Origin of the sequence: Phyllobacterium endophyticum, assembly GCF_003010935.1 — a bacterium.
GTDB classification, from domain to species: domain Bacteria; phylum Pseudomonadota; class Alphaproteobacteria; order Rhizobiales; family Rhizobiaceae; genus Phyllobacterium; species Phyllobacterium endophyticum.
On the sequence record NZ_PGGN01000007.1, the window covers coordinates 57,004 to 112,717 of the forward strand.

Annotated in this window: 56 protein-coding genes and 1 riboswitch (2 of these 57 running past the window's edge); of the genes, 17 read left to right on the forward strand and 39 right to left on the reverse strand. The window is 58.9% G+C overall.

From position 1 onward, the window contains the following. A protein-coding gene (gene adh, locus CU100_RS24675; RefSeq protein ID WP_106719301.1) for an aldehyde dehydrogenase crosses the window boundary here: on the reverse strand, positions 1 to 1,002 show its 5' portion. The gene continues 516 nt to the left of window position 1, outside the view; only the first 1,002 of its 1,518 coding nucleotides appear in the window; its start codon is at positions 1,000 to 1,002; the stop codon falls past the left edge of the window. Between the two features lie 191 nt (positions 1,003 to 1,193). After that, a complete protein-coding gene (locus CU100_RS24680) occupies positions 1,194 to 2,168 on the reverse strand; it encodes a GAF domain-containing protein (protein ID WP_106719462.1) in 975 nt (324 codons plus the stop codon). A 166-nt stretch (positions 2,169 to 2,334) separates the two neighbouring features. Between CU100_RS24680 and CU100_RS24685 the strand changes: the two genes are divergently transcribed. From CU100_RS24685 to CU100_RS24695, 3 genes are all read left to right on the forward strand, one after another. Next, a complete protein-coding gene (locus CU100_RS24685) occupies positions 2,335 to 2,844 on the forward strand; it encodes an OsmC family protein (protein WP_106719302.1) in 510 nt (169 codons plus the stop codon). Positions 2,845 to 3,072: 228 nt separating this feature from the next. Then, positions 3,073 to 3,459, forward strand: coding sequence for a DUF6632 domain-containing protein (locus CU100_RS24690; RefSeq protein ID WP_106719303.1), 387 nt, complete (start codon positions 3,073 to 3,075; stop codon positions 3,457 to 3,459). A 120-nt stretch (positions 3,460 to 3,579) separates the two neighbouring features. Next, positions 3,580 to 5,088, forward strand: a complete 1,509-nt coding sequence (locus tag CU100_RS24695; protein WP_106719304.1) for a winged helix-turn-helix domain-containing tetratricopeptide repeat protein — start codon at positions 3,580 to 3,582, stop codon at positions 5,086 to 5,088. 24 nt (positions 5,089 to 5,112) lie between these two features. On the opposite strand, the gene CU100_RS24700 is transcribed toward CU100_RS24695, so the two are convergent. Then, on the reverse strand, positions 5,113 to 5,505 hold the full coding sequence (locus tag CU100_RS24700) for a GFA family protein (RefSeq protein ID WP_106719305.1): 393 nt from the start codon (positions 5,503 to 5,505) through the stop codon (positions 5,113 to 5,115). 106 nt (positions 5,506 to 5,611) lie between these two features. Next, positions 5,612 to 5,887, reverse strand: coding sequence for a DUF982 domain-containing protein (locus CU100_RS24705; protein ID WP_106719306.1), 276 nt, complete (start codon positions 5,885 to 5,887; stop codon positions 5,612 to 5,614). A gap of 209 nt (positions 5,888 to 6,096) precedes the next feature. On the opposite strand from CU100_RS24705, the gene CU100_RS24710 reads away from it, so the two are divergent. Continuing rightward, positions 6,097 to 6,756, forward strand: coding sequence for a peroxiredoxin (locus CU100_RS24710; RefSeq protein ID WP_106719307.1), 660 nt, complete (start codon positions 6,097 to 6,099; stop codon positions 6,754 to 6,756). A gap of 135 nt (positions 6,757 to 6,891) precedes the next feature. Further along, positions 6,892 to 7,278: a phospholipid-binding protein gene (locus CU100_RS24715; protein WP_106719308.1), complete on the forward strand. Its 387-nt coding sequence runs from the start codon at positions 6,892 to 6,894 to the stop codon at positions 7,276 to 7,278. Positions 7,279 to 7,304: 26 nt separating this feature from the next. On the opposite strand, the gene CU100_RS24720 is transcribed toward CU100_RS24715, so the two are convergent. From CU100_RS24720 to CU100_RS24740, 5 genes are all read right to left on the reverse strand, one after another. Beyond that, positions 7,305 to 7,880, reverse strand: a complete 576-nt coding sequence (locus CU100_RS24720) for a transglycosylase SLT domain-containing protein (protein ID WP_106719309.1) — start codon at positions 7,878 to 7,880, stop codon at positions 7,305 to 7,307. A gap of 102 nt (positions 7,881 to 7,982) precedes the next feature. Further along, positions 7,983 to 8,489: a TIGR02444 family protein gene (locus CU100_RS24725; RefSeq protein ID WP_106719310.1), complete on the reverse strand. Its 507-nt coding sequence runs from the start codon at positions 8,487 to 8,489 to the stop codon at positions 7,983 to 7,985. Between the two features lie 99 nt (positions 8,490 to 8,588). Further along, on the reverse strand, positions 8,589 to 9,542 hold the full coding sequence (locus CU100_RS24730; RefSeq protein ID WP_106719311.1) for a homocysteine S-methyltransferase family protein: 954 nt from the start codon (positions 9,540 to 9,542) through the stop codon (positions 8,589 to 8,591). Between the two features lie 51 nt (positions 9,543 to 9,593). Then, positions 9,594 to 10,268: an HAD-IA family hydrolase gene (locus CU100_RS24735; RefSeq protein WP_342588333.1), complete on the reverse strand. Its 675-nt coding sequence runs from the start codon at positions 10,266 to 10,268 to the stop codon at positions 9,594 to 9,596. Between the two features lie 81 nt (positions 10,269 to 10,349). Beyond that, on the reverse strand, positions 10,350 to 10,973 hold the full coding sequence (locus tag CU100_RS24740) for a TetR/AcrR family transcriptional regulator (protein WP_210280541.1): 624 nt from the start codon (positions 10,971 to 10,973) through the stop codon (positions 10,350 to 10,352). A gap of 218 nt (positions 10,974 to 11,191) precedes the next feature. On the opposite strand from CU100_RS24740, the gene CU100_RS24745 reads away from it, so the two are divergent. From CU100_RS24745 to CU100_RS24755, 3 genes are read left to right on the forward strand one after another with little or no spacing between them, the layout of a single operon-like run. After that, complete coding sequence (locus CU100_RS24745) at positions 11,192 to 11,668, forward strand: (2Fe-2S)-binding protein (protein ID WP_106719312.1); 477 nt, start codon at positions 11,192 to 11,194, stop codon at positions 11,666 to 11,668. Next, on the forward strand, positions 11,665 to 12,648 hold the full coding sequence (locus tag CU100_RS24750; protein ID WP_106719313.1) for an FAD binding domain-containing protein: 984 nt from the start codon (positions 11,665 to 11,667) through the stop codon (positions 12,646 to 12,648). Before CU100_RS24745 ends, CU100_RS24750 begins: the two co-directional genes overlap by 4 nt. Further along, entirely contained in the window at positions 12,645 to 14,939 is a 2,295-nt protein-coding gene (locus tag CU100_RS24755; protein ID WP_106719314.1) for a xanthine dehydrogenase family protein molybdopterin-binding subunit, read from the forward strand. The genes CU100_RS24750 and CU100_RS24755 overlap by 4 nt, the downstream gene beginning before the upstream one ends. Positions 14,940 to 15,147: 208 nt before the next feature. On the opposite strand, the gene CU100_RS24760 is transcribed toward CU100_RS24755, so the two are convergent. The 4 genes from CU100_RS24760 to CU100_RS27755 all read right to left on the reverse strand — a co-directional run bounded on the left by CU100_RS24760 (position 15,148) and on the right by CU100_RS27755 (position 18,661). Continuing rightward, positions 15,148 to 16,176 carry a Tim44 domain-containing protein gene (locus CU100_RS24760; protein WP_106719315.1) on the reverse strand — a complete coding sequence of 343 codons (1,029 nt, stop codon included), beginning with the start codon at positions 16,174 to 16,176 and terminating at the stop codon, positions 15,148 to 15,150. 262 nt (positions 16,177 to 16,438) lie between these two features. After that, a complete protein-coding gene (locus CU100_RS24765; protein WP_106719316.1) occupies positions 16,439 to 17,212 on the reverse strand; it encodes a molybdopterin-binding protein in 774 nt (257 codons plus the stop codon). After that, complete coding sequence (locus CU100_RS24770) at positions 17,209 to 18,081, reverse strand: cytochrome b/b6 domain-containing protein (RefSeq protein ID WP_106719317.1); 873 nt, start codon at positions 18,079 to 18,081, stop codon at positions 17,209 to 17,211. The genes CU100_RS24765 and CU100_RS24770 overlap by 4 nt, the downstream gene beginning before the upstream one ends. Before the next feature lie 292 nt (positions 18,082 to 18,373). Beyond that, positions 18,374 to 18,661 carry a pentapeptide MXKDX repeat protein gene (locus tag CU100_RS27755; RefSeq protein WP_106719318.1) on the reverse strand — a complete coding sequence of 96 codons (288 nt, stop codon included), beginning with the start codon at positions 18,659 to 18,661 and terminating at the stop codon, positions 18,374 to 18,376. 182 nt (positions 18,662 to 18,843) lie between these two features. Between CU100_RS27755 and CU100_RS24780 the strand changes: the two genes are divergently transcribed. Together CU100_RS24780 and CU100_RS24785 are read left to right on the forward strand one after the other, a co-directional pair. After that, entirely contained in the window at positions 18,844 to 19,398 is a 555-nt protein-coding gene (locus tag CU100_RS24780) for a sigma-70 family RNA polymerase sigma factor (RefSeq protein ID WP_106719319.1), read from the forward strand. Further along, on the forward strand, positions 19,385 to 20,026 hold the full coding sequence (locus CU100_RS24785; protein ID WP_106719320.1) for an NrsF family protein: 642 nt from the start codon (positions 19,385 to 19,387) through the stop codon (positions 20,024 to 20,026). The genes CU100_RS24780 and CU100_RS24785 overlap by 14 nt, the downstream gene beginning before the upstream one ends. A gap of 178 nt (positions 20,027 to 20,204) precedes the next feature. Here the strand turns inward: CU100_RS24785 and iolB are convergent, their stop codons facing one another. From iolB to CU100_RS24810, 5 genes are all read right to left on the reverse strand, one after another. After that, positions 20,205 to 20,999, reverse strand: coding sequence for a 5-deoxy-glucuronate isomerase (gene iolB / locus CU100_RS24790; protein ID WP_106719321.1), 795 nt, complete (start codon positions 20,997 to 20,999; stop codon positions 20,205 to 20,207). 3 nt (positions 21,000 to 21,002) lie between these two features. Continuing rightward, a complete protein-coding gene (locus CU100_RS24795; RefSeq protein ID WP_106719322.1) occupies positions 21,003 to 21,242 on the reverse strand; it encodes a hypothetical protein in 240 nt (79 codons plus the stop codon). Positions 21,243 to 21,256: 14 nt separating this feature from the next. Continuing rightward, a complete protein-coding gene (gene iolE, locus CU100_RS24800) occupies positions 21,257 to 22,174 on the reverse strand; it encodes a myo-inosose-2 dehydratase (protein WP_106719323.1) in 918 nt (305 codons plus the stop codon). A 184-nt stretch (positions 22,175 to 22,358) separates the two neighbouring features. Then, on the reverse strand, positions 22,359 to 24,209 hold the full coding sequence (iolD, locus tag CU100_RS24805; RefSeq protein ID WP_106719324.1) for a 3D-(3,5/4)-trihydroxycyclohexane-1,2-dione acylhydrolase (decyclizing): 1,851 nt from the start codon (positions 24,207 to 24,209) through the stop codon (positions 22,359 to 22,361). Between the two features lie 185 nt (positions 24,210 to 24,394). Continuing rightward, positions 24,395 to 26,323 carry a bifunctional 5-dehydro-2-deoxygluconokinase/5-dehydro-2-deoxyphosphogluconate aldolase gene (locus CU100_RS24810; RefSeq protein ID WP_106719325.1) on the reverse strand — a complete coding sequence of 643 codons (1,929 nt, stop codon included), beginning with the start codon at positions 26,321 to 26,323 and terminating at the stop codon, positions 24,395 to 24,397. Between the two features lie 182 nt (positions 26,324 to 26,505). Between CU100_RS24810 and CU100_RS24815 the strand changes: the two genes are divergently transcribed. Both CU100_RS24815 and CU100_RS24820 read left to right on the forward strand, forming a co-directional pair. After that, on the forward strand, positions 26,506 to 26,808 hold the full coding sequence (locus tag CU100_RS24815) for a hypothetical protein (protein ID WP_106719326.1): 303 nt from the start codon (positions 26,506 to 26,508) through the stop codon (positions 26,806 to 26,808). Beyond that, positions 26,805 to 27,140, forward strand: coding sequence for a type II toxin-antitoxin system PemK/MazF family toxin (locus tag CU100_RS24820; RefSeq protein ID WP_106719327.1), 336 nt, complete (start codon positions 26,805 to 26,807; stop codon positions 27,138 to 27,140). Before CU100_RS24815 ends, CU100_RS24820 begins: the two co-directional genes overlap by 4 nt. On the opposite strand, the gene CU100_RS24825 is transcribed toward CU100_RS24820, so the two are convergent. After that, positions 27,137 to 27,970 carry a MurR/RpiR family transcriptional regulator gene (locus tag CU100_RS24825; RefSeq protein ID WP_106719328.1) on the reverse strand — a complete coding sequence of 278 codons (834 nt, stop codon included), beginning with the start codon at positions 27,968 to 27,970 and terminating at the stop codon, positions 27,137 to 27,139. The genes CU100_RS24820 and CU100_RS24825 overlap by 4 nt on opposite strands. A gap of 155 nt (positions 27,971 to 28,125) precedes the next feature. On the opposite strand from CU100_RS24825, the gene CU100_RS24830 reads away from it, so the two are divergent. Continuing rightward, positions 28,126 to 29,235: a Gfo/Idh/MocA family protein gene (locus CU100_RS24830; protein ID WP_106719329.1), complete on the forward strand. Its 1,110-nt coding sequence runs from the start codon at positions 28,126 to 28,128 to the stop codon at positions 29,233 to 29,235. Between the two features lie 194 nt (positions 29,236 to 29,429). Here the strand turns inward: CU100_RS24830 and iolG are convergent, their stop codons facing one another. The 4 genes from iolG to CU100_RS24850 form a co-directional block, all read right to left on the reverse strand. Then, positions 29,430 to 30,419, reverse strand: coding sequence for an inositol 2-dehydrogenase (gene iolG / locus CU100_RS24835; RefSeq protein WP_106719330.1), 990 nt, complete (start codon positions 30,417 to 30,419; stop codon positions 29,430 to 29,432). 257 nt (positions 30,420 to 30,676) lie between these two features. Continuing rightward, positions 30,677 to 31,705, reverse strand: coding sequence for an ABC transporter permease (locus CU100_RS24840; protein WP_106719331.1), 1,029 nt, complete (start codon positions 31,703 to 31,705; stop codon positions 30,677 to 30,679). Between the two features lie 169 nt (positions 31,706 to 31,874). After that, positions 31,875 to 33,416 carry a sugar ABC transporter ATP-binding protein gene (locus CU100_RS24845; RefSeq protein WP_106719465.1) on the reverse strand — a complete coding sequence of 514 codons (1,542 nt, stop codon included), beginning with the start codon at positions 33,414 to 33,416 and terminating at the stop codon, positions 31,875 to 31,877. A 225-nt stretch (positions 33,417 to 33,641) separates the two neighbouring features. Continuing rightward, positions 33,642 to 34,571, reverse strand: coding sequence for a sugar ABC transporter substrate-binding protein (locus tag CU100_RS24850; RefSeq protein ID WP_106719332.1), 930 nt, complete (start codon positions 34,569 to 34,571; stop codon positions 33,642 to 33,644). 348 nt (positions 34,572 to 34,919) lie between these two features. Between CU100_RS24850 and CU100_RS24855 the strand changes: the two genes are divergently transcribed. After that, the gene (locus CU100_RS24855) at positions 34,920 to 36,329 is read left to right on the forward strand and encodes an adenylate/guanylate cyclase domain-containing protein (protein ID WP_106719333.1); all 1,410 of its coding nucleotides are present in this window, start codon (positions 34,920 to 34,922) and stop codon (positions 36,327 to 36,329) included. A 30-nt stretch (positions 36,330 to 36,359) separates the two neighbouring features. Here the strand turns inward: CU100_RS24855 and CU100_RS24860 are convergent, their stop codons facing one another. The 5 genes from CU100_RS24860 to CU100_RS24880 all read right to left on the reverse strand — a co-directional run bounded on the left by CU100_RS24860 (position 36,360) and on the right by CU100_RS24880 (position 42,116). Further along, positions 36,360 to 36,989, reverse strand: coding sequence for a LysE family translocator (locus CU100_RS24860; protein ID WP_106719334.1), 630 nt, complete (start codon positions 36,987 to 36,989; stop codon positions 36,360 to 36,362). A 61-nt stretch (positions 36,990 to 37,050) separates the two neighbouring features. Beyond that, complete coding sequence (locus CU100_RS24865) at positions 37,051 to 38,544, reverse strand: protein adenylyltransferase SelO (RefSeq protein WP_106719335.1); 1,494 nt, start codon at positions 38,542 to 38,544, stop codon at positions 37,051 to 37,053. 2 nt (positions 38,545 to 38,546) lie between these two features. Next, on the reverse strand, positions 38,547 to 39,803 hold the full coding sequence (locus CU100_RS24870; RefSeq protein ID WP_407070379.1) for an adenylate/guanylate cyclase domain-containing protein: 1,257 nt from the start codon (positions 39,801 to 39,803) through the stop codon (positions 38,547 to 38,549). A gap of 151 nt (positions 39,804 to 39,954) precedes the next feature. After that, positions 39,955 to 40,782: a TIM barrel protein gene (locus tag CU100_RS24875; RefSeq protein ID WP_210280540.1), complete on the reverse strand. Its 828-nt coding sequence runs from the start codon at positions 40,780 to 40,782 to the stop codon at positions 39,955 to 39,957. A gap of 302 nt (positions 40,783 to 41,084) precedes the next feature. Further along, positions 41,085 to 42,116: a LacI family DNA-binding transcriptional regulator gene (locus tag CU100_RS24880; RefSeq protein WP_106719336.1), complete on the reverse strand. Its 1,032-nt coding sequence runs from the start codon at positions 42,114 to 42,116 to the stop codon at positions 41,085 to 41,087. A gap of 134 nt (positions 42,117 to 42,250) precedes the next feature. Between CU100_RS24880 and CU100_RS24885 the strand changes: the two genes are divergently transcribed. Genes CU100_RS24885 through CU100_RS24895 form a run of 3 tightly spaced genes read left to right on the forward strand, consistent with a single transcriptional unit; the run spans position 42,251 to position 44,932 of the window. Further along, a complete protein-coding gene (locus CU100_RS24885; protein ID WP_106719337.1) occupies positions 42,251 to 43,351 on the forward strand; it encodes a fatty acid desaturase family protein in 1,101 nt (366 codons plus the stop codon). 25 nt (positions 43,352 to 43,376) lie between these two features. Next, positions 43,377 to 43,694 carry a MocE family 2Fe-2S type ferredoxin gene (locus CU100_RS24890; RefSeq protein WP_106719468.1) on the forward strand — a complete coding sequence of 106 codons (318 nt, stop codon included), beginning with the start codon at positions 43,377 to 43,379 and terminating at the stop codon, positions 43,692 to 43,694. Positions 43,695 to 43,699: 5 nt separating this feature from the next. Next, positions 43,700 to 44,932, forward strand: coding sequence for an NAD(P)/FAD-dependent oxidoreductase (locus tag CU100_RS24895; RefSeq protein WP_106719338.1), 1,233 nt, complete (start codon positions 43,700 to 43,702; stop codon positions 44,930 to 44,932). Here the strand turns inward: CU100_RS24895 and CU100_RS24900 are convergent. The 11 genes from CU100_RS24900 to CU100_RS24950 all read right to left on the reverse strand — a co-directional run. Beyond that, positions 44,929 to 46,020, reverse strand: a complete 1,092-nt coding sequence (locus CU100_RS24900) for a hybrid-cluster NAD(P)-dependent oxidoreductase (RefSeq protein WP_170113969.1) — start codon at positions 46,018 to 46,020, stop codon at positions 44,929 to 44,931. The genes CU100_RS24895 and CU100_RS24900 overlap by 4 nt on opposite strands. Next, a complete protein-coding gene (locus CU100_RS24905; protein WP_106719339.1) occupies positions 46,020 to 47,261 on the reverse strand; it encodes an aromatic ring-hydroxylating oxygenase subunit alpha in 1,242 nt (413 codons plus the stop codon). The genes CU100_RS24900 and CU100_RS24905 overlap by 1 nt, the downstream gene beginning before the upstream one ends. A 120-nt stretch (positions 47,262 to 47,381) precedes the next feature. Next, positions 47,382 to 47,717, reverse strand: a riboswitch (cobalamin riboswitch). Positions 47,718 to 47,868: 151 nt separating this feature from the next. Beyond that, positions 47,869 to 49,146: an L-fuconate dehydratase gene (locus CU100_RS24910; RefSeq protein ID WP_106719340.1), complete on the reverse strand. Its 1,278-nt coding sequence runs from the start codon at positions 49,144 to 49,146 to the stop codon at positions 47,869 to 47,871. Positions 49,147 to 49,300: 154 nt separating this feature from the next. Further along, the gene (locus tag CU100_RS24915) at positions 49,301 to 50,035 is read right to left on the reverse strand and encodes an SDR family oxidoreductase (RefSeq protein ID WP_106719341.1); all 735 of its coding nucleotides are present in this window, start codon (positions 50,033 to 50,035) and stop codon (positions 49,301 to 49,303) included. A 19-nt stretch (positions 50,036 to 50,054) separates the two neighbouring features. Then, a complete protein-coding gene (locus tag CU100_RS24920) occupies positions 50,055 to 50,510 on the reverse strand; it encodes a MaoC/PaaZ C-terminal domain-containing protein (protein WP_106719342.1) in 456 nt (151 codons plus the stop codon). Positions 50,511 to 50,516: 6 nt separating this feature from the next. After that, positions 50,517 to 51,590, reverse strand: a complete 1,074-nt coding sequence (locus tag CU100_RS24925; protein ID WP_106719470.1) for a Gfo/Idh/MocA family protein — start codon at positions 51,588 to 51,590, stop codon at positions 50,517 to 50,519. 14 nt (positions 51,591 to 51,604) lie between these two features. After that, the gene (locus tag CU100_RS24930) at positions 51,605 to 51,934 is read right to left on the reverse strand and encodes an L-rhamnose mutarotase (RefSeq protein ID WP_106719343.1); all 330 of its coding nucleotides are present in this window, start codon (positions 51,932 to 51,934) and stop codon (positions 51,605 to 51,607) included. Between the two features lie 2 nt (positions 51,935 to 51,936). Then, positions 51,937 to 53,049, reverse strand: coding sequence for a mandelate racemase/muconate lactonizing enzyme family protein (locus CU100_RS24935; RefSeq protein WP_106719344.1), 1,113 nt, complete (start codon positions 53,047 to 53,049; stop codon positions 51,937 to 51,939). Between the two features lie 5 nt (positions 53,050 to 53,054). Beyond that, positions 53,055 to 54,152 carry an ABC transporter ATP-binding protein gene (locus CU100_RS24940; protein ID WP_106719345.1) on the reverse strand — a complete coding sequence of 366 codons (1,098 nt, stop codon included), beginning with the start codon at positions 54,150 to 54,152 and terminating at the stop codon, positions 53,055 to 53,057. 117 nt (positions 54,153 to 54,269) lie between these two features. Then, positions 54,270 to 55,136, reverse strand: a complete 867-nt coding sequence (locus tag CU100_RS24945) for a carbohydrate ABC transporter permease (protein WP_106719346.1) — start codon at positions 55,134 to 55,136, stop codon at positions 54,270 to 54,272. A 1-nt stretch (position 55,137) separates the two neighbouring features. Then, positions 55,138 to 55,714, reverse strand: partial view of a carbohydrate ABC transporter permease gene (locus CU100_RS24950; protein WP_106719347.1) — the 3' portion only. 320 nt of this gene lie beyond the right edge of the window; 577 of the gene's 897 nt are visible here — the last part of the coding sequence; the start codon falls outside the window, past its right edge — the gene reads right to left on this strand; the stop codon is at positions 55,138 to 55,140.

Consider the following 55,714-nt stretch of genomic DNA (forward strand, 5'->3'; position numbering starts at 1 on the left):
GTCCAACGGATCGCCCTGCACAATCGCTTCCACGCGCTTCAATGCCTTTTCCATGAACCTGTTATAGATGGATTCATGGATGAGAGCGCGGCTCGGACATGTGCACACCTCGCCCTGATTGAGGGCGAACATGACGAAACCCTCGATCGCCTTGTCAAAGAAATCATCATCTTCGGCCGTGACGTCCTTGAAGAAAATGTTGGGGGACTTGCCGCCCAGTTCCAGTGTCACTGGTATCAGGTTCTGGCTGGCATATTGCATGATCAGCCGTCCGGTCGTCGTCTCGCCGGTAAAAGCTATCTTGGCAATGCGCGGGCTGGAAGCGAGCGGCTTTCCAGCCTCGAGACCAAAACCGTTGACGATGTTGAGCACGCCAGGCGGCAGGATATCTGCGATCAACTCGGCGAGGACCAGGATGGATGCAGGGGTCTGTTCAGCGGGCTTCAAAACGACGCAATTGCCCGCTGCCAACGCCGGTGCGAGCTTCCACACTGCCATCAGGATCGGGAAGTTCCACGGGATGATCTGACCGACGACACCAAGCGGTTCATGGAAATGATAGGCCACCGTATCGTGGTCGATTTCCGAGATGCCACCTTCTTGTGCGCGGATTGCACCGGCGAAATAGCGGAAATGATCGATGGCGAGCGGGAGATCAGCCGCCGTGGTTTCACGGATCGGCTTGCCGTTATCCCAGGTTTCCGCCTGGGCAAGCACAGCGAGGTTGTCTTCCATTACCTGCGCGATTTTGTTGAGCATGACGCTGCGTTCGGCAGCGCTGGTGCGGCCCCAGGCTTCCTTTGCAGCATGCGCGGCATCGAGCGCCGCATCGACATCGCTGGCGTCGGAGCGGGCAATTTCACAAAGTACCTGGCCGTTCACTGGCGAGGTGTTCTCGAAATACCGCCCGGCATTGGGTTCAACGAACCTTCCGCCGATGAAATTGCCATAACGTGGTTTGAAGTTGGGCTTGACTGTTCGGTGGAACTCTACCTTGTTCATGGATTTTCCTCCCTGGCGCTGTCTCCCATGGAGCAAAAATGCACCACTGGAAGAACTCTGCGCTGTTACGTGCCGCCTCCTGCGGCATCTCTACAGGGTCATCCAAGTGGCTGCGCATGTCATCGGGCGGACAACAGTCAGCTGACAGTTCTGTCGCAGTTTTGCGACATATCGGGTCTAAATCGCCAGGATCAGTTTAGCCCGAGACGCTTCAGCTTTCGATGCAGCGTGGCGCGGCTCATGCCCATCATTGTGGCTGCAACGGAGACATTGCCACCGGCATTCCTCAAGACCCGCTGGATCACGCTCCGTTCCGCGGCGGCGAAACCCCGCTCCGCATCCGTATCCTGTCCAAGCAGGTTCGCTGCGGGCAGCGGACTGGCCAAACTCTCATCCGTCAACGCAAACAGGTGGCGAGCCGACCGAGATGCCCCGACAACGAGGTCGTCTTCATCGACAGCAATCAAGGCATTGACCGCCTTTTCATTGATCGCATTTTCACGGCCTTGCGCCACGACTATCCTGGCCTTGGGAAAGGCCCGCCGGAAATTCTCCGCCTCCACTCGCCGCGCAGCGTCCACCACTGCGACGGCGATCAATTTGACAAAATCCTCGGTAAGGTCCGAGCGGGCGGACGACACGTCGATTGCGGCCATTAGACGACCGCGATGATCGAAGATAGGAGCGACAGTGCATGAAAGCGCGGTGTTCTTGCTGCGGAAGTGCTGATCGCGATGAATCGTCAAAGGCCGTTGCTCGGCAAGCGATGTCCCGATGCCATTGGTGCCTTCGCTCTCTTCGCTCCATACGACGCCTGTCCAAAGACCGATCTTGTAGAAAGTGGTATTGTCGCCCTCATAACCCCGGCGAGCGACCGGAACACCGTCTTTGTCTGCAAGCAGCACGCAGCAGCCTGCACCCCCGACGGCAGAGTAAAGACGATCCAAAGTTCCTTGCGCAGTTGCGACCAGGGACCCCAAGCGATCCCGGGCTTCTCTGAGCTCACGGTCCGTCAGCACGTTGGGTGGTGCTTTTTCTTCCGGGTTCAACCCATAGAGGCGCATGGAACGGCCCCAGGATGCCACTAGCGCAGATTGTGCTGCGGCATGTCCTGTCAGTGCAGACTGGATATGTTCGGCATGCAAGCCGTCGTGCTGCGTTCCCATGGTCTCCTCCCAGAAGTCCACGACGATACGCCGATCGTCCATTCGCCAGCGTAAGAAAGTTCAGCGCTACGTCAAGCAGAGAACTCAGGTTCCCGCTAATGGATTAGGCACGACGACTTCATAATATGTTAAAAGAAGGGCGGCCGAAACAAGGAGAGCAACCACCATGGATGCTGCCGCACTGCGCGCCATTCAGGCGCCGATCAAGGAGCGTTACAAGACCAATCCCTCGGACGCGTATATTACGTTGACAGCGCGTGGCACGCTCGATGATCGAAATATCGCCTGCAAGGTGGAGACCGGACGCCTTCTCGCCGTTGCGGGCCTGCATCCCGCGACAGGGGGAACCGGGCTGGAACTATGCTCCGGTGACATGCTGCTCGAAGCACTCGTTGCCTGCGCGGGCGTGACCATGAAGGCAGTGGCGACGGCGCTGGAAATTCCGCTTCAATCCGCAGCAGTCTCGGCAGAAGGTGATCTCGATTTCCGCGGCACCCTCGGCGTTGACAAGGAGACAGCGGTTGGTTTTTCCCAGATCCGCCTGACCTTCGATGTTGAAACGGACGCACCGCAAGACAGGCTGGACCAACTTCTCAAGCTTACCGAACGCTACTGCGTGGTGTACCAGACCATTCGCAGCGGACCGCCCGTAGAGGTAATGCTGCGGCGTTCGTAACGCTTTTGTTCGTAGGGGCGGGTCTTGAGCCAGGCAAGACGCTGTCTCGGGTCCAAGTTGCCTTCGAAGGCGCCGGTTGCGAGTAGCAGTGCTGACAACACTCGGCGGTTGCAGCCGAGAGTGAACCTCGGCCGGATTGTGTGGGAGCAAAATGCGTTCCGAGGTTGGCTTGTATTCGATACACTTCCGACGAGAGTGCAGTTTCGCTCCCCGAAGGAGGAGGCGCCCATGTCCCGTCTGAGACTGTTGCAGATCGCCCTGGTTGCATTCGGTGTCGTATTCTGTCTGGTCTATCCGCTCGCGATCATCTGGCCGTCCGGTTGGACCTGGCATGATGGCCCTCCCACGGCCTCGCACTATTTCATAATGATCGTAGGCATATACGCAACGCTTGGGGTATTTCTGATCCGTGCGGCTCCCGACCCTATGGCACATCGGTCGCTAATCGACTTCACGATCTGGTCGAGTGTCGTGCATGCGCTGATCATGGCGATCCAGTCTTACAGCGCCGATGCGCATATGGGTCATATGCTGGGTGATGTGCCGGCCTTGCTACTCGTGGCGGCTGTGCTCGGCGGGTTGACCTATTCCGGCGGCGCAACGAGCGACGGATAACGGTCTGATCCGCTACCCGGTCGGGAAGTAGAAGTGAATTCTGCGCGATGCGCACCGCGCCGTAGTTAAGCGCTCGCTGCTAGGTTCTAAAAATTTCCCGATCGGGCTATAGATGCGCCCATGCAGGGATCGCGCTTTGCCTTTGGACCGTTCGTACTTGATTCCGGTGCGGGAACGCTCCTTCGGAACGATCTCCCGGTTGCGGTCGGGTACCGGGCGCTGAAATTGCTCGAAGCCTTCGTCGGCCGACCGGGAGAAATCCTGACCAAGGCTGAGTTGATGGATGCAGCCTGGCCGGGCACTGCTGTCGAGGAAGGCAATCTCACTGTCCAGATCGCGCTGCTGCGGAAGGTTCTCGGTCCAACCGCCAATGGCGGCCAATGGATAGCAACTGTTCCGCGCGTCGGCTACCGATTCACGGTCGCCGTCGAACAGCCCGGCGACGCGACTCGAAAGCCTTTATCGCTACCTGGAAAACCATCGATAGCTGTGCTGCCTTTCATCAATGTCAGCAAAGATCCAGAGCAGGAATCCTTTGCTGATGGGTTGACGGAAGACCTGATCACCGACCTGTCCAGAATTCCGGGCCTGTTCGTCATCGCCCGCAACTCGGTCTTTGCATATAAAGGAAAGGCTGTGGACGTGCGAAGGATCGCTGAGGACCTTGGCGTGCGCTATCTTCTGGAGGGCAGTGCAAGACGCGCTGCGGGGCGCGTGCGCATAAACGCCCAGCTTGTCGATGCGGTGAGCGGCGATCACCTCTGGGCGGAACGTTTCGATCGCAGCATGGAAGATGTATTCGCGGTCCAGGACGAGGTGACGAGCAAGATCATGCAGGCATTGCTCGGCCGGCTGCACGCATCGCCGCCACGTAACCGGCCGAGCAATCTTGAGGCCTACGATCTCTGCGTGCGGGCCCGCAAACTGATGGACGATTCACCGCAGACGGCGCAGGAGGCGCATCTCATGCTCACGCGCGCAGTATCGCTCGACCCGCAATACGCCGAGGCCTATCGCTGGCTGGCCATGAACCACTGGATGGGCTGGGTCCATAGCGGCGGGCCAGCGGAACCTGCCCGCGAGGTCGCACTGGAACTGGCGCGCAAGGCTGTGGCGATCGATCCCAACGATGCCGGCTGCCGCTGGATTCTGGCCTATCTGCTTGCCTATGAGCGCAGCTTCGCCGAGGCGGACAAGGAATTCGCCACGGCGATAGAGCTCGACCCGAACGAGGCCGATACATGGGCGGCACTCTCCGACATCGCGGTCCTCGGCGGGCGCGTCGAAGAGGGTCTGGAACACATTCGCAAGGCATTCCGGCTGAACCCGTTTCCGGCGAGCTGGTATTATCTGACGCTCGGTCAGGCGCAATATGCGGCGCGCGAGTACACGGCCGCCGTGGAGACATTGCGGCGCGACGAAACCTACCGCACGAGTTCACGCCGTTTTCTGGCGGCGAGCCTCGCTCAGTTGGGCCGTCTCGACGAGGCACGGGCAGAAGTAGAGCTTTTCCTCATCGGCAACCCCAGGTTTTCGACGCGTCACTGGGCCGCGACAGAGCCATTCCGCGACGCCGCAACGCTCGAGCATTTCATCGATGGCTATCGCAAGGCCGGTCTTCCGGAATGACGCGTCTTGTCCGGACCTGGCGATCTATTCCTCGAAGCGGCCCGTCGCATCGCGATCCTGTTCGTATCGTCTCGTGAGCGGAAACGGCGGCAACCAGGTCTCTCGCCGGACAATCCAGCTTTCATAGGTCGGGGTCAGCTGGTCAGGCGCATCGAGCGATCCCAGGTTCACTTCGATTTCGTCGCCGGTGCGGGCGAAGACAGTCGAGCCGCAGCGCGGGCAGAAAAACCTTCCGGCATAGTCGCGTGTTTCGCCCTTGATCGTCACCGCCCCCTCGGGGAAAACAGCCGAAGCGTGAAAAAGCGCCCCATGATGCTTGCGGCAGTCGAGACAATGGCAGATGCCGACCCGGTATGGACGTCCCGATGCCACCATCCGGATGTTGCCGCACAGGCAACCGCCCGTATATCGGTCCATGTTTAATGTCCTTAGAAATTCAAGCGCCTGAAATGTTACAACGAACAGCGCTGCCCTGCAATTGCAGCGCCCCCTCGGTCAAACGCGGGGTGCCTGGCATGAAGTGTCAGCTTGCCGTAAGTTGCGATTGCGATACGCAGCCCTCGACATAGATATCGGCTTCCTTCGCCGCGTCTACGAACACCGAGCGTGCCATGTCGCCGGTTGCGCTGCCATCCATCGCCTCGAGGCAGGCCTGCTGGGCAAGACCATGCAATCTGCCGCGCTTCCCCGGCCATTCGTTGAGCAGGAATTCCGCGGCCTCCGCCACTGATTGTATCGTCCGGAGCTTGTTCGGGAACAGTGATTCGACGGTGACAGACTTGAAGTGTACGTTTTCCATCGCGCTGAAACGCCGAAGCGCTGCTTATGTTCCCCTGCCCCATGCATCCTTATAGCTAGTTGAACTTGCGGCACTGTCGGCGGAATGTGAGCGTGTCATGTTCACGCAATACCGCTTGTGATACGTTCGCAGACCTGAAATGAATGAACAAATTCGCTCCGTTCGCGCGGCGGCGGGCGGAACCTTGAAACACCACGGGAGAAACACAAATGGGCCTTCGCATCAACGACACTGCACCGGATTTCACCGCTGAAACCACGCAGGGCGAGATCCATTTCCACGACTGGATCGATGGCAGCTATGCTGTTCTGTTCAGCCATCCGAAGAATTTCACCCCGGTCTGCACGACCGAGCTCGGTTACATGGCGGGGCTCGCGCCGGAATTTGCCAAGCGCAATGCCAAGATCATCGGGATATCTGTCGATCCGGTCGAAAACCACGAAAAATGGAAAGCCGATATCAAGACCGCGACAGGTCACGAGGTCGATTACCCCCTGATCGGCGACAAGGACCTGAAGGTGGCAAAGCTATACGACATGCTGCCTGCAGACGCCGGCGATAGTTCCGAAGGCCGCACGCCGGCCGACAATGCCACGGTACGCTCTGTATTCGTTATCGGACCCGACAAGAAGGTGAAGATGACCCTCACCTATCCTATGACCACCGGACGCAATTTCGACGAGATACTGCGTGCTATCGACAGTATCCAGCTGACCGCCAAGCATCAGGTGGCAACACCTGCGCAGTGGAAGCAGGGCGAGGACGTCATCGTCACCGCAGCCGTGTCGGACGAGGATGCAAACCAGCGCTTTGGCGGCTTCGAACGCGTCCTGCCCTATCTGCGCAAGACAAAGCAGCCCAGCGCCTGATCCAACCAGCACGCAAAGAAGGCTCGTCAGCGTTCACTCGTGCCCGCTGCAGAGTGCTTGACGCTACTTTAGACTAATTGTGTTTAAATCTTCTGTCTTCTAACCTTCAGGATAGGGAATGCGGACGGATGGCCAATGGCGAATAAATTGCGAATTATCCTGGCAGTGTGCTTTACGGTTGGCATGATCAGCGGCGCCTCAGCAGATATGAGAATTTCATTCGAATGGGGCCCGACCAAAAAGTGCTTCGATTCAAAGACACCACCCATGCAGTTGAGTGGTGTACCGCAAGGGACTGCAAACCTCGACATCAGAATGCAAGACCAGAATGCCAGTGACTTTAATCACGGTGGAGGAAAAATTGCGTATACAGGCGAGAATACTCTTCCATATGGAGCGGTAAGCTATCGAGGACCATGTCCACCAGCCGGACAGCACACTTATATGTTCACGGTGAAAGCCCTCGATGCCAATGGGAAGACTCTCGCTACGGCAAAAGCAAAGCGGAAGTTTCCGCAGTAGGCTGTTACCACAAGCGTGACTCGGTCTCACATCCCGCAATTGTTCAATTGCGCAGCATAGGTCCCAGCCATTGCAGCTGTGCGTCGTGCCGTGCGCTCGATACTTGGCTTGCCTCGCCAAGTGCCGCGCGCATAGTCATTCGGACCGGCGTAATAGGCCGCATAAAGGTTATAGGCATCGTTGAGTGGAATGCCGTTCAGTTTGTGGCTCCTTGCGTGGTACCAGCCAATGAAGTGAACCGCGTCGCTGAAGTCCGTTCGCCGCGCCGTCCACCGGCCTGTTTCCCGCTGGTAGTCGGCCCAGGTACCGTCCAGTGCCTGCGAATAGCCATAGGCGGTGGAGGGCCGCGTCCAGGGAATGAACCCGAAGAGCTTGGTGCGCGGCGGCTTGACGCGCGCACGGAACCCGGATTCCGTATAGATCGTCGCCATCAGGATAGGCACCGGAACGCCGTACTCAACCTCTACTGTCTTTGCCTGCCTGTACCAATTGTTGAAGAAACCATCCCTCTGATCGAAGACGGCACAGACATTGTTGATCTGGGTTGGCGCTGTGGCGCAGCCTGTCAGCAGCAACAACGCGATGAACATGATGCGGCGCATGGGGCAAGTCCTTGTCTGGACCAACCACCTATTCCCGAATCCCTAACAGGGAGTTACCGGTTAATTCATTCGTAATGCGTTCGTTAAAAGTTGATTAAAGGTCTACAGACCCGCCAGCGCCTTCTCGACCACGGCGATGGACCGGCGGGCGTCGGAGTCCAACGTCGAGCCGTGGTAATAACGCACGATCAATGACAGGTTCTCATCGGCGGACCGGTTTGTGTCGTCCGATATCGTTGCCAGCGCAAATCCCGCTGTCTCGAGTTCGATAAATTCGATCCGCTCGGCAGAAAGCTCCGCCGCCTTCACCGCATCCCGTAGCATTTCGGTGTTCTTGTCCGGTCCGGGCTTCGGACCATTTTTCATTCTCTGGCGGATCGTCCGCAGCGGCGCCACGACCTCTTCCCGCCACGCGCTGACAAGGGCGATGATCTGCTCGGCTTTTGCCGGCGAAAGCGCGATGGAACCCTGCTTGAGCCATGCCGCGAACAGCAGCACAGGCACATCGACGCCATTTCTTTCCTGCAATGCCAGGCAGGCATCGGCAACGTCAGGCGCCTTGTAAAGGCGCAGCGCGAAATCCCATAGGCCGTTATTGACGTCGTGCATGGTTTTCCCACCGCGTTTGCATGGCCGGAGAATGTGATCCGCCCGCTTTATCAGCTTAGCAAGCAGGAAGAAAGGCAAACCGGATATTTCGCGTCATGTTCAACCGCCGTGGCCTTGCGGCAAACAAGCTTCGCAGATCGCCGCGATGTGGCGATGATCCGTGCCGCAGCAACCGCCAAGCACCCGCATCTGCGGAAATGATCCTGTCAGTCCTTTATACCATCGGCCTAGATCGGCGGGGTCGCCCGCATCGAGTACCGTTGAATCGTCGAGCTCCGCATGGCTTTTGGCGGAAGCGTTCGCCCTGATGCCGCGCACGCGCTCAAGCCACGCTTCACCCTTGTCGAGGACACCGGCGAAATGGCTCGGGTGCGCGCAATTGATCATGTAATATGCAGGTGATCCCCCGGTTGCATCATCGACCCGGTTGATCGCATCGCCGAGCGACAAGCCGGTGACCAGCTTTCCATCGGTCTCCACAGTGAATGATATTGCGCAGGGCATCGCGTATGTTATTGCCGCACGTGCGATGCCGATCGCCTCGCTATAGTTGGTCAAGGTAAAGGCCGCGACCATGTCCGCTTCGGTTTCTGCAAAACTCTCGACCTGCGCTCCATGGTAGGTTTCCGCTTCCTCGGCGTTCATGTTTCCCGCCTTGTAGCCGTCGCCGCGCGGTCCGATCGCCCCGCTGATGACGCAGGGCGTTGCATCCGTCTCAAACTCCGGGCGGAGTTCCAGCAGAAGACCAGCCGCATCCATGTTCACTTTCCGCAAGGCTCCGGCATCATAGCCAAGCTTGGCGCCCCAGTCCGCGTTGGCCCGCCATGTCGGCGTATCGAGGATGAAGCCGGCGTTGTGCCGCCGCGCGATCTCGAGATAGCGGCCGTAATAGTCCTTCAGGCGCTGCCTGCCTTCCGGCGTCGCCATCAAGACGAAGGATGCGAACTCCGGCAAGTCGATCCCGTCGTGGAATATGAATGTCGTCTCCATGCCGCCGTCGCTGAGAAAGGTGCTCCCGGCGAGTTGCGGCAGGTTTTGGCGGTATTTGGGCATGATTGTCCTCCCTTCCATTTATTGACCGGGATTATGTTTGCCCCGGCGCCTTCATGCGTCGACTGTTCTCGCCAGCGATAGAAGACCATGCTCGACGATCCCGATCTGCAGGTCCTGGTAGTCGCGTATGGTTGTGTGAGCGGTTTCGATGGGGTGCTTGTGGGTAGCCGTGATTACCATCACGTCGGCACCGGCAGCGTCGCCCGCGAGGATCCCCGGCACAGCATCCTCGAAGACGAGGCAGTCCTTGATATCGAACCCGAGCTTGCGTGCCGCAAGCAGGTAGCAATCCGGATTTGGCTTGCCGACCTTGACGTCTTCCGCGGTGACAAGATTGGCAGGCATTGAAATTCCGGCCGCCGCCAGCCGGCGCTTTGCAAGTTCAAGGGGCGATGAGGTCACGATTGTCCACTTGGCCGGTGGCAGCGCGGCCAGGAATTGCGCGGCGCCCGGCAGCGGAACTATCCCCTCGACATCGACAATTTCCGCTTCGGTGATCTTGACTGCTTCTTCTTCTGGATCGACGCCCGGAAGCCCCAGCCTGCGCACCGTATCCACGGCGCGGGCCCCATGCATCGTCGGCAGGAATGTCTTGACGTCGAGCCCTTGCCTTTCTGCCCATCTCGCCCAGACACGCTCTGCGGCCTCTGTGGAGTTTATCAGCGTCCCGTCCATATCGAACAGGAAGCCTGCATATTTCTTGTCGAAGGCAGATGATGGTTTCAGCACGATATCTCTTTCTCGTCTTTGGAGAGGCGCAACTACCCCATGGTGAGCTTCCTGGGACTATCGAAGGGCGATGCAAGTTCACATTTTGGATTTAGCCGATCCCCAGCGGAGTCCATCCATCAGCAGCGAGACCAGACGGCGCGAACGATCGCGCCAGTCCGGCGTATCCGGCGCCGAGTATATCCCCGACAAAGCCTGCGATATATCGCTTATATCGACGTCGCTGCGAATGGAGCCGTCGGCGACAGCAGCATCCACAAGTCGCTGCAGGGCCGTCGTAACCATGCCCGACGTATTGGCGAAGACTTCGGAATTCGCGTCGAAGAGAATGCGCAGACTATGCGCCATGCCACGCTTTGCAGCAATGTAGTCGACGAAACGCTGCATCCATTCGGACAGGGCGACGTCAGGCGCATTGTTCTGTGCCAGTTCTTCCGCCGCATCGCAGAGCGCTTCGACTTCGCGGCGATAGACGACCTCTACAAGATGCTCGCGTGTGGGAAAATGCCGGTAAAGCGTGCCGATGCCAACCTTCGCCTGACGTGCGATATCTTCAAGCGAGGCGGCGCCGCCCCGTTCGGCGAAGGCAATCGCAGCTATAGCGATCAGCTTCTCCCGATTGCGGCTGGCATCTGCCCGCAGTCGCTTGGCCTGTGCCGCTGGCGCTACTTCCTTGAACTCGGGCGGCTCCTTGCGACGCAATTTTTCAACTCCAGAGGCGATTGGGACTTGAACCGTCCGGGTCAAGCCGCTATGTTCAAGAAACGGAGGCACCTCCGATTATCTCGTATCCTCCAGACTGATACCCTATTTGGGACCCGCATGTCATGTTTTTTGCGCCTTGAACGCAACTCAACCCTGGCGGCCCCGTTGGATCTCCCAAGCATCAGGCCGTTTACGGCCTAAGGAGCAGCACGCCCATGACCAATCAAATCACAATCAATCTCGATATCAATGGCAAGACGCATGCGCTCGCCGTCGAACCGCGCGTGACCCTGCTTGATGCATTGCGCGAGCATCTCGAACTCACCGGAACCAAGAAAGGTTGCGACCAGGGCCAATGCGGAGCCTGCACCGTGCATGTCGATGGTCGACGCGTGCTTTCCTGCCTCACGCTTGCGGTCCAGGCAGAGGGACGTTCTGTCACCACCATCGAGGGGCTCTCCGCTCCGGGTGCCGATCTGCACTCGGTTCAATCCGCATTTCTCGAACATGATGCCTTTCAGTGCGGCTATTGCACCCCCGGGCAGATCATGTCGGCAGTCGCCTGCATCCGCGAAGGCCATGCCGGTTCCGACGAGGAAATACGTGAATATATGTCAGGCAATCTTTGCCGCTGCGGCGCCTACCCGCACATTGTCGAGGCGGTACGCGAAGCTGCAAAGGTGATGTCATGAGAGATTTTTCCTATCTTCGCGCCAACTCCTTCGAGGAAGCGTCGAGTGCTGCGGCAATGCCCGCGACAATGCTGCTTGCCGGTGGCACCACTCTCATCGATCTTGCCAAGTGCGGCGTCACCAATCCCGAGCGCCTCGTCGATATCACGCACCTCGACGGCTTCGATGCGGTCACGGTCGATGCTGAAGGCGCCTCTATCGGCGCACTGGCCAAGATGAGCCGGGTCGCGGCCGATCCATCGATCCTCGAAAATTTTCCAGCCGTTTCGGAAGCGCTGTGGCAGGCCGCCTCGGCGCAGATTCGCAACATGGCGACGATCGGCGGCAATCTTCTCCAGCGCACCCGCTGTGCCTATTTCCGCGACCCTGCAAGTTTTCCTGCTTGCAACAAACGCGTTCCGGGCAGCGGCTGCTCTGCCATGGAGGGCGTCAATCGCGGCCACGCGGTTCTAGGCACGAGCCAAGCCTGCATCGCAACCTACCCGGGGGATCTCGCTGCTGCCCTCGTCGCCTTCGATGCGATCGTGCATCTTGGCGGGCGAAAAGTCGCCATTGACGACTTCTTCCTCCTCCCCGGCGCGACTCCGCACCAGGAACACGCCATTCAGCCGGGCGAGATGATCACCGCGATCACGATACCCGCCTCGGTCGCTGCACGGCACTCGACCTACCTGAAAGTGCGAGACCGCCAGTCCTATGAGTTCGCGGCTGCGAGCGCGGCTGTCGGCATCGAGCTCGAAGCGGATCGGGAAACCATTCGCGACATCCGCATAGGGCTTGGCGGCGTCGCGACGAAACCTTGGCGTGCCCGTGCGGTCGAGAATGCTCTTCGCGGAAAGGTGCTGGAGCCGGACATTGTCAAGAGCGCCAGCCGTTTAGCGGTCGAAGGCGCGATCGCCCATGGCGGCAACCACTACAAGATTGAGCTCGCCCCGCGCGTTGTCGAACGCGCCATCCTAAAATCGGGAGCTTTGGCATGACCATTGTCGACACCAGAATGAAACACGGCAACGCCTCGGATGGGCTGCTCGGCGGTCGCCTTGCCCGCGTCGACGGTCCGGCCAAGATCACCGGCGCAGCCGATTATGCAATGGAATATTTTCCCGAAGGAATGGTCTACGCGGTCATCATTGACAGCACGATCGCTTCCGGTCGCGTCGTCGCACTCGATACCGCAGCCGCCGAGGCCTGTCCCGGTGTTCTGCTTGTCCTGACCCCGGACAATGCATTGCCCATCCGGACTGCCACGGGCTGGATGGGCGAACCACCTCCCCCCGTACCCTATGATCCGTTGGCGCGCGAGATTACCTTTGCGGGCCAGCATATCGCAGCCGTCATTGCCGAAACATTCGAGCAGGCAACAGCAGCAGCGGCACTCGTCAAGGCCACTTACGAAGAAACCACCCCGATTTCGAGTTTCGACGACCCAAGGTCTGGCGAAGGCAATCCGGTCGACATGATGACAATGGAGTGGGGCGATGCCGAAGCTGCGCTTGTCACGGCCCCTGTTCAGATCGAGCAGGAGTACCGGACACCGCGCGAATACAACGTACCAATCGAGCCGCACGGGCTCATCGCCCATTGGGAAGGCGACATGCTCACGCTTTGGGAACCGAGCCAATGGATCGACGGAATGTCCCGCGCCTATGCCGAATGGTTCGGCATTCCGTTCGAGAACGTGCGCATGCGCTCGCCCTATATCGGCGGCGGGTTTGGTTCGAAGGCATTCCCCACGCGTTATGGCGCAGTTGCGGCAATCGCTGCAAAGATGCTTGACCGGCCGGTCAAGCTTGCCGTCACGCGCCCACAGACTTTTACCGCTTTCGGCGGACGGCCGGCTACGCGGCAGACGATTGCTCTCGGGGCCACGCGTGAAGGCAAACTCCTGTCGATCGTACATAAGGGTGCCAACGAAACTTCGATGAATGACGTCGTTGTCGAACCCTTGGGCTCCGTTACATCGATCATGTATGCAACACCGAATTTTTCGTCGCGCCAGAACATCGTGCCGGTGAACACCGTGAAACCAGGTCCCTTGCGCGCGCCCGGAGAGAACCCCAGTGCCTTCGGCATCGAATGCGCCATCGATGAACTTGCCTACGAGGTCGGTATCGACCCGCTGGATATCCGCCTGCTCAACTATGCCGAGGAAGACCCGCACGCCAAGAAGCCGTGGTCGACGCGCCGGTTGCGTGAAGCCTATGCCGCCGGCGCCGAGGCTTTCGGCTGGGCAAAGCGCAGTCCGGGCGTGCGGTCCATGCGAGAAGGCAGGCAGCTTGTCGGCTATGGTGTCGCCGCCGGAACCTATCCGGTCAGGCGCACCCCGGGCGAGGCAATGGTCCGGATATTGAGCAACGGCACGATCGAGGTCGCCAGCAGTAGCATCGATATGGGTCAGGGCACCTATACGATACTTGCACAAACGGCGGCCGAGGCGATCGGCGTACCGGTCGAGACGGTTGTGGTAAAGCTCGGCGATTCTTCCCTTCCTCGCGCACCGGTCGCCGGCGGCTCGCAACTCGCCAACCTGATGACCGGCGCCGTGCACAAGGCAGCGCTTGCGGCCCGTGACGAGCTGATCGGCCTTGCCATCAACGATCCGAACTCGCCCTTCCGCGATTTGCAGGCGAATACGTTGACCATCGAAGGCGGGCAGATCTCATCGCCGCGGGATACGGGTTCGGCCCTCGGCATCGCCGAGGTGATGCGGCGCACCGGACGCGAGCGTATCGAAGCTTTGCGCAATACGCTTCCGGAAGAACTCCAGGACGAAAAGGAGCGTTTCCGCAACTACACGACGATCTCGACGATGCTCTCACCAACCGAGGGCGACTATTCGTTGCACAGCTGGTGCGTGCATTTTGTCGAGGTGCGTGTTGATGCTGATTTTGGCACTGTGCGTGTTGCCCGTATGGTATCGGCACTGGATTCAGGCCGGCTCTACAATCCGAAGCTTGCGGAAAGCCAATGGAAGGGCGGGATCATCATGGGCATCGGTCAGGCTCTTCTCGAGGAAGGACTGGTAGACCCGCGCAACGGCCATGTGATGAACAACAATCTAGGCGATTATCTCGTGCCGACCAACGCGGATATCCCGGATTTGCAGGTGATCTCCGTCGGCGTTCCCGATACGCACGCTTCAGTACTTGGCGGCAAGGCCGTTGGCGAACTGGCCATCGTCGGGGTGGGGCCGGCCATCGCCAACGCGGTCTACCACGCAACCGGCATACGCGTCCGCGACCTGCCTATCACGCTCGAAAAGCTGATCTAGAATCCCTTCTCGGAAACAGAAAACCCGGCACTCGTGCCGGGTTTTCTTTGTCGAACATCTTGGACAGAGACCATTTTGAGAATTCAGCCTGATGAGCGAGCTGGTGTGGTTTTCGAGACCCGGAGCGCAGCGGACTTATTGGTCCGTGAGCACCGGAAGCGGAGAAAATCGCATCAGATCGCCATCAGGGTGGATTGGCAAAGGTCTCCTAGGCAGCGTCCTGAATGGCCGCAAGCTTCCATTCCGTATTGGGCTTGCGCACGAAGGTCCAGACTTCGGTCGTCTGCGAGGGCTGGTCTTCATCGCCCTTCACCACGCGTCCGGTCTGCCGGTCCACCATTGCATCGACACTCTCGTAACGCATCGCCGTCGTTGCGTATTGCGCGTCGCCTTCCGCCCACGCCTCGGCGATGTCCGCCTGCAGCAGCTTGACGTTCGAGACGCTGTTACGCAGCCCGTCGGTCGCGTTCTGGCCGAGCTCTTCGGCGAGATACGACATGGCTTCAGGGGTCGTCAGATTGCGCAGCGTTGCGTAATCTTCCTTGCCGTAGGCCGTCTGCACTTCGGTCAGCAGCTTCTCGAACGTCTCGAGATCTTCCTGCTTGAGGCCGATCTCATCGGAAGCAGCCGAAAGACCCGGCGCAGCATAGCCCTGGCTCCCACCAACCGATCCTCGCTGTGCGGCCGTCTGGTTTGCAGCGGAGCCGATTGTCGGCACGCGCATCGGCGACACGTTCCCCGGCTCTTCATTATAGGCGCTGCGGCCAAAACCCTGCCCGCCACCGGCGACGGCCGGCGAGGACCGGCGCGAACGGAAGTAGCGCATGGCGAGCATGATCACGCCGGCAAGAATGGCGACCTGCAGCAGCATGCCGAGCATGCCCGCCGCGCCGCCGAAGCCATAGCCAAGGAGCGCGCCGAGCAAACCACCGAGAAGCAGGCCACCCAGCAGGGAGCGGCCCATGCCGCCGAACAATCCAGGACGCTGCTGCGCCGCCTGCGGAGCCGTCGCGCCAGGCTGGTTCTGCGGCCTCGGGGTCATCGAGCGTTCTATGGGCGCAGCGGGTGCCGGTGAAGTCCGTGTCGGTGCAGGCGCCTGGAAGGTTCGCGAGCCGCGGCTACCGAAACCACCCCCGCCACGCCGGGCATCCGCCTCGTAGACAACACTGAACGATACCGCCAATCCAATGACGAGCATCGCGGCTATCCGGCCAAGGCGAGAAAGGTAAAGCGGCATGCAGATAATCTCCTCTAAGCGTGTCGTATGACACTTCGCTCACGCATATGGTGAGGGCCAGGGAGGATTTGAAGGATTGGCAAGGAAATTTCACAGAATGAGGGTTACGAGGCGCGACGCGAGGCCATTCGAGAAGTCAGCCTGATGGGCCAGCTGGTGTGGTTTTCGAGAACCGAAACGCAGCGGACTTATTGGTCCGTGAGCATCGGAAGCGCTGAAAATCGCATCAGCTGGCCCATCAGGGTGAAGCAACCGAAGGATCTCAGATGCCGGCGTACCACTCGTAGCCCCGGTCCTCCCAAAAGCCGCCCTTGCCCCCGGCGATGTTCCTGAAACTGTCCACGAGCTCGATTCCCATGACGTACTTTGCGTGCTTGTAGCCAAGCTGGCGCTCGACCCGCAGGCGCAGAGGCGCACCATGGGCGACCTCGAGATCCCTGCCGTTCATGCCGTAGGCAAGGATCGTCTGCGGATGCCATGCATCGACGAGGTCTATGCTTTCGTAGTAGCGGCCGCTGCCGTCAAGCGTTTGTTCGAGATCGTCCGCGCAGTGAAAAACCGCATAGCGCGCGCCGGGAGCAAGTCCGGCTTTTTCCAGAACGAGTCCGAGCGGCACGCCCATCCATTTGCCGATGGCGCTCCAGCCTTCGACGCAATCGTGCCGCGTGATCTGGGTGCGGGATGGCATCGCCTTCAGATCGGCCAGCGAAAGGTTCAGCGGTGTTTTCACCATGCCGTTCACAACGAGCTTCCAGTCGGCGAACTTGTTTTCTGTCATGCGCGCATAATCTTCGCTGTCAGGCTGCGTCGTGCCGTTGCCCTTGAAAACCGGGGATATGTCTGCCTCGGAGAATTCGCGCGCCAACGTGTGCTGCGACATGAGCAGACGTTGTGCGCCCATCGTCAGCCCCTCGGCCTTTTGCAGGATGTCGTTGACGGCCGTGCTTTCGACCATCGCGTCGCAGCCCGTCAGCAAGCCTGTTGCCGCGACACTCGAGCCGATGAGGAAACGGCGGCGGGTAAGATCAAAGCTCATTTGGACACCTCGTCTTTCGGCTCGAGTTTCAATGCGTAATAGCCGGTGATCATCGATCGCAGATTGTTCCAGAAGCCCGAAACAAGCACCATGACGACATGAACGATGACGAATAGGACGATCAGCGACGCAGCGATGAAATGGATGGTGCGAGCCGATTGCCTGCCGCCGAAGACGTCGAGCAGCCATGGAAAGATCGCGTTGAATCCCGGCGACATGGTGAGGCCCGTCAATACCATCAGCGGCAGGACGATGAATACCACCGCCATATAGGTCAGCTTCTGCAAGGAATTGTAGTGCCGTGCCTTTTCGCCCTTGGGAAAACGCAACCTTGCGTGGTCTGCCACCTCCTGCGCCAGATGGCCCGGCGTCAGCTGATCTCTGGTTGGCACGAGATCGCGGCGGAAATGCCGGCCGATCAGCCCGTATAGCAGATAAACCAGACCGTTGATGACGAAGAACCAGGCGAAGAAAAAATGCCAGCGGCGGCCGGTGGCAAGATCCTGATAGCTTGGAATGGTGATCCAGGAAGGAAAGGCCCGCGGGCCAAGCTCGCCGTTCTCGGTCGAAGCGCCAAGCACCCCGGTCGTGTTCAATGACAGGCTTCCGATCCGTGTCACACCCTTGACCGTATCGCCATCCTGGACAGCCCCGATCGAGATGAATGAAGGATCGGGCAGCGCGTCGGACCCGTATTGGCCCCAATAGAGATATGGATGGGCGTTGAAGATTTGCAGGCCGCTCATCAGCAGGAAGCTCAGGCACAGGACGTTCAGCCAATGGGTGACGCGCACCGCCAGCGAATGGCGGTAGAACAGAACCTTTCCGGGCTTGGCGGTGCCGGTTGCACCTGATGTAACGCTTGTCATTCGAGCCTCCGTCGGCCTTTGCAAATCATGGAAGTAGGTTGTGCGCGGTTAGGCAAGCTCACCATCACGAGGTTCGCTCGATGCAGCGATGCACCAGGTCACGAGATCGAAACCCAAGCTCACCACAAGTGCCCGCATCCCGCATGGTGAGCCTGCCTGACCACGCACAACCAATCAGTTATTAGGGCCTGTTAAGATTCATGTCAGGGCGAGGCGAAAACGGTGGTTTTCGAGCACAGGAGTGCAGAAAAGTGCCGTTTACAGTCCGCCATGGCGTGAAGATCGACCGACCCTAGTTTGTAGTCTTCTTCTTGGGAGCCATCGTGCCCATCGCGTCAGGCTTCGCCGCATCCTTCTTCATGGAGCTACTCGACATACTATCCTTTTTCATCGCCATCGTGTCGCATTCCTTCATCATGGAATCCTTCTTCATGGCGTCTTTTTCCATCCCGGCATGTTTCATGCAATCGGCCTTGGTCATCGGCTTGTTGGCGTCCATCGCCGATGCAATGTTCGAACCGGCAAATCCGGTTGCAAGGACGAAAGCTGAAAGCGCGACGGCGCGAGTGATGATATTCATTGTTGTCTCCTCGTTGTGAATGGTCACATGGGGAAGTACGAACGGGGCTCTTTTAAAGTTACAGGGCATCACGGATTGGTGATCATTCCACGCGTAATCGCCCTTGAAGGATTGACGTGCCATCAGGTTCCATTTCATCTGTAACCTTTATCCCGGCTGTTGCGAATAAGGAATGAAACGGAGTGAATCCGGTCGAAGCACGATTGAAGGAACTGATGCTCGCGAGCCTTGATGGCGATGCGAAGAGCTATGGCGTTCTCCTGAACGATCTCGCCAGGCATCTGCGCTTTTATTTCATGCGCCGGCTGGCGGACGCGCATAAGGGTGACGCCGACGATCTTGTGCAGGAAACCTTGATGGCGCTGCATACGCGCCGCGCCACCTATGAGGTCGACCGGCCGTTCACCGCCTGGCTGCATGCGATTGCCCGCTACAAGCTGATCGATCATTTCAGGCGCAATCGCATAAGAGCGACGGTGCCGCTTGACGATGCACAGGAGCTGTTCGCGCAGGATCAATCCGATGCGGCAGCGGATCGAATGGATGTAGAGCGGCTCTTGCAATCGGTGCCGGCAAAGTCGCGGGACCTGATCTACCGCACGAAGATCGAGGGCCAGTCCATCGCCGAGGTGGCGCAGAGTACAGGTCTGTCGGAGGCTTCCGTAAAGGTGGGTGTACATAGGGGAATAAAGGCGATCGCAGCGAAGTTGAAAGGAGGGGCAGATGACGACAGATGATCTGATTGCACGTCTGACTGGCGAACTGAAGCCGGTGCCGCGCACAGCTGTCCTTCGGCGGGTCGCAATCGGCCTTGGATCGAGCCTCGCCGCATCGGCCACTCTCATGTATTTCTGGCTCGGCATGCGGCCGGATCTGATGACTGCCATGGAAACGACGCCGTTCTGGGCGAAGTTCGTCTATACGCTCTCTTTAGCCATTGCGGGTGCCTGGGCGCTCAAGCGTATCGCTCATCCCCTGGGCAGCATTCGTATCAATCTGGCTCTCATGGGAGCACTCATCGTCGCAATCGGCATTCTCGGCTTCATGCAACTCGCGATGGCCCCGCCCGAGGCCCATTACTACCTGCTGACGGGGCATTCGGTATCGATCTGCACGCTTAATATCGTGGTCCTGTCCCTGCCTCTGCTTGCCGGAGCATTCTGGATATTGAGTGGGCTTGCCCCCACCCGGCTGACCGTTGCGGGTGCCGCCGCAGGCCTTGCCTCCGGCGCAATCGCGTCCCTGGTCTATTCGTTTCATTGCACCGAAAGCGGAATGCCGTTCATCGCGATCTGGTACACGCTTGGCGTCCTCGTCCCGGGGCTGATCGGCGCTATTGCCGGACGATACGTGCTGCGGTGGTAGCGCTTTGCCCTCCCCTTGCGGGACGGGGATTGAGACCTTTTGAGAATTCAGCCTGATGAGTCAGCTGGTGTGGTTTTTGGGGTCGCCCTTGCGACGAGCGCAGGGACATTTTGGTCCATGAGCACCGGAAGCGCAAAAAATCCCATCAGATGGCCATCGGGGTGGATTGGCAAAGGTCTCATTTCATCAGCCATTCATGCTCGACCGCATTGTGAAACTTCCACGTGCGCTTTGGCCCTGCCATTACATTGAGATAATAGAGATCATAGCCGTGGCAGGCAGCACAGGGATGATAGCCCTTGGGGACCATCACCACGTCGCCGTCTTCGATCGCCATCGCCTCGTCGAGCAAACGGTCGTCCGTATAGACACGTTGGAAACCGAAGCCCTGGCGGGGATTGAAACGGTGATAGTAAGTCTCTTCGAGATATGATTCCGACGGCAGGTTATCCTGGTCGTGCTTGTGCGGCGGGTAGCTTGACGTATGGCCGCCGGGGGTGATCACCTCGACGACGAGCAGCGCGTCCGCCGGTTCGTTCTCGGGCAATATGTTGGTGACATAGCGGGTATTGGTTCCCTTGCCGCGCGTCTCCTGACTTAGGTCGTCCGGGGAAATAACCCGCACCGGCAGCCCTCCGCCCAGAGCCGGAGCTGAACACACCGCGAGTTCGACATCTGTTTCCGCCGATACCCGCCAGTCGGAACCCTGCGGCAGATAAACCGACCAAGGCTTGCCCTCGAAAGGCGACATGCGGTTGCCGAGCAGACCAAGGTCTTCGCCATTGGCCGTTACCCTGCCCTTGCCCGTCACGAAGACCAGACAGACCTCCTTGTCGCCTGTCTCCCCGTCGACCGGCTGGCCGGCATCAAGCTTGTGCAAGTCGAAACCGACATAGGTCCAGCCAGCCGTTTCAGGCGTTACATGGGCCACGTGACCCGTGCCTTGCCTGGCCTTCAACAAGAGTTTTGACATGGTTTACTCCTTATCGGGTCCAAGGTCTGCCGGCTTGCCGGCATCAGCAGGGGTGACAGGCTCCGAAGCATCGAAGACGATGAAGAATTGCCATATGCCATATGCGGCAAAAGCCAGAACCATGATGCCCCAGAAAGGCGTCCCCGTGGCAAACTCGAAGATTGCCCAGGCAATGCAGAATGCCACGACTGCTATGCGGCGCCATAGCGGACGAAACCAGGGGTGATTACTGTCTTTGTTCATGTTGAACCCACCTTTCAACCCTTGGGGAAACCTTGAGTCTCGACCGTATAGCCAGCGGCAGTCATGACCCGCATCAGTTCCTTATATCCGACTTGCGCCATCTTGAGCGGTGGATTTTTCTTCGGATCCTGTTCAGCCTCGACCACGAACCAGCCTTCATAGCCGTAATCGGCAAACTTTTGGACGATTGCACCGAAATCCAGCGAGCCGTCACCCGGTACGGTGAAGGCGCCGAGGGCAACCGAGTCGAGGAAGGACTGCCTCGAGCGGTCCAGACCGTCGATGACAGGCATGCGGACATCCTTGACATGCACGTGGTTGATCCGCCGGTGATGATTGTCGATTGCGCGTAGTACATCGCCGCCGGCGAAGGCCAGATGGCCGGCATCCAGCAGGAGCGGAATACCCTCGCCGGAATATTTCATGAAGGCGTCGAGCTCCGGTTCGGTTTCGACGACTGCCGCCATGTGGTGATGGTAGGAGAGCGGCATGCCCTGCTGTGCGCACCATTCACCGAACTCGGTGACCTTGCGAGCATAGGCCTTCATCTCCTCGTCGCCGAGTTTCGGTTTGGTAGCCAGGGGCCTGGACCGATCGCCCTGTATCGAGCGGCCGACCTCGCCGTAGACGATGCATGGCGCGTTCACGGCCTTGAAAAGGTCGATCATCGGCTGGATGCGGTCCTTGTTCTTCGCCAGCTCCTCGTCAACCAGCGTGCCCGAGAACCAGCCGCCGCACAGCGTAACATCCGCCTCCCGCAGGATCGGCAGCATCACATCCGGATCGTTGGGAAATCGGCGGCCCATTTCCATGCCGGTAAAGCCCGCAGAACGCGATTGGCGAAGGCACTCCTCCAGCGAGACGTCGTCACTGAGCTCCGCGAGATCATCGTTCCACCATGCGATCGGGGACATACCCAGTTTTGCCTTCACGTCATTCTCCAATAATAAGGTTACTTTTGTGCTTGCCCATTCATCACCCCCTCATCCGGCCACTGCGCGGCCACCTGAGAAGAATAGCACTTCATCGCCGCGCTCCATTCTTCTCCTCGTGGGGAGAAGGTGGCCGCACAGCGGCCGGATGAGCGGGCCAATTGTGATTTGCATTCGATATCAGCTAGTTCCCGGCCGACCTCAGCTTGATCGCTTCCTCATAGGCCTTGCGCTTGGCATTGACCTCGCTTCGCACGCTGACCTCAGGCACCGCGACGTCCCACCACGCCCCGCCCTCCTCCGTCGAAATCAGTGGATCGGTGTCGATGACTATCAAGGTGGTGCGGTCGTTCTGCTTGGCCCGTGCGAGCGCGCTTTCGAGTTCTGCGATCGAGGCGACCTTCTCCGAGATGGCGCCAAGGCTGCGGGCGTGTGCGGCAAAATCGATATCCGGCAGGACCTCGTGTCTGGCGTCCTTGAGCAGATTGTTGAAGTTCGCTCCGCCTGTGCCCATCTGCAGCCGGTTGATACAGCCATAGCCGCGATTGTCCAGCAGCACGATATTGATCTTGTGTCCGAGCATGACGGAGGTGGCGATTTCCGAGTTCAGCATCAGATACGAGCCGTCGCCGATCATGACGACGACCTCTTCGTCGGGTTTTGCCATTTTGGTGCCCAGCCCGCCGGCGATCTCGTATCCCATGCAGGAGAAACCATACTCGGCATGATAAGAACCGGGTGCTCCCGCCTGCCATAGCTTGTGCATCTCGCCGGGCAACCCCCCTGCCGCGTGCAGCACCGTCGCCTCAGCGCCCATTGCCCTTTGTACCGCGCCGATCACTTGCGCGTCGGAAGGCAGCGCGGCGTTGGTGGGGCCGGTGACCTTGGCGGCGGCCTTCTGCCATTCCGTCTTGCCATTGCGGGCGTTTTCGGTCCAGCTCTGCGGTGCCTTGTAGTCCTTCAATCCGGCGGAAAGCTCAAGCAGGCCTTCCCTGGCATCGGCGACAAGTGGCAACGCACGATGCTTAGTCGCATCGAAAGGCTGCACATTCAGCCCAATGAAGGTTTTCGCTGCGTTCTGGAACAATGCCCATGAGCCGGTGGTGAAATCCTGAAGGCGCGTGCCAACCGCCACGATCACGTCCGCTTCCTGCGCCAGGCGGTTGGCTGCGGAAGTTCCGGTGACGCCCACAGCTGCCATGTTGAGCGGATGGTTGTCGGGCAGCGACGACTTGCCGCCCTGCGTTTCGCAAACCGGAATACCGGCAGCCTCGGCAAATTCCGCCAGCTCTTTCGAAGCCTGCGAGTAGATGACGCCGCCGCCGGCGATGACCAGCGGTTTCTTGGCTGATTTGAGTGCAGCGATGGCGGCCGCCAGTTCTTCCCGGTCCGGCCTTGGCCGCCGCTGCGCCCAGGTTCGTTCCTCGAAGAAGCTTTCGGGATAATCGTAGGCCTCCGCCTGCACATCCTGACACAGAGCCAGCGTCACGGGGCCGCATTCTGCCGGATCGGTCAGAACTGCCATGGCGCGGGCCAACGCCGGGATAATCTGCTCGGGACGGGTAATGCGGTCGAAATAGCGCGACACGGGCCTGAAACAATCATTGGCCGAAACCGTGCCGTCGCTAAAGCTCTCCACCTGCTGCAGGACCGGATCGGGAAGCCGGTTGGCGAATACATCGCCAGGTAAAAGCAGAACCGGCAGGCGGTTGACATGCGCCAGCGCCGCAGCGGTCAGCATGTTCGTTGCACCCGGTCCTACGGAGCTCGTCACCGCCATCATGCGGCGGCGGAAGCTCGCCTTGGCATAAGCGATGGCGGCATGGGCCATGGCCTGTTCGTTGTGCGCGCGATATGTCGGAAGTTCCTCACGGACCTGATAGAGCGCCTCGCCGATGCCGGCGACATTGCCGTGGCCGAAGATAGCCCAGACGCCCGCAAACACCGGCACTTTCCTGCCGTCGATCATTGTCATCTGCCGGGTCAGAAACCGGGTCAATGCCTGCGCCATGGTCAGGCGTATCGTCTTGGTCATGTCAGTCTCCTCCCGGTCAAATCCTTCGGCGATCGCTTTGGGGTGCGTTGAGATTCAGGTCAGGACGCGTCGAAAATGGTGGTTTTCGAGAACCGGAGCGCAGTGAACTTTCGGGTTCATGAGCACCGGAGCGCAGAAAAGCGCCATTTGCAGGCCGCCCTGGCATGAATACCAACACACCCCAGCTATGCCGCTTGTTTGCTGCGGCTGGCAAGCCAGGCCTTGGTCAGTTTTTCGAAACGATCGGCCATGTCGCCGATCGCGGCTTCATCGGAGAGCCTGCCGGCAAGCCAGCCCTCGGCAGCGTCCATGAAGATCGTGCGGCCGACGGCGAAACCTTTGACCACCGGCGCATTGGCAGTCGCACCAAAAGCAGCCTCAAGCTCGTCATGTGGCGCCTCGAGCCCGAGCAGCACGACACCGCGGCACCAGGGATCATGCTTTTCGATCACCGCCTCGATCTTCTTCCACGCACCCGCCGAAGCCTGCGGCTCAAGTTTCCACCAATCCGGCTTGATGCCAAGGGCGTAAAGTTCTTCAAGTGCCTGCGGAATGGTGTTGTCGTCGAGCTTGCCGTGCTTGCCGGCAATGATTTCGATCAGCAATTCGCGGCCGACCTTGCGTGCTGCCTCGAACAGCGTGCGCAATTTCTGCTGTTGCTCCGTTTTCAGTGCGGCCGGATCGTCCGGACGATAGAAGCACAGGCACTTGATGCAATGGTCCACAGGCCATTCTGCCAGCTGCGAGCCGATATCCTGCGAAAACTCGAAGCGCAGGGGGCGCGACCCCGGAAGCTCCACCGGCCGTCCAAGCCAGTCGAAATCGTGACGCGCAAATTCGAACATCGCCTCCCTGCCGAACTTCTCGTCAAGCAGCATCCCATATCCGCTTCGGCCACCCGCAACCTTTGCCGCCGCCTTCACCGCCAGTTCCTTGAATGCGCGTATCCTTGCCGGATCGGCGCCAACTTTCTGGGCCAGTTCCTCCAGTTGCACGCGGTGATCGATGGCAAAGGTCATCATCGAAGGTATGTCCTGGCGCCGCGTCGTCGCCCAATGAATGTGGTTGATCGCCTCATCCTTCCGCAGGGCATGCTGGGTGCTGCCATGTTTCAGAAAATATTGCAGTTCCTCGAATGTCGGGATTTCCGGCGAGCAAAGCAGCCGCGACACGGCGAAGGCGCCGCATGCATTGGCCCAGGTCGCCGCCGTTGCCAGCGGTTCGCCGCCCAGCCAGCCGCGCAGAAAACCGGACATGAACGCATCGCCCGCGCCGAGGACATTGAACACCTCGATCGGGAAACCCTTGCCGACGATACCATCCTCGAGATCGTCCGAGATTGCGCCCTCGTAAACGATGCAGCCCATAGGCCCGCGCTTCAGGACGATTGTACCGCTCGACAGGGCGCGGATCGTCTTCAGGGCGCTGAGAAGATCAGCCTCGCCCGACGCGATAAGGACCTCCTCCTCGGTGCCGACGATCAGGTCGCAATCGGTAAGCACGGTCTTCAGATGGTTCGACACCGCGTCGGAGGCTATGTAGCGGCTGTCTCCGTCGCCATGGCCGGCGAGACCCCACAGGTTGGGACGGTAGTCGATATCGAACACCACCTTGCCACCCGCCTCCTTCATCAGGCGGATGGCCTTGCGTTGCGCCGCATCGGGTTTGGGTTTTGAGAAGTGCGTGCCGGTCACGACGATGGCGCGCGCCGAGCGGATGAACTCCGGATCGACATCGCCCTCATCGAGCGCCATGTCTGCGCAGTTCTCGCGATAGAAGATGAGCGGAAAGCTCCTGTCGTTCTCAACCGAGAGGATAACCAGCGCCGACAGCCGCTCTGGGTCGGTGATGACGCCGCCGGTCGCAACCCCCTCCCGTACCATTTGCTCGCGGATATACCGGCCCATCTGTTCGTCGCCAACGCGCGATAGCAGCGCCGAGCGCAGGCCGAGCCGCGCCGTGCCGATGGCGATATTCGCCGGACAGCCGCCGACAGACTTGGCAAACGAAGCGATATCCTCCAGCCTGGAGCCGATCTGCTGGCCGTAAAGGTCCACGGACGAGCGGCCGATGGTAATGACATCGAGCGCGTGGCCCGTATCAGCTCTGTCCATAATATCCTCCCGATAGACTGATAAACACCGGCGCAACCGGGCCGGGAATTTTCCTATATGAAATAATAATTCTATCAAATCGTCAATATGGAATATCTGTTCTTTCTACTTGATAGCGTATTTCCAGTTTGATTTGTAAATGTACGTACATTATAATTACAAGAAACAATTCAGGAGGTCGCATGCCACGCACAAGCCAGTTTCCGAAGGCAGATACATTCAACCTCCGGATTGACTCTGATTTGAAGGCTGCCTTTACGCAAGCAACCGAGGCCGAGGACAAGCCTGCTGCTCAGGTAATTCGTGACTTCATGCGGAGTTATGTTGAACGCCAGCGGCGCAAAGCATTTGAACTTGAAGCGCGACGGCAATCGCTGGCAATTGCAAGAAGGTCCCGCAACTCATCGACAGATGAGTACGTCTCCCTCCTAGAACTGGAAGCTTTGTTTGAGGAAACCGCTGTCGATGACGATAGCACCAAATGAAGCGTGGCGATTTGGTAACGATCGTCGTCAATGGTGATTACGGTAAACCGCGTCCAGCGTTCATCCTGCAATCGGATGCATTCGAGTTGCTTCCCTCAGTAACAGTACTCCAAATTACGAGTGACGTTCACGATGAACACCTTGCCCGCATAACAGTTAACCCGTCGCTCGAAAATGGCTTGCGTGAGCGTTCACAGGTGATGATCGATCGTGCCATGACAGTACCGCGAACAAAAGTGGGGCGGGTGTTCGGACATTTGGATAACGAGACGATAGCCAACATCAACAAAGCGGTAATGCTGTTTTTAGGGCTGGGGGCGAGCCCCGTCTAAAAACTCCGCCTTTTCTCGGCCACGCTCACCGTCAGTGCCATGGCGAGTGCCATCGTTCCAGACAGTGACCTGAATCCCGAAAAATCTCCTTCCGCCGCCTCGAACCATACTTTGGCCGACTGGGCCAGCGGCGAGAACGCGCTGTCGGTGATGGCGACGACAGGGACATTCCGCGCCGCCAGCGCCGCCGCGTGCTCGATCGTCGCCGAGGCATATGGCGAGAAGCTGATCGCGATGGCAGCGTCCGTCGGCTTGGCGAATGACAGGATTTCCGGGTCGATACCCGCCGTCGATTCGATCAGCTGGTTGCGGATTTTCAACTTGCCGAAAGCATAGGCCATGTAAGCGGTAATCGGGTAGGAACGCCGCCTCGCCAGAAGATAGATCGTTTCTGCACCGGCCAGTATGTCCACGGCGCTCGTCAACACGTCCTCCTCGACATTGTGTGAGATCGTCTCGATCGAATGGCTGGCAGCAGTCAGGAAGCCGTTGAGTATGACCCGGTTCTTCGAAAGGCCGTGTGTATCACCGCGCAGCGCCGACAAGCGCTCTTCGTAGGAAACCTGACGCTCACGCAGCCGCTCCCTGAATACCGATTGCAGGCTGGTAAATCCGTCGAATCCCAGATGCTGGGCAAAGCGGATCAAAGTCGAAGGCTGCACGCCGGCCGTCTGGGCGATGCTTGCTGCCGTACCGAAGGCTATTTCGTCAGGATTGCTCAAGGCATAAGCCGCGATCTGCGCCAGGCGCTTTGGCAGCGCCTCGCGACGATCGAGGATCATCGTGCGCAAGGCATCGAAATCCCGGGGTAGCGACATCTCGTTGTCCATGCTTCTTCACCCCCGAATCGTTGCCTCGCCGCCACTTCATGATCTCAGGTAAAATATTTATATCAAGGCGGATCAGTTATTCCATTTACCCCTGTTATAGATTATTTCAATCAATGACCGCAAGCGACGGGCCGGGCTGAATCGGGAGAGAGCATATGTTAGGCGTGGGGTTGATCGGAACAGGCTTCATGGGCAAGTGCCACGCGCTGGCGTGGAATTCGGTCCGTGCGGTCTTCGGCGATGTGCCGGCGGTACGGCTGGTTCATCTCGGCGAGGCCAATACCGAGCTCGCCGTTCGCCGTGCCAACGAATTCGGGTTCCAGAAGGCTTCAGGCGATTGGCGGGCTGTCATCGACGATTCGGAAGTCGATGTGGTCTCCATCACCACGCCCAACCAGTTCCACCCGGAAATGGCGATTGCCGCGCTCAACGCGGGCAAGCATGTCTGGTGCGAGAAGCCCATGGCGCCAACATTCGGCGACGCGCAAGCCATGCTCGCGGCGGCCCGCCAGTCCGGCAAGGTCGCGGCGCTTGGCTACAACTACACGCAGGGACCGGCCATCCGTCACATCCGCAAGCTGCTCGCCGAGAAGATCATCGGCGAGGTCAATCATCTGCGCATCGAGATGGATGAGGACTTCATGGCCGATCCCGACGCGGTGTTTTTCTGGAAACACGAGGCGATATCCGGCTACGGGGCGCTCGACGATTTTGCCGTCCACCCGCTATCGCTGCTGTTCACGCTCTTCGGCCGGGTCAGCCGCGTCATGTGCGACATGTCGAAGCCCTACGCGACCCGCAAGACGGCTGCCGGTACCGACCGCGCCGTCGAGACCTATGACAGCGCCAGCGTCCTTATGCATATGGAAAATGGCGTGCCGGGCACCTTGCAGGTCAATCGTTCGGCCTGGGGCCGCAAGGGCCGCATCGCGTTGCAGATATTCGGCTCGAAAGGCTCTATCCTCTTCGATCAGGAACGCGCTAACGAGTTCCAGCTCTATGTTACGGCCGACCGCCTGACCGAGCAGGGTTACCGCACAATTTTGACGGCACCGCATCATGAGCCCTATGGACAATTCATCCCGGCGCCGGGCCATGGCCTTGGCTTCAACGATCTGAAAATCATCGAGTGCCACGAACTGATCAAGCGCATCAACGGCCAGCCAGCCCATCTGATCGAATTCGCAGACGGCCTCGAAATAGAGCGTACCGTGCATGCGATGGCGCGTTCGTTTCACGAACAGCGCTGGGTCGATGTGCGGTAGAGAACTTACCTGTCAGCTATTTAGGCAGTTGCGGGATATTGGTGCGTGGTTCGACGGGGCTCACCATGAGGGAGATTGTTGTGCTGCAAGACAATCACCAGCGCCGCAAAAACTGGCTATCTGCGATCATCAACCTCCCTCATGGTGAGCCCTGTCGAACCACGCACGACTCACTTGCAAGGTGACGTAATCAACTAAACCCTGATCGTCCGGTCTTCTTTCACTGATCTCAACGCAGCATCGGCCAGTGCCAGTGCAATCAACCCATCCTCGCCGCTCGGCGCAGCTTTCACACCTGCGGCTATGGCATTGATGAACGCCGTGATCTCGTTGGCGTAAGCTTCCGTATAGCGCGTCATGAAGAAGTCATGCAGCGGCGGGCGGGTATAGCCGCTGCCATTGGCGATTTCGATTGAGACCGGCCGCTGGTTTTCCGCCGCGACCATGCCCTTTGAGCCATGCACCTCTATCCGCTGGTCATAACCATAGGTCGCGCGGCGGGAATTGGAGATCAGGCACTGCTTGCCCGATGCTGTGACGAGGATCACACTGACGCTGTCATAATCTCCAAGCTCGCCGATCGCCTTGTCCACCAGCACCGAGGCATGCGCGGTAACGGCCACCGGGTCTTCACCGAGCAGAAACCTCGCCATGTCGAAATCATGGATCGTCATGTCGCGAAAGATACCGCCGGAACGGCTGATATAGTCAGCCGGCGGTGCTCCCGGATCGCGCGAGGTAATGGTGACCATTTCGACATCGCCGATCTCGCCGTCATCGATAGCTTTGCGAACAGCGGCAAAGTGCGGATCGAAACGCCGGTTGAAACCGACCATCAGCGTGGCATTCGTCTGCCGGACCACGCCAAGGCACTCCTCGACGCGCTCGACATCGAGATCGATGGGCTTTTCGCAAAAGATCGCCTTGCCTGCACGGGCGAAGCGTTCGATCAGGTCCGCATGCGTGTCTGTCGGTGTGCAGATAATCACCGCATCGATGTCCGACGCCTGCTCGATTTCGTCGATGGAGCGGATTTCGCAGCCATGTGCGGCGGCAAGGTCCTGGGCCGCCTTTTCGAAAGCGTCGGCGACTGCGACGAGTTTCGCCTCGCTGTTCGATGTTACTGCCTTAGCGTGGACCTTGCCGATACGGCCTGCGCCAAGCAGACCAAAACGTACAGTCATTTCTTACCTCTTGAAGAGCCCGGAACCAGACCGGGCGTTATTGATTGTTCTGGCCAGCAATGCCGCGCTTATCTCCTCCCTTGTGGGGGAGAAAGGATTTTCCTGGATTTAGTGTCTTTACTAAATCCTTGGAAAATCCAAGAGAGGGGAAAAGGCCAATGGCAAATCCCCTCTCTTGCGATTTCTAGCACTTAGCCGGGGGCTAAGATGCTGAAATCGCTTTCTCTCCCACAAGGGGAGAGATAACCAGCGCACAACTAAACTTTGCGCTTCTTCTGGCGGTACACATCCACGATGACCGCTGTAACAATGATCACTCCCTTGATGATCTCCTGATAGTAGGCGTCAACGCGCAGGAACGTGAAGCCCGAAATCATCACGCCGAGAATGATGGCGCCGATGACCGTGCCGGTGATCCGTCCGATGCCGCCGGTCAGCGATGTTCCGCCAATGACGGCAGCGGCAATCGCATCCAGTTCGTAGGTTACCCCCATTCCGGCCTGGGCGGTCTGAGCCCGTGCGGCCGTCACGATGCCAGCAAGCCCCGCCAGCAGTCCCGCTATGGCATAGACCTTGATCAGATGGCGCTCGATATCGATGCCTGACACACGCGCCGCCTGCTCGTTGGCGCCAATGGCATAGGTGAATTTTCCGTACCGCGTATACCGAAGGGCAACGTGGAAGATCAGTGCGACTACGAGGAACACGACAACCGGCCAGATGCTCGTACCGATGAAGTTGAACTGGTCCGTCAACCCCGATACGGGCGAACCTTTCGTGTACCATTTGGCCACGCCGCGAGCGGAGACCATCATGCCGAGCGTAGCGATGAAGGGCGGTATCTTGGTGTAGGCGATCAACCAGCCGTTGACGATCCCGGCAAGCAGCCCGATACCGAGGCCGATACCGATGGGGATAAAGAACGGAAGGTCCGTCAACGCCGGATAGACCGGCCGCGCCCAGGTGGAGGCCTGGGCGAAACTTGCCGCGACCATCGCCGTCATTCCGACGACGGAGCCCGAGGAAAGGTCGATGCCGCCGGTAATGATCACCTGGGTGACGCCGACGGCGATAATGCCTATCACCGAGACTTGCAGGATGATGATCCGCAGGCGCTGGACGTTCATCAGGAAGCTTTGACCCGCGAATATCCATCCGAGGATTTCGAAGACGAGCGCAATGCCGACCAGCACCAGCAGGATGTTCACCTCGGGCGGCAGCCGCCGGCGGTGCCTGCGCCCGAGTGCCGGTGTTGTTACCTTGGCCGTCACCTGCTCGCTTGTCATTATAAATTCCTCCAAATATCTAGGCAAACAACCGTTTAAGAATTCAGCCTGACGAGATGGCTGGTGCGGTTTTTGAGAACAAGAACGCAGCGGACGTTAAAGTCCGTGAGCACCGGAAGCGCAAAAAATCGCATCAGAGAACCGTCAGGGCGGATTATCAAACGGTTGTTCATTTCGATGCCAACTCCATCACCTTGACCTGGGTTGCCTCGGCGCGGTCGAGAAAGCCGGTTACCCGGCCCTCATGCATCACCATGATCCGGTCGCTCATGCCCAGCACTTCCGGCATTTCCGAGGAAATCATGATCACGGCGACGCCTTGCTTGGCGAGCTGCGATACGAGGCGGTGGATCTCCGCCTTGGCACCGACGTCGATGCCACGCGTCGGCTCGTCGAGAATAAGGATTTTCGGATTGGTCAGGAGCCAGCGGCCGATCAACACCTTCTGCTGATTGCCGCCGGAAAGGTTTTCCACCCTCTCCTCCATGTTCGGCGTCTTCACGCGGAGCGTTGCACTCATGGCTTCGCAGGCTTCGGTGATACCCTTTTCCTGCACGAACCCGTACTTGACGAAACGATCCTGCAGGACTGCGATCTGCATGTTTTCGAGAACATCGAGGATAAGCAGACAGCCGGTTTCCTTGCGGTCTTCCGTGATGAAAGCCATGCCGTGACTGATCGCCTGCGTCGGCGAGTTCATCTTTATCGCCTTCCCCTTGATCTCGATCGTTCCGCTCGTCGCCGGCGTTACCCCGAAAATGGTTTCGGCGACGTTCGAACGGCCCGAGCCGACCAGGCCGGCAACGCCGAGAATCTCGCCGGCTCTTACGTCGAACGACACGTTCCGGAATACGTTCTTCAGCGAGAGGTCCTTGACCGAAAGCACGACGTCGCCGATGGGCACCTCCTCTTTCGGAAACATCTGGGTGATCTCGCGCCCGACCATCATCTTGATGATGTCGTCGCGTGTCACATCGGTAGACGCATGCGTGCCGATATAGCGCCCGTCGCGGAACACCGAGAACTCGTCCGCGATCTCGAAAAGCTCGTTCATCTTGTGGGTGATGTAGACGATGCCGATCCCCTGCTCGCGCAAACTGCGGATGATCTCGAACAGGTGCGCCACTTCGCGCTCCGTCAGCGCCGAGGTCGGCTCATCCATGATCAGGACATCGGATTCGTACGAAACCGCCTTGGCGATCTCTACCATCTGGCGGTTGGCGACGGAGAGGTCGCGCACCTGGCTTTCCGGGTCGAGCGCGATATTCAGGCGCTGGAAAAGCTCGGTCGTCATCTCGTACATCTTGCCATGGTCGACAAAGCCGAAGGCATTCTTCGGTTCGCGGCGAATCCAGATGTTTTCCGCCACCGTCATGAACGGCATCAGGTTGAGTTCCTGGTGGATCATGGCGATGCCATTTTCCAGCGCATCCAGCGGCGATTTGAGCCGGATCGGTATGCCTTTCAGATAGACGTCGCCCTGATCTGGAATATATATTCCAGCGAGAATCTTCATCAGAGTGGATTTACCGGCACCATTCTCGCCCATCAGCGCGTGAACTGTCCCGCGCTTCAGCCGGAACTGCACATTGTCCAGCGCCAGAACACCGGGAAATTCCTTGCGCACATTTTCAGCGTTCAGGAGATATTCCGCTTGCGGTATGGCACCACTGGCGCGCACCGCCGCCATGGTCGAGGGACTGACTGCCATGATCATCTCCTCCCAGAGAGGCTTACTTATATGCCGGAACACAGCAGTTTAATGCGTTCCGGTCCAAAATTAAGCGCGGTGGAGGCCTTTTGAGAATTCAGCCTGACGAGGCAGGTGGTGCGGTTTTCGAGAACCGGAGCGCAGTGGACTTTTTTCGTCCATGAGCACCGGAAGCGCAGCAAAACCGCATCAGATGCCCGTCAGGGTGGATTGGTAAAGGTCTCCTCAGTTCGACTTCTGATACTTCGACAGGTTCTCCGGCGTCACCAGTTCAAACGGCACATAGACCTTGGTCTCGACCTTTTCGCCTTTCGAAAGCTTGAGCGCTGCATCGACCGCGCCCTTGCCCTGACCGGCAGCGTTCTGGAACACAGTCACGTCGAGGTCGCCGGCTGCCATGGCGGCAAGCGCGTCCTGCGTTGCATCGACGCCGCCAACGACGACACTGTCCATCGACCGGCCCGCAGCCTTGAGGGCCTGGATTGCGCCGATGGCCATTTCATCGTTGTTCGAGACGACCGCGTCGAATTCCAGTCCGGCAGAAAGCCAGTTGGTCATCAGGTCGGACCCTTCGGTACGCGACCAGTTGGCGGTCTGCTCCTCGACGATTTCAAGCCCCTTGCACTCGTCGGTCGCAATCACGTCATGCACGTCCTTGGTGCGCTGGCGGGCTGCCTGGTTGGAAAGTTCGCCCATCATGACAACGATCTTGCCCTTGCCCTTCAGAAGCCTGCAGACTTCCTTTGTCTCCAGCGTGCCGGATTCCACTTCATTGGAAGCCACGAAAGCCTGCTTTTCCGGGAGGCTGTCGACATTTGCCGGTTCGCGGTTGACGTAGACGAGCGGAATGCCCGCATCGGCGGCGATCTTCGACATGGCAGCGGTCGCGTCCGTGTCAACGGCATTGACGATGATCGCATCGACCTTCGACGCGATGAAATTCTGTATCTGGCTCTGCTGCTTGGCAACGTCGTTCTGCGCGTCTTCCACCTGCAATGTGACGCCGTCCAATGTCTTGGCATAGTCCTGCATGCCGTTGCGCAACACGGTGAGGAAGTTATCGTCGAACTTCGCCATCGAGACACCGATATTGGCAGCCGAGGCGGATCCGACCATCAAGGCCGATACAGCCACTCCCATCAAGAACTTTTTCATTTCTTCTCCTCCACAAGCGGTGCCCGGCTGCACCTGTTTTAATCCGGCTTCGTCACCCCGTTCATTGCAAGCCTCACCTGTCCCTGGCTGGCAATATCCGGACATGAAGAGTGCGTGACTTCTCTCACGCGAATCCGATTCTGAATACCCATTACGGAATATACGAACCGTTGGGATCAGTTTCTGAAATATTTATTCCATTTTAACGGGAAAGCGTCAAGCGGATTTGAGGCTGAAGGGCCAATTAATAAGCCGCTCAGGCTTGCACTGCTGTGCAAGCTCAGCGCGTCCCGTCGCGCTCAAACGAATACAGTGTGTGTGCATTTGAATTCGGTGTAGAATACCGCCATGAGTGAAGCTCAGTCCTTGTTTGCTTTGTTGCGCCAGTCTGCCGGCGCTGAAGTCGTCGACGCAATCGAGCGGCTTGTGCGCGACGCGCCCGATCGCAAGCTAAGCCGTATCAATACGCTTGCCTTCGCCGCCCATGAAGGGCTCGGCGAAGAGCCGACGATCAATGCTTTTCTCCATGCCTCCCGTCTCGGGCTGTTCGAGATATCTTGGAATGTTCTGTGTCCCGGCTGTGGCGGGGTCCTTGACGCCAATACTTCGCTTAAAACCGTGCAGAGCGATGAATATACCTGCGCACTCTGTGCCGCCGGGTATGAGCCAACCCTCGATGAGATGGTCGAGGTAACCTTTACGGTCAGTCCGCGCGTGCGACGCATCGAAGCTCACAACCCGCATCAATTGCCTCCTCTCGAATATTTCCGCCAGATCTATTGGGGCTCCGGCATCGATCTGCCGGAAGACGATTTCGAAGCCAGGGTCGACGAGTTCGTGCTTGAGACGCTTGAATTGCCCCCTGGAGAAAAGGCCGTGATTTCCATTCACCTGCCGGAGGCATTCGTCGTGCTCTTCGAGCCCGTGACGCACGCGGCACAGTTCCTCGACGTGAGCGGCGAGCCGACGAAGGAGCGGCAAACCCTCTCGCTGGTCTTCGACCGCGCCCACCGGCACAGTGAAACGATCAGGCTGCACCCGGGTCCCTTGCGTATCTCCGTTGAGAACCATACCGGGGTTCGCACTTTGCCCTCGGTCTGCTTAGCCAATGACGCTCTTCATGCGCTGCTGGGTCGCCGCCGTCCTTTCCTCACGGCCAAGCGCCTCCTGTCGAACCAGACCTTCCGCGACATCTACCGCACGGATACGATCGACGTTGACCAGCGGCTGAGGATCACCAGTCTTACCTTCCTCTTTACCGATTTGCGCGGTTCGACCGCCCTTTACGAGCGGGTGGGCGACCTTGCGGCTTTCGATCTCGTGAAAGCGCATTTCGCCATTCTCAACGAGATAGTCAGTGCGGAGGCAGGCGCTGTCGTGAAAACGATAGGGGACGCGGTAATGGCAACCTTCCCGGCGCCCGAGCGCGCGTTGATCGCCGCAATGCGTATGCGCGAGGCCATGCTGCGGCTCAACAGGGAACGCGGCAATGAGGACCTGCTCCTGAAGATTGGCATCCATGAAGGACCCTGCATTGCCGTCAGCCTCAATGAACGCCAGGACTATTTCGGGCAGACGGTCAACATTGCCTCGCGCGTGCAGCAACTTGCCACCTCGCATGAGATTTTCGCCACGGGATCCGTGCTTGATGACCCTCGCGCCTCCCGGCTTCTGGCACAGCAAGGCCTGACTCCCATGTCGCAGAACGTCATGCTCCGCGGCATTTCGGATCAAATCAGCGTCTATACGATTCCGTAAAGCCGCGTATTCGGCGTCATTGGGCGAATGTCACTTGCGCGTTGCCAAGGCGGCCGTCACGCCAAGACCGATGAATGACGTTCCGGCGAACCAGCGCTGCAGGCGCAGGAACCGCCGGTTGCGGCGCAGGAAATCGCCTGCTGCCCCGGCAATCAGCGCGAATATCCCGTCGCTGATAATGCCGAGAACCATGAAGGTCAGGCCAAGAACGAGTATCTGCCAATGCAGCGCGCCACGCGCCGGATCGACGAATTGCGGCAGGAAAGCCAGGAAAAAGATCGCGGTCTTCGGATTGAACAGATTGACCACGAAGCCGTCGCGGAAAACACGGCGCAGCGGCTCGGCAGGCACAGCGGGCGCTTCGGGGTGTGGATCCTTGGCGAGCAAGGTTCGAATGCCGATCCAGACAAGATAGGCGGCACCGAGATATTTCACGACGGCAAAGGCAAGCGCAGATGACATGATCAACGCCGAAAGCCCGACAGCGGCCGCTGTGATATGGACGATCGTGCCAAGATGGATACCCAGCACAGATACCAGCCCCGCCGCCTTACCCTGTTCGACTGACCGTGCCACGATATAAAGCACAGCGGGACCTGGCGTCAGCAAAAGTACCAGGGACGCCATCACGAACAGGCCCCACAAAGTCAGATCCGGCATGATATCTCTCCGCTTCGGTCGTAAACGCTTCAGCGGAGCAAGCCACAGGGTCGCCCGCCCGTCAAGTTCCGCAAAATGTCTGAAGCACACGTTCCTGCGGCTTGGGTGGCTCCGAAAACTGTGTCCTGTCCGGTTGCTCGTCGAACGGTTTGCCAAGCACATCCAGAAGCGTGTGGAACGGAGTAAAATCCTGATGCTGCACCGCTGCCTGGATGACCTCCTCCACCCGGTGATTACGCGGAATGAATAGCGGGTTGACCCGGCGCATGGCCGTGCGCCGCTCGGAGCCGGTCTGAACCTCGCGCGCCGTGCGCTCGCGCCATTGCGCCAGCCAATCCTGAACCGCCGATGTCCCGGCAAGCAGGCTGGACACCTTGTCGTCACCTTCGGCCGCATCGTTCAGATAGCGGAACGTCAGCGTGAAGTCGGCATGGTTGGCCGCCATGATGTCTAACAGCGCTTTGACGAGTGCAAGATCGTCCTCCTCCTCGGTGAACAGGCCGATCTTCTTGCGCATGCCAGCGAGAAATGCCGCCTCGAACCTTGGGGCGAATGCATCGAGCGCCTCCTGCGCAAGGGCGACCGCCTCGTCCTGATCCTCGGCGATCAGCGGCAGCAATGCCTCGGCAAGGCGCACAAGGTTCCATTGCGCCACCGGCCCCTGATTGCCATAGGCGTAGCGGCCGGCGCGATCGATCGAGCTGAATACGGTAGCCGGGTCGTATTCGTCCATGAAGGCGCAGGGGCCGTAGTCGATCGTCTCCCCCGCAATGGACATGTTATCCGTGTTCATCACGCCATGGATGAAACCGACGAGCATCCACCGCGCCACCAGTGCGGCTTGGGCAGAAATCACGGCGCTGAGCAATGCAATGTACGGGTTCTGGTCATGCGCCACGTCCGGATAGTGCCGCGCTATGACGTGATCTGCCAAAGCGCGAAGACCGTCTATATCGCGCCTTGCAGCGAAAAACTGAAACGTGCCGATTCTGATATGACTGGAGGCGACGCGTGTCAGCACGGCGCCGGGCAGAGCCGTCTCCCGAGCCACGGTTTCGCCGGTCAACACCGCGGCGAGAGCGCGGGTCGTCGGGATGCCGAGCGCGGCCATGGCCTCGCTGACAATATATTCGCGCAGCACCGGCCCAACCGCTGCGCGGCCATCGCCGCCGCGCGAATAGGGCGTGCGGCCTGAGCCTTTCAGCTGTATGTCACGGCGCACACCTGCCCTGTCGATCACCTCGCCCAGGAGTATCGCGCGCCCGTCTCCGAGCTGCGGTACGAAATGGCCGAACTGGTGGCCGGCATAGGCGACTGCTATCGGTTCCGCACCGTCGGGAATACGATTCCCGGCAAGGACCTCGATGCCATGCGAACTTGCCAGCCATTCGGCATCGAGCCGCAGGTCCCGCGCCAGCTTCTTGTTCAATTTGATAAGGCGCGGCGCACTGACAGGCGTCGGTGATATCCGCGCGAAGAAATTTTCCGGTAGGCGGGCGTAAGTGTTCTCGAATGGCAGGGGCGTTGCGGCAGCCTGTGCTGTTACAGTTTGCATCTTCAGTCCTTCATCTCCTCCGCTTCGCATTGCCCCAAAAATGCGAAGACCTCGACGGGTTCACCGACACCCCTGATCGGATATGAGCCCAGGCTTTCCACGCTTGATCGGCATGCGGCCATGTCGGCGAAGGCCTTTGACAGGAGAACCGGCCGCTTGATCTCCTTGGTCAGGTTTTCGAGCCGCGACGCAATATTGACGGCAGGACCGATGACGGTGAAATCGAGGCGCTTGCGCGAGCCGATATTTCCATACATCACGTCGCCGACATGAACGCCGATGCCGTAGCCGAGCGGCTTGCGCCCCGCTTCGACATGGCCGCGGTTCAGAGCCGCCATTTCCGCCTGCGCCTCGCTGATCGCGTGGAGAAGATCGGTACAGGCCGTCGGTTTCGATAGCGGAAAGATCGCCAGCAACCCGTCGCCCATGAACTTCAATATTTCCCCGCCATGTTTCTCGATAGGCTCGGACATCGCATCGAAATAGCCGTTCAGAAGCTCGATCACGTCATCGCGCGGCCATATGTCGGAGATGGCGGTAAAATCGCGCAGGTCGCAGATCATGATCGCGGCCCCGACAGTCACGCCGCTGCCGCGCGTGGTCGCCCCGGCAAGGATTTGCTCGCTCGCATGCGGACCGACATAGGTCTCGAGCAGCGTGCGCGCCAGGCGGTTTTTCAACCTGATCTCGCTGACAAGGGAAAAAGCCGGAATGAGGTTGGCGAGAAATGCCATGTCGTCGATGCTGAAGCCGCCCGGCTCGTCACTGGCGAAGCTGATGACGTGACGCTTGCCGAGCGTATGGTCAAGCGGCCAGGCGACGTAGTCGGTCAGACCGCTTGTTCGCAGGTCGTCATAAAAACTGTGATCGGAACCATCGTCCGTACCCTCTGACAGTCTCCAGCGAACTTCGTCCGCCCCGCTGTTGATCTTCTGAACGGGGCTGTTCAGATATTCCGGCGTTTCCTCGACACCGTAGTCGAAAGTGCGGATTTCGGTTTCCGCCATGCCCTTGCGCCACAGGATTCGCGCCCCCAGCCATTGCGGGTTCATCGTCCTGAAATGCAGCGAGGCGCGCGCGACCGGAAGCCCCGCCTCGAGTAGCCTGTCGAGCATCTCCACGAAAATGTTGTCGATGAAGCGTTCGTCCCGGGTCCCGGTCACCAACCAGTCCAGGATTTTTCTTCTGTGCACGGGCCAAAGCCTCCCGTTCGTATCGGTCGGACCGGAAATCGTGTTCAACAACGCTGGCACCTGCAAAAGCTCCACCAATTCTCATCTGCGTCCACCAGTAGCATCGGCCCCGTCGCTGCGAACGAACGGCCGGCACATTTGGTAGACGACACCCGGGTAGAATGTGGGCCATCGGCAGGCAATTTAAAAGGTGTAAGCGCGAATGAAACGAGCCTCGTCAGATCAGCCCGGCTCTGATCCTGTCCATGCTGGCGGATATTGCACCGGAGTGGTCATCCATGTGCTGTATTTGCGGGGCGAACGGCTCGAACGAAAACAGGCCGTTATAGCCCAGCTTCAGCAGCGAGCGCATCTGCCCGATATTATCCAGGCGGTCATCCTCGTCCACGAGGACCCGATGCGGATCGCGCATATCGCTGACGCTCACATCAGGATCGGTGACCCCCGATATATGAACGAGGCCCGTCATCGCCGGGTAAAGTTCGGGCTCACCCGCAAGGTGATGATGGAACGTGTCGTGTACCAGCTTGAACCGGCCTTCCCCGCCGATCGCCTCGATCGCGTCCACTGCCTCGCGCTTTGAGCGCAGCGAACAAATCTCGAACCCAAGCGGTTCGACGAAGCCAAGGATGCCCCGCTCTTCGAGGATCGGCTTCAATGCTGCAAGCGCAGCGCGCAGGTTGGCCTGACGCTCGCCCTCAGCCTGCCCGGAGCCGTCGTTGACCGGAACCAGAACCAGCGCCTTGGCACCCACGTCGCGCGCATAATCGGCAAGCTCGATCGCCTCTCTTTCGCGTTCCGGCATCCATTCGTTGAAACGCTGCAATGCATTGATCGTCGCGATGCGAACCCCTGCCTCCTGCGCCGCCGCCTTCACCTCGGACGGCGACGTTCCATCCACGATCGCATTTCCTTCGAGGTCGTTGCGTATCTCGACATCGCCGAGGCCGAGCGATCTTGCCAGGCGGAAAAATTCGGCCGGCACCATTCTCGGCGCGGCGATATGATTGATCCCGAAGACAGGGTGAGAAATCGTGTCGTTCATCCGGTGCACCTACAGTTTGAAGCGATGCTCGCGCCGGTTGCAATGGCCGATGCAAGTGGCCGCAACCATCTGTCGACAGGGCGACTGCGTCAATCGTCGTCGAGGCAGAAAACCTATCATCTCTGATAGATTCCAATGCAGGACCCGAAAGAGTTCAACAATGAGCCGATCCCGTATGGGTCTGTACGGGTCAGAGCCGGTTTGGCAGCAGTTTTCGCGGTTCTTGCACGAGAATGGCATTATTTCGCGCAGCTTTTTCCATCCACGCGAGCAATTTGGTTGCGTCCGCGTGTAAGCTGCCTTCAGATGTTCTCTGGCAGGAAGATATCGAATGGCAAAAAGGTTTGTCCTGGCGCATTCGCCGCACCGCGCTCGATGGCGTGTCCCATCAATTCGACAAGCTCCCGGCACAGTCTCGGCAGGGGTGTCGCGAGGACCATCGTGACGATCTTGTCCGCCAGCGCCGCCCTTGATTCCGGGGTGATTTCGTTGACGATCATCACCGGCGGCTGTTCCATTTGCGCCTCGCGAATTGCGGCGATGGCGCCTTCCATTCCGCCGCCTGCCACGTAGCATCCCGCAAGGTCCGGGTGGCGGCGGAGGAGTTCGGACATGGCCTCACTGGTAATCTGGCGCGTCTCCAGATTGACCATTGTGTCGAGAACCGTGAACTCCGGCGCCTCTTCGCGGAAGAACGCGCGAAAGCCGATCTCGCGCAGTTCATGCCCGTGAAAGCGATGACTTCCCACGAAAAGCGCGACTTTTCCGGGCTTTTTGGCGGCGTTCGCGATCATCCATGCCGCCGTTCGCCCTGCCTTGCGGTTGTTGACGCCGACATAACCTTCGCGAATCCCGGCGGCGCAATCCGTCAGCATCGAGAAAACCGGTATGTTTCTCGCCTTCATCTCATGCACGGCTGCCGTGATGGAGGGGTGGTCCGGTGCGACCACGCCTATCGCGCGGCAGCGTCCGGTCAGAGATTTCAGCTTGGCGACAATCTCGTCCGGCGCTTGCGATGCACAATACTCTATCGCAGCAGCGCCGCGAAAATTCACCGCCTGACTGACCGCACTCGCGATCTCCCGGGCAAATTCCTGATAGAAATAATGGCCCGGCTTCTGCAGCAGGAAACCCAGCCTGTATTCAGGCAATTCCTGGCGCATGCGCTGGCGGATCAACCCGGCCGCGTGATAGCCGATGCTGTTGGCTGCCTCATACACCCGCCGCGCCGTCTCTTCGCGCACCGGCAACCGTCCGTTCAGGACCCGGTCCACCGTCGCCACACCCACGCCCGCCGCCCGCGCCAGATCGGAGATTGTCGGCCGTTTTGCCACCTTATGCGCTCCATGATAGAAACTATCAGCCTTTCTACCTATCTCTGATTGAAAATGATAGGATTTTATCACCGGCGATTGAGGCAAGTTGCAGCAACACGTATCTTCGGATGACTGACTGAGGAGGTCTGGAGATGAATTCTGCGTCGTTTACCATGCCGACAAAACGCGATTACAGCCTGATCGGCCGCGACGCCCGGCTGGCTGTGGAAACCGGCCTTGCTGCCGCGCAATGGTATCACACCGAAATTCCCCGCAAAGAGATGAAAGAGCTGATGAAGCGGTCCGATGGCCCGGCCATCCGCGACACGGCCATATGGCTCGGCTGCATGGCGGTCCTCGGAGGCCTTGGCGTTTACTTCTGGGGATCGTGGCTTTGCGTACCGTTCTTTCTTGGCTATGGCGTCCTCTACGGTTCGGCATCGGACAGCCGCTGGCATGAATGCGGTCACGGCACTGCCTTCAAGACGCGCTGGATGAATGATGCCGTCTATCAGGTTGCCTGTTTCATGATCATGCGCAATCCCGTTACCTGGCGCTGGAGCCACACCCGGCACCATACGGACACGGTTATCGTCGGTCGCGATCCGGAAATCGCCGTCATGCGCCCACCGGATCTCCTGCGTGTCGCATTGAATTTTTTCGGTATTCTCGATGCCTGGCACGCCATGAGCGACCTGATCCGCAATGCTGCGGGGATTGTAAGCGCCGAGGAAAAAACCTTCGTCCCCGAGCAGGAGCAGCCAAGGCTCGTACAGATCGCGCGCATATGGGCTGCCATTTATGCGGCAACGATCGCGCTTTCATTGTACCTCGGCACGATCCTGCCGCTGATGCTGATCGGCCTGCCGCGGCTCTATGGCGCCTGGCATCATGTCCTGACGGGCCTGCTGCAGCACGGCGGCCTTGCCGACAATGTTATCGATCATCGGCTCAATAGCCGGACCGTTCTGATGAACCCGGTCAGCCGGTTCATCTACTGGAACATGAATTACCACGTCGAACATCACATGTTCCCGATGGTGCCGTATCACGCGCTACCCCGGTTGCACGCGCTGATCAAGCATGATCTGCCGGCGGCCAACCCGTCCATTCTGCACGGCTACCGCGAAATGATACCGGCATTTCTGCGCCAGTTGCGCAATGAGGACTATTTCCTCAAGCGGGAATTGCCAGCGACAGCCAGGCCTTACCGCGACGAGCTACATAGCGAACGGGCGGCAGCAGCGGAATGATTGTTATTATACCGAGGGAGATTTGATCGTGAGCAACTGGATAGAGGCGTGCGCGCCGGACGATATCGACGAAGAAGATGTCATGCGTTTTGACCACGCCGGAAAGACCTTTGCGATCTATCGAAGTCCCGACGATGAGTTTTTTGCGACAGATGGGCTCTGCACCCATGAACACATCCACCTCGCCGATGGTCTGGTCATGGATGAAATCATCGAGTGTCCCAAACATAACGGCCGTTTCAATTATAAGACGGGCGAGGCCAAGGGCGCTCCCGTTTGCGTCAACCTCAGGACTTATCCGGTCAAGGTCGAGTCGGGCAAAGTTCTCATCGAGTTGGGTTAGCGGTCATGAAGATGGGAATGGTCATCATCGGCGCCGGTGAATGTGGCGTTCGCGCAGCGTTCGCTCTGCGGGAGAGTGGCTACGAAGGGCCGGTCACCCTGATCGGGGCGGAACGGCATCTGCCCTATGAGCGCCCACCTCTTTCCAAGGATACGATGGTTTCGCAGGACCACCCGGCGCGCCGGACCATAGCCGCCGAAGCCCTCTTCAACGAGAGGAACATCGCTTTCATCGGCAGTTCGACAGCGTCGTCGATTGACAGGGGGAACAAGCTGGTCAAGCTTGAAGACGACCGGCAAGTTCCCTATGAACGGCTTCTGCTGGCGACGGGCGCCATACCCCGTGCTTTGCCCCCTGCCACCAACAGCAGGCATTGCTTCACCCTTCGCAGCTTTGAGGATGCGCTTGCGATCCGCGCGCGACTGCGGCCGGGGGCGCGGATCGTCATTGTTGGTGGCGGCTTCATAGGGCTTGAACTTGCCGCGAGTGCCCGTCAGCGAGGCGCATCGGTTACAGTCATCGAGCCGCAAGGCCGGATCATGATGCGCGGTGTACCGGAGGAAATTGCCAAGGTCATCGACACGCGCCATCGGGATGCCGGTGTGGAGATCCTTTGCGACACGGGAGCTGTCTCCTTTACCGACACCGTCAACAATGTTGCCGTAAGCTTGTCCAACGGAAATGTCATCCTTGCGGATCTCGCAATCATCGGAATCGGCGCGACGCCGGTCACTGCGCTGGCGGAATCGGCAGGCCTCGAAACGGGCAACGGTATCATCGTCAATGACCGGTTGCAGACGAGCGATGCTGAAATCTACGCGGCCGGCGATTGCTGCATCTTTCCGCTCGCTCTTTATGGCGGCCGCCGGGTGCGTCTGGAAGCCTGGCGTAACGCGCAGGAACAGGGTTCGCTTGCTGCACGCAACATGCTCGGAGCGAAGGAACAGTATCAGTCCGTCCCCTGGTTTTGGTCGGATCAATATGAGCTTGGGCTGCAGGTCGCCGGCCTTCCGGATGAGGGCAAGCAGACGATCCGCCGCGATGTTGGAGAGGCGGCTTTCATCCTTTTCCATCTCGCCGGCGACGGCCGCCTCGTTGCCGCCAGTGGCATCGGACCAGGCAATTCGGTCGGGAAAGACATCAGGCTCGCTGAGATGCTGATTGCACGTGGGGCGAGACCGGACCCCGGCCAGCTGGCGGCATCGAATGTAAAGCTTAAATCGCTGCTTGCAGCTTAGGCCTCTACCTCGACATTTCCCAAAGGCTTGGAGCAGCATGCAAGGATGTATCCCTCATCGATCTCGTCATCGAGAATGCCGCCATTGTGATCCATGTCGACATCGCCGGATGTCTTCATGACCCTGCACGTGCCGCACAGGCCCGATTCACACGCGGCCGCAATCCGGATACCTGCGCCTCGCGCAGCTTTCAGGATCGTTTCTCCCGGTGCACATGGCACGTCCATGCCCGACATCGAAAAGGTGACTATCGCTGCGGCTTCAAGGCTCTTGGTCGAGATCGCGTCCATCATCGGCAGAACCGGTTCGGCGGCGGGGCCGAAACTCTCCTGATGATAGTTGGCCATATCGAAGCCTGAGGCTTCGAGCATCGTGCGCACGTCGCGCATGAAGCTTTCCGGCCCGCAGCAGAAAATCGTCCGATCTTTGAAGTCTGGCGCAAGTAGCGGCAGTCTTGCTTCCTCCAGTCGACCGCGAATACCGGTCCAGACTTGCCCCATCTCGTGTTCCTTGATCAGGAAGGCGAGCTTCAGGTTCGGCATGCAGCTTGTCAGGTATTCGAGTTCGCGTCGGAAGATAATATCGCTGGGGCGGCGCGCGCAGGTCACGAAATTGATGTCGCTTTGCGGCGCACAATCATGCATCCAGCGCGTCATCGACATCATTGGGGTGATACCGGAACCCGCCGAGATGAACAGGTACTTGTCGCCCGGATGCTTGCGCATGGAGAAGTCGCCGAGCGGCCCGAATGCCTTGAGCCGTGCGCCGGGGGTCAGTTGATCCAGCATCCAGCGCGTGCCGATGCTGCCATCCTGCGCTTTCACAGTCACCGCGATGGTGAATGGCCGCGATGGGCTCGAAGACAGCGTGTAGGTGCGCAAAACCGCTTCGGGCTGCACCGGCAATTCGAATGTCATGAACTGGCCCGGCTCGTAGCGGAACCAGTTCTGGTTGTCCGACTTGAACGTGAATGTCTTCACATTGGGCGCTTCCTCGATGACCGACAGGCACTCCAGCAGATGCAGCCGGTCGTTCCATGGCTGCATCTGGTCAAGGTGCGGGTAGCTCTGGGGAAGGCCCATATTCATCACGCCACTCTGCTGAGTTTCTTGTCGCCGGAGAGCCGCGTTTCCATCGAATTGCTATACCATTCCAGGAACTGCAGCACACCGCCTTCATGCTCGACCGAATATGGACCGGGCTCATAGGCGGGCGAGCGAATGCCGAAGGCGTTCTCTTCAACGATGCGGCGATCCTGGTTGTTCGTTTCGAGCCAGACATGGGTCAGTTCTTCGATATTGTAGTCGACCCCTTCGACGGCATCCTTGTGAACAAGCCACTTGGTCGTGACCTGCGTTTCATTGGGACCAAGCGGCAAAACGCGGAAGGAAATCGCGTGATCGCCGAGAACGTGGTTCCACGAGGACGGATAGTGGTAGAGCAGCAGCGAACCTATCTGCTTTGCGTTTACATCATCGCTGAGCTGGCGGGCGACGGCACGCTTGCCGCTGATCGTATAGCTCTCCGCCTCGCTAAGCAGTGGCACGCGCGTTGCTCGATACTGGCCGTCTTCCGCAATACGGAACACGCTTGGCAAGCCGACCGCCTCGCACTTTTCCCAATGCGCAACCATCTCCGGATCCTCTCTGGAACCTTGAATGCCCGTAGCACTTGGCGCTTCGGGAAATGTCTTGCACAGTTCCGGATGATTGGCGACGCAGTGGTAGCATTCGCGATTATTTTCCCAGACGAGCTTCCAATTGCCTTTTTCGACAATCGAACTCTGGAACGCGATCTTGGTTTCGCTGAGCCGATGCGGCGCCAGATAAGGTTCGAGCAGGGCCCGTGTGGGGCCAAAATCGGGGGCAACAGCTGCTAGGCAAATGAAGACATAACCGCGCACACTTTCGCAATGCACCGGCTTCAAACTGTGTTGGCTGGCGTCGAAATCGTCGCCCATCTGGCGGGCGAACAGCAGCCGGCCATCCAGTTCATAGGTCCATTGATGGTAGGGGCAGACCAGTTTCGCCGCAGTTCCCTTTTCCGCCGAGCACACGCGCGACCCGCGATGGCGGCATGAATTGTGAAAGGCCCTGATCTGTTTCTGGCGGTCACGCACAATGACGATCGGATAGTCGCCGACCTGAACCGTGAAGAAATTTCCCGGCTTCGCCACCTCGCAATCATGACCTATGAACAGCCAGTCGCGATAGAAGATGTTCTCCATGTCAAGACGGAAATAGTCCGGATCGGAGTAGAAAGCCTGTTCAAGACCGTAGCCGGGTTTGCGGTTCCTGAGATTCCGGAGCAATTCGTTCGTTAAGTCCATGTCCTGTCCTCGCCCTTATAGCCGCGAAAGAACTGACTGGTGGTGAAGGAGAAGAAGCTCCGCGCAAGTCAAACATCGCCTGCACAAAATCATGCTCCTTGATCGCCCACCGCGATCAGTTGGTTTGTCCACCTCGAGGCTGGTTTCCGGGCTCTGGAGTTGCCGTTCTGGCCTCACGGCGCCTTCCCGGGATGCACCCAGTGGCTGTTTTGCCGCGTTCACTCCACTACCGTTGCGGGGGCAGCACCGGGTTTAGGATGTGGATAAATTTGGAACCAGGGCGAGCCGAAAACGGTGCTTTGTGATAACCGGAGCCGAGTGGACATAAAGCCCGTGAGCACCGAAGCGCAGAAAGCATCATTTGCAGGCCGCCATGTTCCGGATTTGCACATCCTGACCGGCTTCCCAATTCTCCGCTTTCTCCCTGAAAGCGGCACCTCAAGTGTCCCGATAAGAGCACCAGATATGAAAAAAGAATAGGCGCGGAAACGACATCGCATTTACGCAAGGCGACACGGTGTCGTTTCGTGTTGCAAGGCCCTTGTGCGTGGTTCGACGGGGCTCACCACGCACGGCAGTCGCGCAACCAGCTAAAGGTTGCCTTAGACTAGGCTTGGTACAAATATTTTCTTATCGATTCCAGCTTCATTTCTATTGAGAAGCCCGGCAGGGTTGGCGGCATATAGGCCGCATCCCGGATATTGCAGGGATCGACAAAATGTTCGTGCAGATGATCGACATATTCGATCACCCTGCCCTCCTTGGATCCGGAGACGGCGATATAGTCGATCATCGACAGATGCTGCACATATTCGCAAAGGCCGACACCGCCCGCATGAGGCCAGACCGGCAGATTATATTTCGCCGCCATCAGCAGCACGGCCAGTACCTCGTTGAGCCCGCCCATGCGGCACGAATCGATCTGAACGACGTCGATGGCGCCTTCGGCGATGAACTGCTTGAACATGATGCGATTCTGGCACATCTCGCCGGTGGCAACCTTCACCGGGCTGATGGCTTGCCGGATCTTGCGGTGCCCCGCCACGTCGTCCGGGCTCGTCGGCTCCTCGATGAAGAAGGGCTTGACGAATGCCAGCCGGCTTACCCAGTCTATCGCCTCGTTGACTTCCCAGACCTGATTGGCGTCGATCATCAGGATACGATCCGGGCCAATTACCTCCCGCGCGATGGTCAGGCGGCGGATATCGTCTTCAAGGTCGCGACCGACCTTCATCTTGATATGGTTGAAGCCTGAGTCGATAGCTTCCTGGCAGAGACGGCGCAGCTTGTCGTCGGAATATCCCAGCCAGCCGGCCGACGTCGTGTAGCATGGATAACCTGTCGCGTTCAGGTCGGCGATACGGTCCTGCTTGCCGGCTTCGGCCTTGCGCAATATTCCGAGCGCTTCGTCGCGTGTCAGCACGTCCGTGAGATAACGGAAGTCGACGATGTCGACGATCTCCTCCGGCGTCATTTCGCCCACAAGCTGCCAGACCGGCTTCTTCGCTTCCTTGGCCAGCAGGTCCCAGACCGCGTTGACCACAGCGCCTGTCGCAAGGTGCATCGCTCCCTTGTCCGGTCCGATCCAGCGCAACTGGCTGTCGCCCGTGATAAAACGCCAGAAGCGGCCGGGATTCTCCTTCACCCAATCGAGCTCAAGCCCGATGACGAGATGTTTCAATGCATCGATCGCGAGACAGACGATTTCATTGCCGCGCCCGATGGTGAAGGTCAGCCCATGGCCGGCGAGCCCATCCGCATCCGTGTCGAGGACCACGTAGGCGGCGGAATAATCCGGATCGGGATTCATAGCATCCGACCCGTCGAGGCTCTGCGAGGTGGGAAACCGGATATCGAAAACGCGAAGATCGGTGATGCGGGTCATAAATTTTACTCCAATAGAGACATTTGAGAATTCAGCTTGATGAGGCAGTTGGTGCGGTTTTCGGGAACCGGAGCGCAGTGGACATTTTCGTCCATGAGCACCGGAAGCGGAGAAAATCGCATCAGATGGCCATCAGGATGGATTGGCAAAGTCTCTAGACGGTCCAGCCACCATCGATGTTATATGCCTGCCCCGTTGTGTATGTTGCACCTGCGAGATAGACGGCCAGATCGGCGATCTCGTCAGGCAAGCCGAGGCGGCCCATCGGCTGGCGGGCGATAAAGGCTGCCCGCGTCGCGTCATAGTCGCCGCCCGCGCGCATGCGCTGTTCGAGTGACGGGCTTTTCACCGTGCCCGGACAAATGGCGTTGCATCGGATACCCTGCGTTATATAGTCGGCGGCGACAGCCTTGGTGAGGCCGAGAACGGCGGCTTTGGTCACGCCATAGGCAAATCGGTTGGGCACACCTTTGACGCTGCTCGCAACCGACGACATGTTGACGATGGCGCCATCCTTGCGCTCGATCATGCCGGGGAGCACTGCCCTGATGGTGCGGATCATCGCGCGGACATTGAGGTCCAGCGCAAAGTCCAGGTCCGCGTCCGGCATTTCGAGGATCGAGCCGCCATGCACGAACCCGGCACAGTTGAACAGCACGTCGATCGGCCCAATTTCGCCAACCACCTGATTGACTTCATCCGTTTTCAGCACGTCGAGCTTGCGCGGCTTGATCGCCGCATCATTCGGCAATGCATCGAGCAGTTGCTGGTTTATGTCTGTGGCGTGCACGATCGCGCCTTCGCGGGCGAATGCAAGCACCGAAGCACGGCCGATGCCCTGCCCTGCGGCTGTTATCAAAACTCGCTTGCCTTCAAGCTTACCAGTCATTGCAAATCTCCATTCGGCTTTATGTGGCCTTGCTCTTGCGCTCGGCTATCAGAATATGGTCGGCGGCGAGCACGACCTCGTCGCGTTGATTGATGACCTCGCAGCGCTCGACAACACGCCCGCTGCCTTGACGTTTCGGATCATCATCCTTGGCGCTTATTGTTACGCGCGTGCGGATCGTATCGCCAATGAAAACCGGCCTGACAAAGCGCAGGCGATCATATCCATAGGAAAACGCCACCGGATTGATAAGGCTCGCTGTCAGTCCCACGCCTATTGAAAAGATCATCGTGCCATGGGCAACACGCTGTCCGAACGGTGTGGTTTTTGCAAACTCCGCATCCATGTGATGCGGAAAGAAATCGCCCGTATGACCGGCATGGACCACGAAATCAGTCTCGGTGATGGTGCGACCGGTTGTGATGCGTACATGGCCGAGCTCATAATCCTCGAAGTAGATCGCTTGTTCGGACATATGGGTCTAAGCCTCCGGCTGTTGCGCGAGCGGCGTTGCGGGGGCCGCGCTGGACTGGTACGCCGCTTCGACCAACGCCATTGTATGCCACGCATCTTCAACGGAACTGACCAGATCCTTGTCCTCGCCGCCGGCAAATCGCTGCAGATTGGCCATCCGTCCGACAAAGGCGTCGGGAAACCAGGAACCCTGCAAGGGGACGTTGATCCAGTCGGAAGCGCCCTTCGGATAGATCATCAGTTCATCCGGTTCGCCGCGCGGGTAATCGAGGTTGACGCCGAGTTTCACATAGGCTGCGCCTTCGGTACCGCTTACGCGGAATTCGCAGGCCTGGAACCTGCGACCGAACTTGTGGTCGTGATTGATCGAAAGCGAGCAGCGAACCCGGTCACCGTAGTCGAGGATCGCACTTGTTCGCGTCTGCGCCACGGCATGATTGGGATGGCCCAGCGTTTTGGCATGGACGCTAAGCGGATTGCCAAGGATTTGCCGGATCAGATCAATGTAGTGGATCGAGTGCATGGCGATTTCGACGCGCGGCAAGCCATTCAGGAACGGCCATAGAGACCAGGGCGTATCCAGCGCAAGCCACGCATCGAAATCGACAACTTCGCCGAGCCAGCCTCGCGCAATCGCGTCCTTCAGCGCCAGCATCATAGGGGCGAACCGCAGCTGGAAATTGACGGCCGCAGAAATATTGCGGTCACGGCAGATGCGGAGGATTTCGGACGCTTCGGCAAGATCGCTGCCCATCGGCTTCTGGATCAACGCGAACGATCCCTCGGGCAGGGCTCTCAGAACATCCGCGTGACGTGCAGGTGGCGTGGCAAGGTCGAAGATGGCGTTTTCCACGTCCGCCGCTTCCGCAATCGACGGATAGGCTGTCACGCCCCAGGCTTCGGCCAATTTCCGCGCCTTGGCCTGATCGGGGTCGTAAAGCCCTGCGATCGGAAACCCGCCCTTCCTGTATGCCGGATAATGCGCATCGCCAACAATACTGCCCGCGCCGAAGGTCACGATCGGGCGTGGCTTTGCCGCGGGCGGCCAACTCTGCTGCAGGATTGCTGGGTCGAAATTCATCATGCGGTCCTTGCTCAATCGAGATGGAAGACTTCTTCCATCATGGCCCACCATTCGCCTTCGGCCCGCGTGGGGAGCGGTACCTGACAAGGCATGCATACGGCCCACCATTGCCTGTTCTTCGGGTCCGCCGACATTCTGGCCATATCGGCTGCGAAGTCGGTGCCGTGATACTCCCATGTCCCGAACAGGACGTTCTCCGGCTCACGCAGGAAGATCGTGTAATTGCGGATGTTGCAGCTTGAAATCAGATCGAGGATCTCCGGCCACACCGCTGCATGCAGGCGCTTGTACTCGGCGACCTTCGCGGCGTTCAGCCCGATCATCATTCCCATTCGTTGCATCGTCAGACCCTTATCTCGGTGGTGAATTCGCTGACGCTTCTTGCCTTGACCGCCCCCCAGTCCCAGTCGATACCGATGCCCGGTTCCGATGGAGCAATGGCATAGCCATTCTCGGTGCGCATCTGCGTATGCGTGAGATCATCGAGTTGCGGGATATATTCGACATATTTGCCATTCTGCACGGCGCAGGTCAGGCTTACATGCAATTCCATCAGGAAATGCGGACAGACCGGCATGTCGAAGGCTTCTGCTGCATGCGCCACCTTGAGCCAAGGCGTAATTCCGCCGATGCGGCCGACATCCACCTGAACGATGGAGCAGGCTCGCTTTTGCATATATTCGCGGAAATGCCGTATGGAATAAAGCGACTCGCCGATTGCGATCGGCGTCTGCGTCGCCGACGAAAGGCGCACATGACCGTCTATATCGTCCGCCGGAAGCGGCTCCTCGAACCAGGCAAGATCGATGTCGCGTAGCACCTGCGAACGGCGAATGGCTTCGTCCAGTGTGAAGCCCTGATTGGCGTCAGTCATGATCTCGAAGCCCGATCCAACCGCGTCGCGGACCGCCGATAGCCGGTTCAGATCCTCGGAGCCATGCGGGCGGCCGATCTTGACTTTCGCGCCTTTGAAGCCCTTGGCTTGCGCCTGCAGCGCGTCTTCGACAAGCGCCTGCTTCTCGATATGAAGCCAGCCGCCTTCGGTCGTATAAAGCGGGCAGCGATCCTTCGCCCCGCCGGCGAGCTTCCACAGCGGCAGGTTCTGCTTCTTCGCGCGCAGATCCCACAACGCTATGTCTACCGCCGCAATGGCGATCGCCGTGATTGCTCCGATGGTCGTCGCATGGGTCGCGAATTCCAGATCGCGCCATATCGCCTCGATCTGGTCAGCGTCCTTGCCAAGCAGGCGCGGCGCCAGGTGATCGGAAAGCAGCCGCATGACGGAAGAGCCGCCGGTTCCGATCGTATAACTATAGCCGGTGCCGACAGCGCCATCACTATCGGTGATCGTGACGATCGGCGTTTCCTGGCTGACAAAGCTTTGTATCGCATCGGTCCGCAGCACTTTCGGCGGCAGATCCACCATACGCAGCTCGACTCTTTCAATCTTTGCCATCGCACTTAACTCCGCAGCGTCTTGCCGGTTTCAGGCGAGAACAGATGTGCCTGCGACAGGTCGAAACTGAATCTTACCACTTCACCAGCATCCATGGGACGTGGATTGAGCATGCGCGACACCCACTCGCGCTCGGCCATCGTTACGAAAAGCAGCGTCTCATTGCCCAGCGGTTCCGTTATCGAGACCGGCAGTTCCATCTCGTGCACGTCCGTGGCCTCACCGGAATTCAATCCGTGGCCGGTTGGATACATGTCGTCGGGACGCAGGCCGAAAATCACCCTGTCACCCGCCGAAACCCTGCTGCGGAATTCAATCGGCAGTGGCAGGGTCTGCCCACCAGCAAACACCAGCTTTCCATCCGCGATAGTCGCCTCGTTCAGGTTCATGGGCGGTGAACCGATGAAACCGGCAACGAAGCGTGTCGCCGGCCGTTTGAACACTTCCTCAGGCGTGCCCACCTGCTCGATATGACCATCACGCATGATAACGATACGGTCGGACAGCGTCATCGCTTCCACCTGATCATGCGTTACATAGATCATCGTTGCCTGCACTCGCGCGTGCAAACGCTTGATTTCGGTACGCACCTGCGTGCGCAGCTTCGCATCAAGGTTTGAGAGCGGCTCGTCAAACAGGAATACGTCCGGCTTTCGTACAATTGCCCGGCCCATGGCCACGCGCTGACGCTGGCCGCCGGAGAGTTGCGACGGACGGCGGTCCATATACTTGTCGAGATCGAGAATCGCCGCAGCTTCGTTGACGCGGGTATCGATTTCGCTCTGTGCGACTTTACCGATCTTGAGCGAGAAGCCCATGTTCTCGCGCACTGTCATGTGCGGATAGAGCGCATAGGACTGGAACACCATCGATATGTTGCGCGCCCGCGGCGGCAGATCATTGACCGGCCTGCCGCCGATTTCGACGACGCCGCCGCTGATGTCTTCGAGCCCGGCGATCATGCGCAACGTCGTGGATTTTCCGCAGCCGGACGGGCCGACCAGGGCGATGAATTCGCGGTCCTTGACCTCAAGGTCGATGCCATGGACCACATCGACATTGCCATAACTCTTGACGAGCTTTTTGAGTGTTACGGGAGCCATGACAAAAGCCTTTCTCGACCATAGTGGCCGTATTCTGTTTCTCGGCTGGCGAGACAATCCACGCGGAAGGTGGCGAGGTCGATGTGGTTCATCGGACGAAGGCACCTGACAAAGTGGTTAACCTTTCACCGCGCCGAACGTCAGTCCGGATACGAGATGCTTCTGAATGATAAACGTTAAAGTCAGCGCCGGAATGATCATCACCACTGCGAGCGCGCACATTCCGCGCCAGTCGATGGTGAATTCCGACGTGTAGTCGAGAAGTCCTACGGGCAGCGTCTTTGAATTGACCGAGCGGGTGATCTGCGATGCCAGCGCATACTCGTTCCACGAGGTAAGAAAGGCGAAAATGCCGGCCGAGGCAATGCCGGGCCCGGCCAACGGAAATTCCACCTGCCAGAACGCCTGCCACCTCGTGCATCCGTCGATCTGGGCCGCTTCCGCCAGATCCTTTGGCACCTGCCGGAAGAACCCGTCGATAAGCCAGATCGTGAATGGCACGTTCAGCGCCACGTAGATGAGGATCATCGCGAAATGCGTATCGATGACGCCGACGCGGGCAAAGATCATGAACAGCGGCAGCGATAATGCGATACCGGGCACAGCCCGCGTCAGCATGAAACCGAGGAACACTCCCGACTTGCCCTTGAACTTGAAGCGGGCAAAGGCGTAACCGCCTGCCATGCCGATGATCAATGCAATGATTGTCGAGGTGATCGAGATGATCAGCGAGTTGCGGAAATATTCCCACACGGGAATGCCGCCCTGCCCTGCACCGCCGAACATCGCACGGTATGCGTCGAGCGATATGTCGCGCGGTATCCACACGGGTGGTTTCGCCATGATTTCCACCGTGGGTCGCAGGGAACTCAAGACGATCCACAGGCCTGGCAGACATATGACGAGCATTGCGAGGAACAGGCCAACAAGGTGCAGCACTTTCAGGCCGCGACGTTTCAGACGGTGAGAACTATTATGATCCATCTTACCACTCCGCTCCGATTTGCTGGCGTGCGGCCGCAAGTTTCCTGAAGAAATACACGGTGAACAGGATCGAAAGCAGGATCGCAATATAGGCCATGGCGTTTGCAAGGCCCATGCGCGCATCACTATAGGCCGTGCGTCCAACAAGCGTCCACAAGAGTTCGGTACGTTTCGCCGGTCCGCCGTCCGTCATGATCTTTACAATGTCATAGGCCCGCGCAACGTCGAGCGAACGGATAGTCATGGCGATAAAGGCAAAAGGCATCAGGTAGGGCCAGGTGACATAGCGGAATGTCTGCCATGGTGTGCAACCATCGACCCGAGCCGCTTCCACAGGCTCCTGGGGCATGGCCAGCAGTCCTGCGAGGATAAGAATGGCAAAGACGGAAGTCGACGACCACACTTCAGCGACGATGATTGAAAACAGTGCGAGATTGCCGTCGATCAGCCAGGGTATGGCGCTCGTGGTCACGCCCAGGGACTGTAGCGCGTTGTTGACGAAGCCAATATTGTCGTTGAACAGGAACTTGAACTGAAAGCCGACGAGCACGGGCGAAAACATCATCGGAAACATCATC

What these genes read in the sequence shown, in the direction of transcription:
- CU100_RS24680 (WP_106719462.1), bottom strand. Translation starts at nt 2,168, where the DNA reads ATGGGAACGCAGCACGACGGCTTGCATGCCGAACATATCCAGTCTGCA.
- CU100_RS24685 (WP_106719302.1), top strand. Translation starts at nt 2,335, where the DNA reads ATGGATGCTGCCGCACTGCGCGCCATTCAGGCGCCGATCAAGGAGCGT.
- CU100_RS24690 (WP_106719303.1), top strand. Translation starts at nt 3,073, where the DNA reads ATGTCCCGTCTGAGACTGTTGCAGATCGCCCTGGTTGCATTCGGTGTC.
- CU100_RS24695 (WP_106719304.1), top strand. Translation starts at nt 3,580, where the DNA reads ATGCAGGGATCGCGCTTTGCCTTTGGACCGTTCGTACTTGATTCCGGT.
- CU100_RS24700 (WP_106719305.1), bottom strand. Translation starts at nt 5,505, where the DNA reads ATGGACCGATATACGGGCGGTTGCCTGTGCGGCAACATCCGGATGGTG.
- CU100_RS24705 (WP_106719306.1), bottom strand. Translation starts at nt 5,887, where the DNA reads ATGGAAAACGTACACTTCAAGTCTGTCACCGTCGAATCACTGTTCCCG.
- CU100_RS24710 (WP_106719307.1), top strand. Translation starts at nt 6,097, where the DNA reads ATGGGCCTTCGCATCAACGACACTGCACCGGATTTCACCGCTGAAACC.
- CU100_RS24715 (WP_106719308.1), top strand. Translation starts at nt 6,892, where the DNA reads ATGGCGAATAAATTGCGAATTATCCTGGCAGTGTGCTTTACGGTTGGC.
- CU100_RS24720 (WP_106719309.1), bottom strand. Translation starts at nt 7,880, where the DNA reads ATGCGCCGCATCATGTTCATCGCGTTGTTGCTGCTGACAGGCTGCGCC.
- CU100_RS24725 (WP_106719310.1), bottom strand. Translation starts at nt 8,489, where the DNA reads ATGCACGACGTCAATAACGGCCTATGGGATTTCGCGCTGCGCCTTTAC.
- CU100_RS24730 (WP_106719311.1), bottom strand. Translation starts at nt 9,542, where the DNA reads ATGCCCAAATACCGCCAAAACCTGCCGCAACTCGCCGGGAGCACCTTT.
- CU100_RS24745 (WP_106719312.1), top strand. Translation starts at nt 11,192, where the DNA reads ATGACCAATCAAATCACAATCAATCTCGATATCAATGGCAAGACGCAT.
- CU100_RS24750 (WP_106719313.1), top strand. Translation starts at nt 11,665, where the DNA reads ATGAGAGATTTTTCCTATCTTCGCGCCAACTCCTTCGAGGAAGCGTCG.
- CU100_RS24755 (WP_106719314.1), top strand. Translation starts at nt 12,645, where the DNA reads ATGACCATTGTCGACACCAGAATGAAACACGGCAACGCCTCGGATGGG.
- CU100_RS24760 (WP_106719315.1), bottom strand. Translation starts at nt 16,176, where the DNA reads ATGCCGCTTTACCTTTCTCGCCTTGGCCGGATAGCCGCGATGCTCGTC.
- CU100_RS24765 (WP_106719316.1), bottom strand. Translation starts at nt 17,212, where the DNA reads ATGAGCTTTGATCTTACCCGCCGCCGTTTCCTCATCGGCTCGAGTGTC.
- CU100_RS24770 (WP_106719317.1), bottom strand. Translation starts at nt 18,081, where the DNA reads ATGACAAGCGTTACATCAGGTGCAACCGGCACCGCCAAGCCCGGAAAG.
- CU100_RS27755 (WP_106719318.1), bottom strand. Translation starts at nt 18,661, where the DNA reads ATGAATATCATCACTCGCGCCGTCGCGCTTTCAGCTTTCGTCCTTGCA.
- CU100_RS24785 (WP_106719320.1), top strand. Translation starts at nt 19,385, where the DNA reads ATGACGACAGATGATCTGATTGCACGTCTGACTGGCGAACTGAAGCCG.
- iolB (WP_106719321.1), bottom strand. Translation starts at nt 20,999, where the DNA reads ATGTCAAAACTCTTGTTGAAGGCCAGGCAAGGCACGGGTCACGTGGCC.
- CU100_RS24795 (WP_106719322.1), bottom strand. Translation starts at nt 21,242, where the DNA reads ATGAACAAAGACAGTAATCACCCCTGGTTTCGTCCGCTATGGCGCCGC.
- iolD (WP_106719324.1), bottom strand. Translation starts at nt 24,209, where the DNA reads ATGACCAAGACGATACGCCTGACCATGGCGCAGGCATTGACCCGGTTT.
- CU100_RS24810 (WP_106719325.1), bottom strand. Translation starts at nt 26,323, where the DNA reads ATGGACAGAGCTGATACGGGCCACGCGCTCGATGTCATTACCATCGGC.
- CU100_RS24815 (WP_106719326.1), top strand. Translation starts at nt 26,506, where the DNA reads ATGCCACGCACAAGCCAGTTTCCGAAGGCAGATACATTCAACCTCCGG.
- CU100_RS24820 (WP_106719327.1), top strand. Translation starts at nt 26,805, where the DNA reads ATGAAGCGTGGCGATTTGGTAACGATCGTCGTCAATGGTGATTACGGT.
- CU100_RS24825 (WP_106719328.1), bottom strand. Translation starts at nt 27,970, where the DNA reads ATGGACAACGAGATGTCGCTACCCCGGGATTTCGATGCCTTGCGCACG.
- CU100_RS24830 (WP_106719329.1), top strand. Translation starts at nt 28,126, where the DNA reads ATGTTAGGCGTGGGGTTGATCGGAACAGGCTTCATGGGCAAGTGCCAC.
- iolG (WP_106719330.1), bottom strand. Translation starts at nt 30,419, where the DNA reads ATGACTGTACGTTTTGGTCTGCTTGGCGCAGGCCGTATCGGCAAGGTC.
- CU100_RS24840 (WP_106719331.1), bottom strand. Translation starts at nt 31,705, where the DNA reads ATGACAAGCGAGCAGGTGACGGCCAAGGTAACAACACCGGCACTCGGG.
- CU100_RS24845 (WP_106719465.1), bottom strand. Translation starts at nt 33,416, where the DNA reads ATGGCAGTCAGTCCCTCGACCATGGCGGCGGTGCGCGCCAGTGGTGCC.
- CU100_RS24850 (WP_106719332.1), bottom strand. Translation starts at nt 34,571, where the DNA reads ATGAAAAAGTTCTTGATGGGAGTGGCTGTATCGGCCTTGATGGTCGGA.
- CU100_RS24855 (WP_106719333.1), top strand. Translation starts at nt 34,920, where the DNA reads ATGAGTGAAGCTCAGTCCTTGTTTGCTTTGTTGCGCCAGTCTGCCGGC.
- CU100_RS24860 (WP_106719334.1), bottom strand. Translation starts at nt 36,989, where the DNA reads ATGCCGGATCTGACTTTGTGGGGCCTGTTCGTGATGGCGTCCCTGGTA.
- CU100_RS24865 (WP_106719335.1), bottom strand. Translation starts at nt 38,544, where the DNA reads ATGCAAACTGTAACAGCACAGGCTGCCGCAACGCCCCTGCCATTCGAG.
- CU100_RS24875 (WP_210280540.1), bottom strand. Translation starts at nt 40,782, where the DNA reads ATGAACGACACGATTTCTCACCCTGTCTTCGGGATCAATCATATCGCC.
- CU100_RS24885 (WP_106719337.1), top strand. Translation starts at nt 42,251, where the DNA reads ATGAATTCTGCGTCGTTTACCATGCCGACAAAACGCGATTACAGCCTG.
- CU100_RS24895 (WP_106719338.1), top strand. Translation starts at nt 43,700, where the DNA reads ATGAAGATGGGAATGGTCATCATCGGCGCCGGTGAATGTGGCGTTCGC.
- CU100_RS24900 (WP_170113969.1), bottom strand. Translation starts at nt 46,020, where the DNA reads ATGAATATGGGCCTTCCCCAGAGCTACCCGCACCTTGACCAGATGCAG.
- CU100_RS24905 (WP_106719339.1), bottom strand. Translation starts at nt 47,261, where the DNA reads ATGGACTTAACGAACGAATTGCTCCGGAATCTCAGGAACCGCAAACCC.
- CU100_RS24910 (WP_106719340.1), bottom strand. Translation starts at nt 49,146, where the DNA reads ATGACCCGCATCACCGATCTTCGCGTTTTCGATATCCGGTTTCCCACC.
- CU100_RS24915 (WP_106719341.1), bottom strand. Translation starts at nt 50,035, where the DNA reads ATGACTGGTAAGCTTGAAGGCAAGCGAGTTTTGATAACAGCCGCAGGG.
- CU100_RS24920 (WP_106719342.1), bottom strand. Translation starts at nt 50,510, where the DNA reads ATGTCCGAACAAGCGATCTACTTCGAGGATTATGAGCTCGGCCATGTA.
- CU100_RS24925 (WP_106719470.1), bottom strand. Translation starts at nt 51,590, where the DNA reads ATGAATTTCGACCCAGCAATCCTGCAGCAGAGTTGGCCGCCCGCGGCA.
- CU100_RS24930 (WP_106719343.1), bottom strand. Translation starts at nt 51,934, where the DNA reads ATGCAACGAATGGGAATGATGATCGGGCTGAACGCCGCGAAGGTCGCC.
- CU100_RS24935 (WP_106719344.1), bottom strand. Translation starts at nt 53,049, where the DNA reads ATGGCAAAGATTGAAAGAGTCGAGCTGCGTATGGTGGATCTGCCGCCG.
- CU100_RS24940 (WP_106719345.1), bottom strand. Translation starts at nt 54,152, where the DNA reads ATGGCTCCCGTAACACTCAAAAAGCTCGTCAAGAGTTATGGCAATGTC.
- CU100_RS24945 (WP_106719346.1), bottom strand. Translation starts at nt 55,136, where the DNA reads ATGGATCATAATAGTTCTCACCGTCTGAAACGTCGCGGCCTGAAAGTG.